The organism is Streptomyces sp. NPDC005811, from assembly GCF_040630405.1.
Lineage (GTDB): Bacteria > Actinomycetota > Actinomycetes > Streptomycetales > Streptomycetaceae > Streptomyces.
Window position 1 is genome coordinate 54,757 of the sequence record NZ_JBEXXK010000023.1, and the last position, 55,963, is coordinate 110,719.

General features: G+C 72.8%; 54 protein-coding genes, 1 pseudogene and 1 riboswitch (2 of these 56 running past the window's edge). Of the genes and pseudogenes, 29 read left to right on the forward strand and 26 right to left on the reverse strand.

Translation table 11 applies throughout. The annotated features are described in order from the left end of the window. The 3 genes in view from ABZ490_RS24655 to ABZ490_RS24665 are tightly spaced (at most 30 nt apart) and all read right to left on the reverse strand, a layout consistent with a single transcriptional unit that may run on beyond the window. Nucleotides 1–208, reverse strand: partial view of a hypothetical protein gene (locus tag ABZ490_RS24655; protein WP_358993639.1) — the 5' portion only. The gene continues 203 nt to the left of window position 1, outside the view; the window shows 208 of its 411 coding nt (coding positions 1–208); the start codon lies at nt 206–208; its stop codon lies beyond the left edge, outside the window. 5 nt (nt 209–213) lie between these two features. Continuing rightward, nucleotides 214–399 carry a hypothetical protein gene (locus ABZ490_RS24660; protein ID WP_358993642.1) on the reverse strand — a complete coding sequence of 62 codons (186 nt, stop codon included), beginning with the start codon at nt 397–399 and terminating at the stop codon, nt 214–216. Between the two features lie 30 nt (nt 400–429). Further along, nucleotides 430–912 carry an Asp23/Gls24 family envelope stress response protein gene (locus tag ABZ490_RS24665; RefSeq protein ID WP_358993644.1) on the reverse strand — a complete coding sequence of 161 codons (483 nt, stop codon included), beginning with the start codon at nt 910–912 and terminating at the stop codon, nt 430–432. 88 nt (nt 913–1,000) lie between these two features. On the opposite strand from ABZ490_RS24665, the gene ABZ490_RS24670 reads away from it, so the two are divergent. Next, nucleotides 1,001–1,723, forward strand: coding sequence for a nucleopolyhedrovirus P10 family protein (locus ABZ490_RS24670; RefSeq protein ID WP_358993647.1), 723 nt, complete (start codon nt 1,001–1,003; stop codon nt 1,721–1,723). 42 nt (nt 1,724–1,765) lie between these two features. Here the strand turns inward: ABZ490_RS24670 and ABZ490_RS24675 are convergent, their stop codons facing one another. The 3 genes from ABZ490_RS24675 to ABZ490_RS24685 all read right to left on the reverse strand — a co-directional run bounded on the left by ABZ490_RS24675 (nt 1,766) and on the right by ABZ490_RS24685 (nt 4,839). After that, nucleotides 1,766–2,569, reverse strand: coding sequence for an enoyl-CoA hydratase/isomerase family protein (locus tag ABZ490_RS24675; RefSeq protein WP_358993650.1), 804 nt, complete (start codon nt 2,567–2,569; stop codon nt 1,766–1,768). Between the two features lie 127 nt (nt 2,570–2,696). Next, nucleotides 2,697–2,918 (reverse strand): helix-turn-helix domain-containing protein, encoded by a 222-nt coding sequence (locus ABZ490_RS24680; protein ID WP_004002281.1) that lies wholly within the window; start codon nt 2,916–2,918, stop codon nt 2,697–2,699. Between the two features lie 322 nt (nt 2,919–3,240). After that, nucleotides 3,241–4,839: an ABC-F family ATP-binding cassette domain-containing protein gene (locus ABZ490_RS24685; protein ID WP_358993653.1), complete on the reverse strand. Its 1,599-nt coding sequence runs from the start codon at nt 4,837–4,839 to the stop codon at nt 3,241–3,243. Nucleotides 4,840–4,996: 157 nt separating this feature from the next. Between ABZ490_RS24685 and ABZ490_RS24690 the strand changes: the two genes are divergently transcribed. Beyond that, nucleotides 4,997–5,407, forward strand: a complete 411-nt coding sequence (locus ABZ490_RS24690; RefSeq protein WP_358993657.1) for a VOC family protein — start codon at nt 4,997–4,999, stop codon at nt 5,405–5,407. A 1-nt stretch (nt 5,408) separates the two neighbouring features. On the opposite strand, the gene ABZ490_RS24695 is transcribed toward ABZ490_RS24690, so the two are convergent. From ABZ490_RS24695 to ABZ490_RS24705, 3 genes are all read right to left on the reverse strand, one after another. After that, nucleotides 5,409–6,845, reverse strand: coding sequence for a hypothetical protein (locus ABZ490_RS24695; protein WP_358993660.1), 1,437 nt, complete (start codon nt 6,843–6,845; stop codon nt 5,409–5,411). Nucleotides 6,846–7,015: 170 nt separating this feature from the next. After that, entirely contained in the window at nt 7,016–8,152 is a 1,137-nt protein-coding gene (locus ABZ490_RS24700; RefSeq protein WP_358993663.1) for an alpha/beta fold hydrolase, read from the reverse strand. A gap of 503 nt (nt 8,153–8,655) precedes the next feature. Continuing rightward, entirely contained in the window at nt 8,656–9,309 is a 654-nt protein-coding gene (locus ABZ490_RS24705) for a class II aldolase/adducin family protein (RefSeq protein WP_358993666.1), read from the reverse strand. 191 nt (nt 9,310–9,500) lie between these two features. Here ABZ490_RS24705 and ABZ490_RS24710 point away from each other — a divergent pair, with 191 nt between their 5' ends. From ABZ490_RS24710 to cobI, 9 genes are all read left to right on the forward strand, one after another. Further along, entirely contained in the window at nt 9,501–10,751 is a 1,251-nt protein-coding gene (locus ABZ490_RS24710; protein WP_358993669.1) for an inorganic phosphate transporter, read from the forward strand. Nucleotides 10,752–10,799: 48 nt separating this feature from the next. Further along, a complete protein-coding gene (locus tag ABZ490_RS24715; protein WP_358993672.1) occupies nt 10,800–11,021 on the forward strand; it encodes a hypothetical protein in 222 nt (73 codons plus the stop codon). 138 nt (nt 11,022–11,159) lie between these two features. Beyond that, a riboswitch (cobalamin riboswitch) is annotated at nt 11,160–11,302 on the forward strand. A gap of 116 nt (nt 11,303–11,418) precedes the next feature. Continuing rightward, nucleotides 11,419–12,360, forward strand: coding sequence for a cobalamin biosynthesis protein (locus ABZ490_RS24720; protein WP_358993675.1), 942 nt, complete (start codon nt 11,419–11,421; stop codon nt 12,358–12,360). After that, on the forward strand, nt 12,357–13,847 hold the full coding sequence (locus ABZ490_RS24725) for a cobyric acid synthase (RefSeq protein WP_358993677.1): 1,491 nt from the start codon (nt 12,357–12,359) through the stop codon (nt 13,845–13,847). Before ABZ490_RS24720 ends, ABZ490_RS24725 begins: the two co-directional genes overlap by 4 nt. Then, nucleotides 13,844–17,497 (forward strand): cobaltochelatase subunit CobN, encoded by a 3,654-nt coding sequence (gene cobN / locus ABZ490_RS24730; RefSeq protein WP_358993680.1) that lies wholly within the window; start codon nt 13,844–13,846, stop codon nt 17,495–17,497. Before ABZ490_RS24725 ends, cobN begins: the two co-directional genes overlap by 4 nt. Continuing rightward, on the forward strand, nt 17,494–19,485 hold the full coding sequence (locus tag ABZ490_RS24735; protein ID WP_358993683.1) for a putative cobaltochelatase: 1,992 nt from the start codon (nt 17,494–17,496) through the stop codon (nt 19,483–19,485). The genes cobN and ABZ490_RS24735 overlap by 4 nt, the downstream gene beginning before the upstream one ends. After that, nucleotides 19,485–20,084, forward strand: a complete 600-nt coding sequence (gene cobO, locus ABZ490_RS24740; protein ID WP_358993686.1) for a cob(I)yrinic acid a,c-diamide adenosyltransferase — start codon at nt 19,485–19,487, stop codon at nt 20,082–20,084. Before ABZ490_RS24735 ends, cobO begins: the two co-directional genes overlap by 1 nt. Beyond that, complete coding sequence (locus ABZ490_RS24745) at nt 20,084–21,475, forward strand: cobyrinate a,c-diamide synthase (protein ID WP_358993690.1); 1,392 nt, start codon at nt 20,084–20,086, stop codon at nt 21,473–21,475. The genes cobO and ABZ490_RS24745 overlap by 1 nt, the downstream gene beginning before the upstream one ends. Then, nucleotides 21,460–22,209: a precorrin-2 C(20)-methyltransferase gene (cobI, locus tag ABZ490_RS24750; RefSeq protein WP_358993693.1), complete on the forward strand. Its 750-nt coding sequence runs from the start codon at nt 21,460–21,462 to the stop codon at nt 22,207–22,209. Before ABZ490_RS24745 ends, cobI begins: the two co-directional genes overlap by 16 nt. Nucleotides 22,210–22,220: 11 nt before the next feature. Here cobI and ABZ490_RS24755 read toward each other — a convergent pair whose 3' ends face one another. After that, complete coding sequence (locus tag ABZ490_RS24755; protein WP_358993696.1) at nt 22,221–22,949, reverse strand: ZIP family metal transporter; 729 nt, start codon at nt 22,947–22,949, stop codon at nt 22,221–22,223. A 110-nt stretch (nt 22,950–23,059) separates the two neighbouring features. Here ABZ490_RS24755 and cobM point away from each other — a divergent pair, with 110 nt between their 5' ends. Genes cobM through cobC form a run of 5 tightly spaced genes read left to right on the forward strand, consistent with a single transcriptional unit; the run spans nt 23,060 to nt 28,849 of the window. Continuing rightward, complete coding sequence (gene cobM, locus ABZ490_RS24760) at nt 23,060–23,878, forward strand: precorrin-4 C(11)-methyltransferase (protein ID WP_358993698.1); 819 nt, start codon at nt 23,060–23,062, stop codon at nt 23,876–23,878. Continuing rightward, the gene (gene cbiE / locus ABZ490_RS24765; RefSeq protein WP_358993701.1) at nt 23,875–25,110 is read left to right on the forward strand and encodes a precorrin-6y C5,15-methyltransferase (decarboxylating) subunit CbiE; all 1,236 of its coding nucleotides are present in this window, start codon (nt 23,875–23,877) and stop codon (nt 25,108–25,110) included. The genes cobM and cbiE overlap by 4 nt, the downstream gene beginning before the upstream one ends. After that, nucleotides 25,107–26,798, forward strand: coding sequence for a precorrin-3B C(17)-methyltransferase (cobJ, locus tag ABZ490_RS24770; RefSeq protein WP_358993704.1), 1,692 nt, complete (start codon nt 25,107–25,109; stop codon nt 26,796–26,798). Before cbiE ends, cobJ begins: the two co-directional genes overlap by 4 nt. Nucleotides 26,799–26,856: 58 nt before the next feature. Next, on the forward strand, nt 26,857–27,798 hold the full coding sequence (locus ABZ490_RS24775; protein ID WP_358993707.1) for a sirohydrochlorin chelatase: 942 nt from the start codon (nt 26,857–26,859) through the stop codon (nt 27,796–27,798). Then, nucleotides 27,788–28,849, forward strand: coding sequence for an Rv2231c family pyridoxal phosphate-dependent protein CobC (gene cobC, locus ABZ490_RS24780; RefSeq protein WP_358993710.1), 1,062 nt, complete (start codon nt 27,788–27,790; stop codon nt 28,847–28,849). The genes ABZ490_RS24775 and cobC overlap by 11 nt, the downstream gene beginning before the upstream one ends. A gap of 230 nt (nt 28,850–29,079) precedes the next feature. On the opposite strand, the gene ABZ490_RS24785 is transcribed toward cobC, so the two are convergent. The 6 genes from ABZ490_RS24785 to ABZ490_RS24810 form a co-directional block, all read right to left on the reverse strand. Beyond that, nucleotides 29,080–30,000, reverse strand: coding sequence for an SCO1860 family LAETG-anchored protein (locus tag ABZ490_RS24785; protein ID WP_358993713.1), 921 nt, complete (start codon nt 29,998–30,000; stop codon nt 29,080–29,082). A gap of 123 nt (nt 30,001–30,123) precedes the next feature. Then, on the reverse strand, nt 30,124–31,218 hold the full coding sequence (locus ABZ490_RS24790) for an amidohydrolase family protein (protein ID WP_358993716.1): 1,095 nt from the start codon (nt 31,216–31,218) through the stop codon (nt 30,124–30,126). Between the two features lie 5 nt (nt 31,219–31,223). After that, nucleotides 31,224–31,862, reverse strand: a complete 639-nt coding sequence (locus ABZ490_RS24795) for a hypothetical protein (protein ID WP_358993719.1) — start codon at nt 31,860–31,862, stop codon at nt 31,224–31,226. Nucleotides 31,863–31,902: 40 nt separating this feature from the next. Further along, complete coding sequence (locus ABZ490_RS24800; protein WP_358993723.1) at nt 31,903–32,673, reverse strand: amino acid ABC transporter ATP-binding protein; 771 nt, start codon at nt 32,671–32,673, stop codon at nt 31,903–31,905. Continuing rightward, nucleotides 32,670–33,503, reverse strand: a complete 834-nt coding sequence (locus tag ABZ490_RS24805) for an amino acid ABC transporter permease (RefSeq protein WP_358993726.1) — start codon at nt 33,501–33,503, stop codon at nt 32,670–32,672. Before ABZ490_RS24805 ends, ABZ490_RS24800 begins: the two co-directional genes overlap by 4 nt. After that, nucleotides 33,500–34,375 carry a transporter substrate-binding domain-containing protein gene (locus tag ABZ490_RS24810; RefSeq protein WP_358993729.1) on the reverse strand — a complete coding sequence of 292 codons (876 nt, stop codon included), beginning with the start codon at nt 34,373–34,375 and terminating at the stop codon, nt 33,500–33,502. The genes ABZ490_RS24805 and ABZ490_RS24810 overlap by 4 nt, the downstream gene beginning before the upstream one ends. 174 nt (nt 34,376–34,549) lie before the next feature. On the opposite strand from ABZ490_RS24810, the gene ABZ490_RS24815 reads away from it, so the two are divergent. Next, nucleotides 34,550–35,650, forward strand: a complete 1,101-nt coding sequence (locus tag ABZ490_RS24815) for an aminotransferase class V-fold PLP-dependent enzyme (RefSeq protein ID WP_358993732.1) — start codon at nt 34,550–34,552, stop codon at nt 35,648–35,650. 21 nt (nt 35,651–35,671) lie between these two features. Here the strand turns inward: ABZ490_RS24815 and ABZ490_RS24820 are convergent, their stop codons facing one another. After that, nucleotides 35,672–36,058, reverse strand: coding sequence for a nuclear transport factor 2 family protein (locus tag ABZ490_RS24820; RefSeq protein ID WP_358993735.1), 387 nt, complete (start codon nt 36,056–36,058; stop codon nt 35,672–35,674). Between the two features lie 115 nt (nt 36,059–36,173). Between ABZ490_RS24820 and ABZ490_RS24825 the strand changes: the two are divergent. The 5 genes and pseudogenes from ABZ490_RS24825 to thpD all read left to right on the forward strand — a co-directional run. Then, nucleotides 36,174–36,420, forward strand: a pseudogene (locus ABZ490_RS24825) (DUF664 domain-containing protein); the annotation flags it as partial. A 220-nt stretch (nt 36,421–36,640) separates the two neighbouring features. Then, complete coding sequence (gene ectA / locus ABZ490_RS24830; RefSeq protein ID WP_358993738.1) at nt 36,641–37,153, forward strand: diaminobutyrate acetyltransferase; 513 nt, start codon at nt 36,641–36,643, stop codon at nt 37,151–37,153. 83 nt (nt 37,154–37,236) lie between these two features. Further along, nucleotides 37,237–38,514, forward strand: a complete 1,278-nt coding sequence (ectB, locus tag ABZ490_RS24835; RefSeq protein ID WP_358993741.1) for a diaminobutyrate--2-oxoglutarate transaminase — start codon at nt 37,237–37,239, stop codon at nt 38,512–38,514. A 40-nt stretch (nt 38,515–38,554) separates the two neighbouring features. Beyond that, nucleotides 38,555–38,953, forward strand: coding sequence for an ectoine synthase (locus ABZ490_RS24840; RefSeq protein WP_358993744.1), 399 nt, complete (start codon nt 38,555–38,557; stop codon nt 38,951–38,953). Next, nucleotides 38,950–39,843 carry an ectoine hydroxylase gene (gene thpD, locus ABZ490_RS24845; RefSeq protein WP_358993931.1) on the forward strand — a complete coding sequence of 298 codons (894 nt, stop codon included), beginning with the start codon at nt 38,950–38,952 and terminating at the stop codon, nt 39,841–39,843. The genes ABZ490_RS24840 and thpD overlap by 4 nt, the downstream gene beginning before the upstream one ends. Before the next feature lie 23 nt (nt 39,844–39,866). On the opposite strand, the gene ABZ490_RS24850 is transcribed toward thpD, so the two are convergent. The 7 genes from ABZ490_RS24850 to ABZ490_RS24880 all read right to left on the reverse strand — a co-directional run bounded on the left by ABZ490_RS24850 (nt 39,867) and on the right by ABZ490_RS24880 (nt 46,371). Next, complete coding sequence (locus ABZ490_RS24850) at nt 39,867–40,898, reverse strand: maleylpyruvate isomerase family mycothiol-dependent enzyme (protein WP_358993747.1); 1,032 nt, start codon at nt 40,896–40,898, stop codon at nt 39,867–39,869. A 25-nt stretch (nt 40,899–40,923) separates the two neighbouring features. Further along, entirely contained in the window at nt 40,924–41,481 is a 558-nt protein-coding gene (locus ABZ490_RS24855) for a sigma-70 family RNA polymerase sigma factor (RefSeq protein WP_358993933.1), read from the reverse strand. Between the two features lie 138 nt (nt 41,482–41,619). Continuing rightward, a complete protein-coding gene (locus ABZ490_RS24860) occupies nt 41,620–42,708 on the reverse strand; it encodes an aminotransferase class V-fold PLP-dependent enzyme (RefSeq protein ID WP_358993750.1) in 1,089 nt (362 codons plus the stop codon). Nucleotides 42,709–42,768: 60 nt separating this feature from the next. Further along, entirely contained in the window at nt 42,769–43,485 is a 717-nt protein-coding gene (locus ABZ490_RS24865; protein WP_358993753.1) for a DsbA family oxidoreductase, read from the reverse strand. A 74-nt stretch (nt 43,486–43,559) separates the two neighbouring features. After that, complete coding sequence (locus tag ABZ490_RS24870; RefSeq protein WP_358993756.1) at nt 43,560–44,075, reverse strand: GNAT family N-acetyltransferase; 516 nt, start codon at nt 44,073–44,075, stop codon at nt 43,560–43,562. Between the two features lie 44 nt (nt 44,076–44,119). Further along, complete coding sequence (locus tag ABZ490_RS24875; RefSeq protein WP_358993759.1) at nt 44,120–44,728, reverse strand: DUF1349 domain-containing protein; 609 nt, start codon at nt 44,726–44,728, stop codon at nt 44,120–44,122. A 113-nt stretch (nt 44,729–44,841) separates the two neighbouring features. Further along, entirely contained in the window at nt 44,842–46,371 is a 1,530-nt protein-coding gene (locus tag ABZ490_RS24880; RefSeq protein ID WP_358993762.1) for an aldehyde dehydrogenase (NADP(+)), read from the reverse strand. Nucleotides 46,372–46,510: 139 nt separating this feature from the next. Here ABZ490_RS24880 and ABZ490_RS24885 point away from each other — a divergent pair, with 139 nt between their 5' ends. The 3 genes from ABZ490_RS24885 to ABZ490_RS24895 all read left to right on the forward strand — a co-directional run bounded on the left by ABZ490_RS24885 (nt 46,511) and on the right by ABZ490_RS24895 (nt 49,350). Beyond that, complete coding sequence (locus ABZ490_RS24885) at nt 46,511–47,284, forward strand: IclR family transcriptional regulator (RefSeq protein ID WP_358993765.1); 774 nt, start codon at nt 46,511–46,513, stop codon at nt 47,282–47,284. A gap of 36 nt (nt 47,285–47,320) precedes the next feature. Continuing rightward, entirely contained in the window at nt 47,321–47,791 is a 471-nt protein-coding gene (locus ABZ490_RS24890) for a GNAT family N-acetyltransferase (RefSeq protein WP_358993768.1), read from the forward strand. 110 nt (nt 47,792–47,901) lie between these two features. Next, a complete protein-coding gene (locus ABZ490_RS24895) occupies nt 47,902–49,350 on the forward strand; it encodes a penicillin-binding transpeptidase domain-containing protein (RefSeq protein ID WP_358993770.1) in 1,449 nt (482 codons plus the stop codon). 70 nt (nt 49,351–49,420) lie between these two features. On the opposite strand, the gene ABZ490_RS24900 is transcribed toward ABZ490_RS24895, so the two are convergent. Further along, a complete protein-coding gene (locus ABZ490_RS24900) occupies nt 49,421–50,821 on the reverse strand; it encodes an NCS2 family permease (RefSeq protein ID WP_358993773.1) in 1,401 nt (466 codons plus the stop codon). Between the two features lie 257 nt (nt 50,822–51,078). On the opposite strand from ABZ490_RS24900, the gene ABZ490_RS24905 reads away from it, so the two are divergent. The 4 genes from ABZ490_RS24905 to ABZ490_RS24920 all read left to right on the forward strand — a co-directional run bounded on the left by ABZ490_RS24905 (nt 51,079) and on the right by ABZ490_RS24920 (nt 55,160). Beyond that, on the forward strand, nt 51,079–51,642 hold the full coding sequence (locus ABZ490_RS24905) for a SigE family RNA polymerase sigma factor (RefSeq protein WP_358993776.1): 564 nt from the start codon (nt 51,079–51,081) through the stop codon (nt 51,640–51,642). After that, nucleotides 51,639–52,526: a hypothetical protein gene (locus ABZ490_RS24910; RefSeq protein ID WP_358993778.1), complete on the forward strand. Its 888-nt coding sequence runs from the start codon at nt 51,639–51,641 to the stop codon at nt 52,524–52,526. The genes ABZ490_RS24905 and ABZ490_RS24910 overlap by 4 nt, the downstream gene beginning before the upstream one ends. Nucleotides 52,527–52,611: 85 nt before the next feature. Then, on the forward strand, nt 52,612–53,442 hold the full coding sequence (locus ABZ490_RS24915; protein WP_358993781.1) for a pectate lyase: 831 nt from the start codon (nt 52,612–52,614) through the stop codon (nt 53,440–53,442). 32 nt (nt 53,443–53,474) lie between these two features. Further along, nucleotides 53,475–55,160: a rhamnogalacturonan lyase B N-terminal domain-containing protein gene (locus tag ABZ490_RS24920; protein ID WP_358993784.1), complete on the forward strand. Its 1,686-nt coding sequence runs from the start codon at nt 53,475–53,477 to the stop codon at nt 55,158–55,160. 87 nt (nt 55,161–55,247) lie between these two features. Here the strand turns inward: ABZ490_RS24920 and ABZ490_RS24925 are convergent, their stop codons facing one another. Next, nucleotides 55,248–55,963 carry the 3' portion of a right-handed parallel beta-helix repeat-containing protein gene (locus ABZ490_RS24925; protein WP_358993787.1) on the reverse strand. Its footprint extends 442 nt past the window's final position, so only the last 716 of its 1,158 coding nucleotides appear in the window; its start codon lies off the right edge, out of view — the gene reads right to left on this strand; the stop codon is at nt 55,248–55,250.

Here is a 55,963-nt window from a genome sequence, read left to right on the forward strand (position 1 = left end):
TCCCCCCGCTCGAACTCGGTTGAGAGTGGGGGCGGATGACGACGGTGGCGTGGGGGCGGGCCGCGCCGGGGGCCAGCGGGCGGATCGCCTCCAGGGCGGCCTGGGCGGCGATCTTCGCCACGACCCGGTCCGCGATCCGGGTCGCGCCGCGCTCGTCCGGCGGGACGTCGGCGGGCCGTCGGGGGGCCGCGCCGGTCGCCTCGCTCATCTCCGTCACCTGCGGCGGTCGTCACGTGTGCGGAAGAAGTCCCCGATCTCCATGTCGCCTTCCAGGAGCCTGCCGACGACGAACCCGATGGCGCCGAGGGCGGCCACCAGGAGGAAGGCACCGAATCCGCCGAAGTATCCGGCGAAGCCCAGTGCCATGCCGGCGATCATCCCGACAACGGCCCTGCTCATGCTGTGTTCCTCCGCTCGTCGGCCGGTACGTCACTGGATGCGGGGCTCAGGCTCCTCGTCCTCCTCCTCGGGGAGCTTCACGTCGCTCACCGCGATGTTGACCTCGACGACCTCCAGGCCGGTCATCCGCTCCACGGCCGCGATCACGTTCTCCCGGACGTCCCGGGAGACCTCGGTGATCGACACTCCGTAGTCGACGACGATCTCCAGGTCGAGCGCGGTCTGCACCTCGCCGACCTCGGCCTTGACGCCGCGGGTCACGGACTTGGCCCCGCCGGGCACCCGGTCGCGCACGGCGCCGAAGGTCCGGCTCAGGCCGCTGCCCATCGCGTGGACGCCGACGACGTCCCGGGTCGCGAGGCCCGCGATCTTCTCCACCACGCCGTCGGCGATGGTGGTCCGCCCCCGGGTCGAGGGGTCACCGCCGCCGCGCCGGGTCGGCTTGCGGGTGGAGACGGTCTCGGTGCCGCCGTCCATGCCCTGCGTCCGGGTCTGCTCCGTTGCCTCTGTCATGGCCGTACGTCCTTCTCGGTCGTCGTCCCTTCGACCACGGTAAGCGCCGTTGCCCCGCCGCGCCCCGGGGATGCGGCAGGCTGGAGGAATGGACGGGTCGACGAGTGCGACGAATGCGGTACGGCATCGGCTGGGCCTGGGCAGACTGCTGCCCCTGGGCGGCCCGCGCGACGGGGCGTGGATCGCGGAGGAGGCGGCGAACGGCGTACTGCGGGCGGCGGTCCGGGAGGTGCCGGGGGTGCGGCTCGGGGTGCTGCGGCTGGCGCCCGCCGATCCGGGGAACGCGGAGGAACCCGTCGTACCGCCGCCGCCGAGCGGGCTGCCGCCGGGGGCCCTGCGGGTGACGGCGGACTTCGCGGCGGCGCCCGCGCGGCCGCTGCCTGCGACGGCGGACCTGGTGCGGCGGGCGCTGGCGACGGCGGCGGCCCGGCGGCTCGGGCTGACGGTCACGGAGGTGGACCTGCGGGTGACGGACCTGCTCGACGGGGACGAACCCGCCCCGGAACCGGCGGCGCCCCCGGCCGCGGCGCCCGCCGGGCCGTCCCTCACCGGCGAGGAGGCGCTCGCGGCGGAGGCGGCCCGGTCCGTGCCGGGGGTGACGGGCCTGACCGGGGCGCTGGGCAGGGCGGTCCACCTGGAGAGCGTCGAGGACCCGGCCGTCGCGGCGCTGCCGCACCGGCACGCCCGGGTGGAGATCACGGTCGGCGCGGACCACCGGGCCGTGGACGTGGCCCGGCGGGTCCGCGCGGCGGTGGGCCGGGCCCTACCGGATCACCCGACGGTCGCGGTGCTGGTGACGGGGGTGAGCTGACGGGCGGTGACCTGTGGGCGGTGAACTGGTGGGCGGCGCCCGTCAGTCGCCGAGGCCTGCCAGGTCGCGCAGCCGCCGGGTCTGGGCGGCCCGCTCGGCGGCGCGCTGCTCGTCGTAGGTGCGGTCCGCGGCACCGCGGAGCAGCGCCTTGGTCTCGATGACGGCCTCGCGCGGCGCGGCCAGCAGCGCGGTCGCCAGTTCCCGGGCCGCCGCGTCGAGTTCCGCCGCCGGCACCGCGCGGTTGGCGAGCCCGGAGTTCACCGCCTCCTGTGCGCCCACGAACCGCCCGGTCAGGCAGATCTCGGCGGCGCGGCCGTAGCCGACGAGGGAGACGAGGGGATGCGTGCCGGTCAGATCGGGCACCAGGCCGAGGCTGGTCTCGCGCATGGCGAACTGCACGTCGTCGGCGACGACGCGCAGGTCACAGGCGAGCGCGAGCTGGAAGCCCGCGCCGATGGCGTGCCCCTGGACGGCGGCGACGGTCACCACGTCGTTCCGTCGCCACCAGGTGAAGCCCTCCTGGAACCCGGCGATGGCGGCGTCGAGTTCGGCGTCGCCGCTGCGCGCGAGATCGATGAAGGAGGGTTCGCCCTCGATCCCCTCGGGCGTGAACATCTGCCGGTCGAGGCCGGCGGAGAAGGACTTGCCCTCGCCGCGCAGCACGACCACCCGGACGGAGCCGGGCAGCAGCCGCCCGGCCTCGGCGAGCGCCCGCCACATCGCGGGGCTCTGCGCATTGCGCTTGGCCGGGTTGGTCAGCGTCACCGTGGCGAGCGCGTCGTCGACGGTGAGCCGTACGCCGTCCTGGTCGAGCAGGGGAACGAGTTCCTGGTCGGGCGTGGCCATGGGGCGCCTCCGGTGCGTGCGGTCAGTCAGCGGTCAGCTGGTGAACAGCTAAGTGACTGCACAGTAACCACCCGGCCGATCGGTGAACCGACCGGGTGGCACCATCGAAGCCGGCGGGCCGCCCGGGTCAGGACGAGGCGGCCTTCTTGCCTCGCGTCGCACCGCCACGCCCACGGAGCGTGACGCCCGACTCGCTGAGCATCCGGTGTACGAAGCCATACGAGCGGCCGGTCTCCTCGGCCAGCGCCCGGATGCTCGCACCGGAGTCGTACTTCTTCTTCAGGTCTGCCGCGAGCTTGTCGCGCGCGGCGCCGGTCACCCGGCTGCCCTTCTTCAGAGTCTCGGCCACCCGTGCCTCCTCATGGGAAGTGCGCTCTGGTCCCCTCATGATCACCCCTCCGGGGCCCGATGGCCACCCATTCGGCAAGGTCCGTGCGAGAGGGTTTTGACGACAGGAGCGCGTCCCCACAAGTGGAACCTGTGATTCCACCCGGAGATGTTCGTACGGCCGAACGGGTTGTTGCGCGAAGTGGCAGGTCAGGGACGCGCGACGGCCGATCCCTTGTCGACAAAGGGATCGGCCGTGACTTGGATGTAGGACACACGTCGATACGAGGAGATCTCACACAGATGGTGGATCACCTATGGGCCGAATGATCCAATACAGATGATCAAGCGAGCGCGACGAGATCCGCGTAGTCGGAACCCCACAGGTCCTCGACGCCGTCGGGCAGCAAAATGATCCGCTCGGGCTGGAGCGCCTCCACCGCGCCCTCGTCGTGGGTGACGAGGACGACCGCGCCCTTGTAGGTACGCAGCGCGCCGAGGATCTCCTCACGGCTGGCGGGGTCGAGGTTGTTGGTGGGCTCGTCGAGCAGCAGGACGTTCGCCGAGGAGACCACGAGGGTCGCCAGGGCGAGGCGGGTCTTCTCACCGCCGGAGAGGACACCGGCGGGCTTGTCGACGTCGTCACCGGAGAACAGGAACGAGCCGAGCACCTTGCGGACCTCGACCAGGTCCAGGTCGGGGGCGGCGGAGCGCATGTTCTCGAGGACACTGCGCTCCGGGTCCAGGGTCTCGTGCTCCTGGGCGTAGTAGCCGAGCTTGAGGCCGTGACCGGGGCGGACCTCGCCGGTGTCGGGCTGCTCCACGCCGCCCAGCAGCCGCAGCAGGGTGGTCTTGCCGGCGCCGTTGAGGCCGAGGATGACGACCCGGGAGCCCTTGTCGATGGCGAGGTCGACGTCGGTGAAGATCTCCAGCGAGCCGTACGACTTCGACAGTCCCTCGGCCATCAGCGGGGTCTTGCCGCAGGGCGAGGGCTCGGGGAAGCGGAGCTTGGCGACCTTGTCGGACATCCGGACCGCCTCCAGACCGGCGAGCAGCCGGTCGGCGCGCTTGGCCATGTTCTGCGCGGCGACGGTCTTGGTGGCCTTGGCGCGCATCTTGTCGGCCTGCGAGTGCAGGGCGGCGGCCTTCTTCTCGGCGTTCTGCCGCTCGCGCTTGCGGCGCTTCTCGTCGGCCTCGCGCTGCTGCTGGTAGAGCTTCCAGCCCATGTTGTAGACGTCGATCTGGGAGCGGTTGGCGTCCAGGTAGAACACCTTGTTGACGACCGTCTCGACCAGGTCGACGTCGTGGGAGATGACGATGAAGCCGCCGCGGTAGGTCTTGAGGTAGTCGCGCAGCCAGACGATCGAGTCGGCGTCGAGGTGGTTCGTCGGCTCGTCGAGCAGGAGCGTGTCCGCGTCGGAGAACAGGATGCGGGCGAGCTCGACCCGGCGGCGCTGACCGCCCGAGAGGGTGTGCAGGGGCTGGCCGAGCACCCGGTCGGGCAGGTTGAGGGCGGCGGCGATGGTGGCGGCCTCGGCCTCGGCGGCGTACCCGCCCTTGGTGAGGAACTCCGTCTCCTGGCGCTCGTACTGCCGCATGGCCTTGTCCCGGGTGGCGCCCGAGCCGTTGGCGATGCGCTGCTCGTTCTCCCGCATCTTGCGGATGAGGACGTCGAGGCCGCGCGCGGACAGGATGCGGTCGCGGGCGAGGACGTCGAGGTCGCCGGTGCGCGGGTCCTGCGGGAGGTAGCCGACCTCGCCGGAGCGGGTGACCTGGCCCGCGGCGGGGATGCCCTCACCGGCCAGGACCTTGGTCAGCGTCGTCTTGCCCGCGCCGTTGCGCCCGACCAGGCCGATGCGGTCGCCCTTGGCGACACGGAAGGAGGCACTCTCGATGAGGATGCGGGCACCGGCGCGCAGCTCGATGCCGGAGGCGGAGATCACGGTCAGACTCCTGTGCGGGGTCGGTGGCGGGTTGGGCGGCTGAGGACGTTCCCGCCGTCTAATGCGCGAGGAGAATGGCCATGAGGCCAGTCTAACGGCCCCGTGCAAGCACTTTTTCTGGGTTCAGGTGTTCGATCTTGACGAGGGAGTGATCTGCATGACAGGCGCGAGCGGCCGCCCGAGCGTCTACCCCACGTTGCTGTACGCCGACGCGAAGGCGGCGATACGGCAGCTCACCGAGGCCTTCGGGTTCACCGAGCTGTCGGTGTACGAGGGCGAGAACGGGGCCGTGATGCACGCCGAGCTGGTGCAGGGCAACGGCGCGGTGATGCTCGGCTCGAAGGGCCGCGGCGGGGTTTTCGACACGGCGATGAAGGACGCGGGCCCGGTCGGGGTGTACGTCGTCGTGGACGACGTGGACGCGCACCACCGCCGGGCCGTGGAGCAGGGCGCCGAGGTCCTGATGCCCCCGACGGACCAGGACTACGGCTCCCGCGACTACCTGGCCCGCGATCTCGAGGGCAACATCTGGAGCTTCGGCACGTACGCGCCGGACATCCAGACCTGACTCAGCCGCCCGTGTGCACCTGGAAGGCGGCCCGGCGCACGGCCTTGGCCAGCGCCGGGTCGGGGTGCGCGGCGGCCAGCGCCACCAGCACCTGCACGGTGCGGGGGTGTCCGACGGCGCGCACCTCGGCGAGCAGTGCGGGCACGGTCGGCTGGAGCGCGGACTCCAGGTGCCGGACCAGCATCGGGGCCTCGCCGTGGTCGGCGACCGCGGCCGCGGTGTCCACCCACAGCCAGGTGGCCTCCTCGCGGGTGAGCACCTCGTGGGCGTCCTCGGGGTCGACGCCGTCGTGCTCGGCGAGCCAGAGCAGTGCGTACGGTCTGAGGGCGGCCACCTCCACGACGGCCCGGACGTCGGGCTCGGCGGGGGCTCCAACGACGCGCAGCGCCTCGAAGGCCAGGCCGCGCAACAGGGCGTCCTCGCCGCGGGCGGCGACGAGCAGCTCGGTGACGGCGCTGCCGACGGGACGGGCGGCGAGCCAGGCGCGGTACTCGGCGCGGGCCGCGTTGGGGCGCAGCTGGGCGCAGCCGCGCAGCATGTCCTCGGCGGCCTGCTCGATGTTGCCGGCGGGGCTCTGCGCGGCCACGCAGATCTGCTCCAGCTTGACCCACACCGCCCAGTTGCCCAGCGGGGTGAGGGTGGCCTGGCCGTCGCCGCAGGTGAGGGCGCCGACGGAGGCGAGCGCGTGCAGGGCCCAGTCCAGCAGGGGGGCGAGTTCGGCGTCCCGGGCGGGCTCCGCCGGGTCGGCGTCGGCGGAGGGCCCGGGGGCGGCGGGGGCCGGCGGACCGGCCGCGTCGGCGGCGTAGGGGACCTCGCAGCGCTCGGTGCGCAGCTCGGTGACGCGCTGGCGCAGCAGGTCCAGCAGCTGGTCCACGGGGACGGGCCCGGCGGACAGCTGGAGGAAGGAGAGCACCTGGGGCATCGCCGAGACGACCTCGGCGACGGCCGCGGGCTCCTCCTCGGCGGGTTCCGGGGTGGCGAGGGACCAGGCGTCGAACAGGGCGACCCAGCCGCGCAGGACGGCGGTGTCGTCGCGGTCCCAGGCACGCAGCCGCCAGCCGGGGCGGGCGCTGTCGCCGTGCACCTCGACGAGGCCCGCCAGCCGGGCGGTGTCCCAGTCGTGGCGGACCTGGTCGGAGGTCAGGGCCAGATCGCGGGCCGCGCGTTCCGCGGTCTGGCCGGAGAGCGTGGCCTTGCCGTCGGCGGTCGCGGCGTCACCGCCGGGGCCGAGGGCGCTGTCGGCCCAGCGCGCGACACGGGCCGCGGCGGCCAGACCTGAGCGTGCCATTCTGGCCAGCTCCGCCGGGGCCGGAGTGCCCTCCGGGGGGCGGGGCGCGGGGCGGCGCGGGCGCCGCTGGTTCACAGCTGTGGGGGCGGCGGCCAGGGGTCGCGGGCGGACGAGTCGAAGCCTGGAGTCGCGCGGGATACGGGACGTCACGGGTGCAGTCTTCCGGTTGACGGTCCGAAAACCCAAACGGAATGTCACGGCGGGCGACGGGACTGGCCAACGCACGGGGTCCGAGGAGCGGCGAGGAGACGGGTTCAGGCCAGTGGTACGGGCTTAAACGGAACCTTCGGGACCGGTCCGGTGGGGACGGGGCGCGCGGGTCAGCTGAGGGGGGTGAGGAAGCGGCGGAGTGCCTCCTCGTAGTCCTTGGGGCCGGCGTTCCACATGGCGCCGTGCGGGGCCCGGGCGACGGTGTGGAGGGCGACCAGGTCGGGGCGGCGGGCGGCGAGACGGCGGGAGACGTGCCAGGGGGCGACGGTGTCGTCGGGGCCGTGGAAGATCAGCGTCGGGACGGTCAGCCGGGCCGGGTCGGCGATGTCGTCGCCGTGGCCGTCGGGGGTGGCGTGCAGACCGGTGCGGCCCTGGGCGGCGCGGACGGCGAGCGGCAGCAGTACACCGGGGGTGTGCCGGGCGGCGGCGAGGGCGCGCAGGGTGGACTGCCAGTCCAGGACCGGGGAGTCCAGGACGAGCCCGGAGACGAGGTCGCGCAGTCCGGAGCGGGCCGCGGCGCGCAGGGCCATGGTGGCGCCGGTGGACCAGCCGAGCAGGACGAGGCGCTCGGCGCCGTAGCGGACGGCGTAGCGCATCGCCGCGTCCAGGTCGCGCCACTCGGTCTGGCCGAGGTGGTTCAGGCCGTCCGTGGGGCGGGGGGCGCCGAGGTCGCCGCGGTAGGACAGGGCGAGCACGGGGAAGCGGCGGTGGTGCAGGAAGCCGAGGAGGTTCAGGGCCTGCTCGCGGGTGGTGCCTAGGCCGTGCACCGCGATGACCCAGGTGCGGCGGGCGCCGGGGACGAACCAGGCGGGCAGGTTGCCGAGTTCGCCGGGGACGTCGACGTCGGCGTGGTCGAGGCCCAGGGTGCCGCTCGGGGTGCCGACGTAGAGGTTGGGGGTGAGCCAGACCGCGTCGCCGGGGTCGAGGGTGCCGTGCGTCACGCGGTCGAGGCGGCGTACGACGGTGTCGGCGGAGTGGGCGGCGCCGGAGATCACGGGGCCGACGACGGCGTGGGAGCCGTCGCCGGCGAGGCCGTAGGTGCCGGGGCGCAGGGTGGCGAGGTGCCGGGTGAGGGTCACCTGGCCGGCGGCGGTGCCGTGCACGGTGAGCCGGGGTTCGGTGGGCAGGGGACGGCCGGGCGGCGCCTTGAGTGCGGCGTCGCTGGCGAGCCGGCCGGCGGCGACACTGGCGGCGCCGGCGGCCAGGGCTGCGGTGACGGCGGCGGCCGTCGCGGTGACAGTGCGCACCTGTCCAGTGTCCTGGCCATTCCTCTTCACGGCCAGTGGGGGCAGGGGCGGGGGTGAGGTGAGGTGGGGGTGCGGGAAGGTCCGGCACCGCCGCTATGCACCGCCGTGGCTGGGCACCGCCGCGGCGGGAAGAAAGCACCGGCTGGAGAGGGGACGGCCGGAGTGGGGACTGCGGGACGAAGGCACCGGCCGGAGAGGTGGCGGCCGAGCCGAAACGGGGGGCCGGGGTGCGGGAGGGTTCGGCACCGCCGGTGTGCGCCGCCGTGGCTGGGCGCCGTCGCGGCGGGAAGACGGGACCGGCTGGAGAGACGGCGGCGGGACGAAGGGACCGGCCCGGAGATAGAGCGCGGCGGGAAGACGGGACCGGCCGAAGAGAAGGCGGCGGGACGAAGGGGACGGGCGGAGAAATGGCGGAGGGACGGCGGCTGCGCCGGAGCGGCGGGGACTGGGGCGGGAAGTGCGGCGTCGCGGCGGAGGAGGCCGCTGTCGGCCGTGACCGGGCGTCAGCGTTGGCCGTAGCCCCGTAGGCGGGTGGCTGCCTCTGTCACCTGGGCCCTTGTCAGGAGGGTCGGGGTGTGGCCGGGGACCGAGGATGCGGTGAGCCAGAGGTGGCACATCCATTCCAGCTGGGCCGTTCGGTCGAACGCCTCGTCGAGGGTGGCGCCGTAGGTGAGGGTGCCGTGGTTCTGAAGGAGGCAGCCGGTGCGGTCGGTCAGGGCGCGCAGCGCGTGCGCGGCCAACTCCTCGGTGCCGTACGTCGCGTAGGGGGCGACCCGGACGGGGCCGCCGAGGGCGCCGGCCATGTAGTGGACGGTCGGGAGCTCGGTGACGAGGGTCGAGACGGCGGTGGCGTGCACGGCGTGGGTGTGGACGATCGCGCGGGCGTCGGTGTGGCCGTACACGGCGAGGTGCAGGGGCAGCTCGCTGGTCGGGACCAGGGTGCCGCGGACCTGGCGGCCGGCGAGGTCGACGCCGGTGATGTCGTCGGGGGTGAGGCGGTCGTAGGGCACGCCCGAAGGGGTGACGAGCACGGTGTCGCCGACCCGTACGGAGACGTTGCCGGAGGTGCCGACGACCAGGCCGTCGGTGACGGTGCGGCGGGCCGTCGCCACGAGTGCCGTCCAAGCCTGTCGTTCGTCGCTCAGCTGTTCGCCCATGCCCCGATCCTGCCACCGAGTGACAAGAGTCTCCCCGGCGGGCGCCGCGGCCCGGCCATACCGGGGTCGGCAGGCGAACATAGTGACGACGCCCACATCAAGACACCTTGACGCCCATCCCAGTTCACCTTCCGTTCATTCAGGTTACTTAACTTCAACGAACCAATGACTTCGAACGATTGCCTGGGTAAATGGAAAACTTCTCGCTGATCCTCGCGATTGTGGTGGTCACCGCACTCGCGTTCGATTTCACGAACGGTTTCCACGACACCGCCAACGCGATGGCCACGACCATCTCGACCGGTGCACTCAAGCCCAAGGTCGCGGTGGCCATGTCCGCCGTGCTGAACCTTGTGGGCGCCTTCCTCTCGGTGGAGGTCGCGAACACGATCTCCAAGGGTCTCGTCGACGAGACCGGCATCCGTCCCGAGGTCATCTTCGCCGCCCTGGTCGGCGCGATCCTCTGGAACCTGCTGACCTGGCTGGTGGGTCTGCCCTCCAGCTCCTCGCACGCCCTCATGGGCGGCCTGATCGGCGCCACCATCGCCTCGGCCGGCATGGGCGCGGTGCACGGTGACGCCCTGGTCACCAAGGTCCTGATCCCGGCCGTCGCGGCCCCGATCGTGGCGGGCGTCGCCGCGATGCTCGCGACCCGGCTGTCCTACACGCTGGGCAGGAAGGCCGACGGCAAGGCCGCGGCGAAGGGCTACCGCGCCGGCCAGATCGCCTCGGCCGGCCTGGTCTCCCTGGCGCACGGCACGAACGACGCGCAGAAGACGATGGGCATCATCACCCTGGCCCTGGTCGCGGGCGGCGCCGTCGCCCCCGACTCGGACCCGCCCACCTGGGTGATCCTCTCCGCCGGCCTGGCGATCGCGCTCGGCACCTACCTCGGCGGCTGGCGCATCATCCGCACCATGGGCAAGGGCCTGACCGACCTTCAGCCGCAGCAGGGCTTCGCCGCCCAGACCAGCGCGGCGACGGTCATCCTGGCCTCCTCCCACCTCGGCTTCTCCCTCTCCACCACGCACTCCGTCTCCGGTTCGGTGATGGGCGCGGGCCTGGGCCGCAAGGGCGGTGTGGTCCGCTGGTCGACGGCGACCCGGATGTTCGTGGCCTGGGGCCTGACGCTCCCGGCGGCCGCCCTGGTGGGCGCGCTGGCCGAGTCGGTCACCGACCTGGGCGACTGGGGCACCGCGGTCGTCGCGGTCTTCCTGATCGCCTCCAGCGCCGCGATCTGGAAGATCTCCCGCCGCGAGGTCGTGGACGCCTCGAACGTCAACGCGACCGAGGAACCGGCCGGTGTGGTCACCACGGCGATCGCGGCCGTCACCCCGCCCCCGGCGGGCACGGTCGCCGAGGACCTGACGGCCACCATCCCGTCCCCGGCCGCCACGGCCACCGCCACCGCCACGACCGAGCCGACGGCTCCGGCCGCCTGAGCCCCGCCCATCCGGTACGCACACCCGGTACGAAGGAAGAGAATCAGCATGGACATCGACTGGGCGGCCCTGGGCTCCGTGTTCGGCGTCAGCCTCGTGGTCACGGTGGGCCTGGTGGCCCTGTTCACCCTCGGCGTCATGGGCCTGTCCCGCCAGGAGCGGGCCACCGCGGAGGGCGGCTCGGCCGGCCTCGCGGTGACGGGGGCGTACGTGTGCTTCGCGGCCTGCGCGGCGGCGGTGGCGTACGGGATCTCACTGATCGTGGTCTGACCCACCCGCAGGACACCCCGGGGTGCGGGACGGTTCGCCGTCCCGCACCCCGTTCTCGTGCGCCCGCGGACTCCCCCGCGCACCGGCCCGTGTGGGGTTCTGCACACTCTCCCCGCGCAGGTCAACGGCAAGTTGACGGCCCTTCCAGGGGCGTGGTGGACTGCCGGGGCCATGTACGGCGGCAGAAGAGGAAGCCGGTGAGAATCCGGCGCGGTCCCGCCACTGTCACCGGGGTAGGTAGCCCCGGGAGCCAGGAACTCTCGCCGCCGTCTCGTCGAACCAGGGCGTGGACACCCTGAGTGAGGACATACCGCCATGCTCGCCTGCCGTTCGAGAGCCTGCCCGGCTCCCAGGTACAGCCCAGGACCGCTGCCCGCCCCCACGGCCGGCTGAGCCGATGCGAGCCGATCGCGTCTTCGCGTACGGCGCCGCCGCCGGCCTCCTCGGTGACCTGCTCCTCGGCGATCCCCGCCGGGCGCATCCGGTCGCCGCGTTCGGGCGGGCCGCCGGTGCCGTGGAACGGCTGCTGTGGCGGGACCACCGGGGACACGGCACCCTGCACACCGCCGTGTGCGCGGGTGGGGTGGTCATGCTGGGGACCGTGGCCGAGAAGGCCGTACGCCGCTCCCCCGCCGCCTCCGTCGCCCTGACCGCCGCCGCCACCTGGGCCGTGGTCGGCGGGACCTCGCTCGTCCGTGAGGCCCGGACCGTCGGGCGGGCCCTGGAGGCGGGGGACGTCGAGGCGGCGCGGGCCCGGCTGCCGCATCTGTGCGGGCGGGACCCGCAGGCGCTCGACGCCGACGGGATCGCCCGGGCCGTCGTGGAGTCCGTCGCCGAGAACACCTCCGACGCCGTCGTGGGGGCCCTGGTGTGGGGCGCGCTGGGCGGGGTGCCGGGGCTGCTCGGGTTCCGGGCCGTCAACACCCTGGACGCGATGGTGGGTCACCGCTCCGCCCGGTACCGGCGGTTCGGGTGGGCCTCGGCCCGGCTCGACGACCTCGCCGGCTGGCCCGGGGCCCGGCTGACCGCCGTACTCGCCACGCTGGCCGGGGACGATCCGCGCGGGGCCGTACGGGCCTGGCGGCAGGACGCGGACCGGCATCCCAGCCCCAACGCCGGGCCCGTCGAGGCCTCGTTCGCGGGGGCCCTCGGGGTGCGGCTGGGCGGGACGCTGTCGTACGGGGGCCGGGTCGAGCACCGGCCCGTGCTCAACGGGGAAGGACGCGCCGTCGCCACGGGCGACATCGAGCGGGCCGTACGGCTCTCCCGGCGCGTCGGGCTGCTCGCGCTCGGCGTCTGTGTCGCCGGGCGCCTCATCGCAAGGGGGCACAGGTCATGAGCGGGGGTCTCCTCGTCGCCGGCACCACCTCCGACGCCGGCAAGAGTGTCGTCACGGCCGGGATCTGCCGGTGGCTGGTCCGCCAGGGCGTCAAGGTCGCGCCCTTCAAGGCGCAGAACATGTCGCTGAACTCCTTCGTGACACGGGAGGGCGCCGAGATCGGGCGGGCGCAGGCCATGCAGGCCCAGGCCTGCCGGGTCGAGCCGACCGCGCTGATGAATCCCGTGCTGCTCAAGCCCGGCGGCGAGCAGAGCAGTCAAGTGGTGCTGCTCGGCAAGCCGGTGGGCGAGCTGAGCGCGCGCGGCTATCACGGCGGGCGGCAGCAGAGACTGCTCGGGACCGTGCTCGACTGTCTCGCCGAGTTGCGGGGCACGTATGACGCGGTGATCTGTGAGGGGGCCGGTTCTCCCGCCGAGATCAATCTCCGGCGGACCGACATCGTCAACATGGGGATCGCCCGCAACGCCGGGCTCCCCGTCCTCGTCGTCGGCGACATCGACCGCGGCGGGGTCTTCGCCTCCTTCTTCGGGACCGTCGCCCTGCTCTCCCCCGAGGACCAGGCGCTCGTCGCCGGGTTCCTCGTCAACAAGTTCCGCGGGGACGTCTCGCTCCTGGAACCGGGCCTCGACATGCTGCACGGGCTCACCGGGCGGCGGACGTACGGCGTGCTGCCGTTCCGGCACGGGCTCGGGATCGACGAGGAGGACGGGCTGGGGGTCCGGAACTCCCGGGCCTCCGCCCCGGTCGGCGAGGACGTGCTGCGGGTGGCCGTGTGCGCCGTCCCGCTCATGTCGAACTTCACCGATGCCGACGCGCTCGCCGCCGAACCCGGCGTCGTCGTGCGGTTCGTAGACCGGCCGGAGGAACTGGCCGACGCCGATCTCGTCGTCGTCCCCGGGACGCGCGGGACCGTCCGCGCGCTGGAGTGGCTGCACGAGCGCGGGCTCGCCGACGCCCTCGTCGCGAGAGCCGCGGAAGGACGCCCGATCCTCGGCATCTGCGGCGGCTTCCAGATCCTCGGTGAACACATCGAGGACGAGGTGGAGAGCCGGCGGGGGCGGGTCGAGGGTCTCGGGGTGCTGCCCCTGAGGGTTCGGTTCGCCCCCGAGAAGATCCTCACCCGGCCGGAGGGGGAGGCACTCGGCGAGCGGGTCGAGGGGTACGAGATCCACCACGGGGTCGCCGAGGTGACCGGTGGCGAACCCTTCCTGGACGGCTGCCGGGTCGGGCAGACCTGGGGCACCCACTGGCACGGCTCGCTGGAGTCCGACGGGTTCCGGCGGGCTTTCCTGCGCGAGGTGGCGGCCGCCGCGGGCCGCCGGTTCGTACCGGCCCCGGACACCTCGTTCGCCGCGCTGCGCGAGGAGCAGCTCGACCGGCTCGGCGATCTGATCGAACAGCACGCGGACACGGACGCGCTGATGCGGCTCATCGAGTCGGGCGCGCCGCAAGGACTGCCTTTCATTCCACCGGGAGCGCCCGCATGAGCACTGTGTTGTTGTTGTCGACCGCCGACACCGATCTGCTGGCGGCCCGGGCCGCCACCGGCGTCGGCTACCGGATCGGCAACCCGACCCGCGTCGACGTCACGGACGAGCTGCCCGGTCTCCTGGACGGCGCCGACCTCGCCGTCGTCCGGCTGCTCGGCGGCAAGCGGGCCTGGGAGGACGGGCTGGCCGTCCTGAAGGCGTCCGGGATCCCGACCGTGCTGCTGGGCGGCGAGAGCGTGCCGGACGCCGAGCTGATGGCCGAGTCGTCGGTGCCGGCCGGTGTGGTGGCCGAGGCGCTCAGGTACCTGGTCGAGGGCGGGCCCGACAATCTCGCCGAACTCGCCCGGTTCCTCTCGGACACCGTGCTGCTGACCGGCGAGGGGTTCGCCGAGCCGCGGAAGATGCCCGAGTACGGCGTCCACGGGGAGCGTGCCCGGGTGGCGGGCCGGCCGACCGTCGGCGTGCTCTTCTACCGGGCCCACGAGCTGAGCGGCAACACCGCGTTCGTGGACACGCTGTGCGAGGCGATCGAGGCACGGGGGGCCAACGCCCTCGCCGTGTACTGCGGTTCGCTGCGCGGGGCGGACGCGGGGCTGTACGAGATCCTCGGCGGGACGGACGCCCTGGTCGCCACCGTGCTCGCCGCGGGCGGCACGCACGCCTCGCAGGCCTCGGCGGGCGGCGACGAGGAGGCCTGGGACATCGGGGCGCTCGCCGAGCTGAACGTGCCCGTGCTGCAGGGCCTGTGCCTGACCTCCTCGCGGCAGGCCTGGGACGAGTCCGACGCCGCCCTCTCCCCCATGGACGCGGCGATGCAGGTCGCGATCCCGGAGTTCGACGGCCGGCTCATCACCGTGCCGTTCTCCTTCAAGGAGCAGGGGCCGGACGACGTTCCGGTGTACGCCGCCGACCCCGAGCGGGCCGCGCGGGTCGCCGGAATCGCCGTACGGCACGCGCAGTTGAAGCACAAGCCGAACGCCGACAAGAAGCTGGCGCTCGTCTTCACCGCGTACCCGACCAAGCACTCGCGGGTCGGCAACGCGGTCGGGCTCGACACGCCCGCTTCGGCGGTACGCGTGCTGGACGCGCTCCGCGACGCCGGATACGCGCTCACCGCATACCCCGACAACGGCGACGAGTTGATCCACCGGCTCATCGAGGCCGGTGGTCACGACGTCGAGTGGCTCACCGAGGACCAGCTGGCCGCCGCGCCCGCGCGGGTGCCGCTCGCCGACTATCAGGCGTGGTTCGACACGCTCCACCCCGAGCTGCGGGACGGGATGCTGGAGGCGTGGGGCGAGCCCCCGGGCTCGCTGTACGTCGACGGCGACGACATCGTGCTCGCGTCGCTGCAGTTCGGGAACGTCGTCGTGATGATCCAGCCGCCGCGCGGCTTCGGCGAGAACCCGATCGCGATCTACCACGACCCGGACATGCCGCCGTCGCACCACTACATGGCCGCCTACCGGTGGCTGGAGAACAGCTTCGGTGCCGACGCGATCGTGCACATGGGCAAGCACGGCACGATGGAGTGGCTGCCCGGCAAGGGGCTCGGGCTCGGCCCCGGCTGCGCCCCGGACGCGGTCCTCGGCGATCTGCCGCTGATCTACCCCTTCATCGTCAACGACCCCGGCGAGGGCACCCAGGCCAAGCGGCGGGGGCACGCCACCGTCGTCGACCATCTGGTGCCGCCGATGGCCCGGGCGGACACCTACGGCGACCTGGCGAAGCTGGAGCAGCTCCTCGACGAGTACGCGCTGGTCTCCGACCTCGACCCGACGAAGGCCCCGGCGGTGCGGGCGCAGATCTGGACGCTGGTGAAGGCGGCCGAGCTCCACCACGACCTGCATGTCGACGAACAGCCGGACGAGGACGACTTCGACGAGTTCGTCATGCACATCGACGGCTATCTGTGCGAGATCAAGGACGTGCAGATCCGCGACGGGCTGCACATCCTGGGCGGCGGCCCGGTCGGCGAGGCACGGGTGAACCTGGTGCTCGCCGTGCTGAGGGCTTCGCAGGTGTGGGGCGGGCAGGCGAACGCGCTGCCGGGGCTGCGCGCCGCGCTGGCCTCTCATTTCGGGCTGGTCGAGAAGGAGTTGCTGGCGGAGCCGGGCGCGCCGGTGAAGGTGCCGGTGGAGCTGACGGAGCTCGTCGAGGGGCCGTCGCGCACGGCGGCCGACGCGATCGACCTGCTGGAGCAGCTGTGCCGGCGGTTCGCGGAGGGCATGGAGGCGCGGGACTGGGCGGCCGGCGAGAGCCGTGCGCTCGTGCGCGAGGTGCTCGGCACCGAACTCCCGGACGCGGTCGCGGTGCTGGAGTTCGCGGGCACCGAGGTCGTCCCGCGTCTCGCCCGGACCACGGACGAGATCGGGCACATCCTGAAGGCGCTGGACGGCGGATACGTCCCGGCGGGTCCGTCGGGCTCCCCGACCCGTGGCCTGGTCAACGTCCTGCCCACCGGCCGGAACTTCTACTCGGTCGACCCCAAGGCCATTCCGTCCCGGCTGAGCTGGGAGGTCGGGCAGGCGCTCGCGGACTCGCTGGTGCAGCGCTACCTCCAGGACACCGGCGCGTACCCGAAGTCCGTCGGCCTGACGGTGTGGGGCACGTCCGCGATGCGCACCCAGGGCGACGACATCGCCGAGATCCTGGCGCTGCTGGGCTGCCGTCCCGTCTGGGACGACGCCTCGCGCCGGGTGACCGGCTTCGAGGTGATCGGTCTCGAGGAGCTGGGGCGGCCGCGCATCGACGTCACGGTCCGGATCTCGGGCTTCTTCCGGGACGCCTTCCCGCACGTGGTGGGGCTGATCGACGACGCCGTGCGCACGGTGGCCGAGCTGGACGAGCCGGCGGAGAGCAACTTCGTGAAGGCGCACGCCGACGAGGACACCGCCGGGCACGGCGACCGGCGGCGCGCGACCGCCCGGGTCTTCGGCTCCAAGCCGGGGGCGTACGGGGCCGGTCTGCTGCCGCTGATCGACGCCCGCAACTGGCGGTCCGACGCCGACCTCGCCGAGGTGTACGCCGTCTGGGGCGGCTACGCCTACGGGCGCGGGCTCGACGGGCGGGCCGCGCGCGGGGACATGGAGACCGCGTTCCGGCGGATCGCCGTCGCCGCCAAGAACGTCGACACCCGTGAGCACGACCTCGTCGACGCCGACGACTACTTCCAGTACCACGGCGGCATGGTCGCGATGGTGCGGCATCTGACGGGCGCCAGCCCCGAGGCGTACGTCGGCGACTCCGCCGTACCGGACCAGGTGAAGACCCGCACGCTGGGCGAGGAGACGCACCGGGTGTTCCGCGCCCGGGTGGTCAACCCGCGCTGGATGGCGGCCATGCGCCGGCACGGCTACAAGGGCGCCTTCGAGATGGCGGCGACCGTCGACTACCTCTTCGGCTACGACGCGACGGCGGGCGTGGTCGACGACTGGATGTACGAGAAGCTCAGCGCCGAGTACGTCTTCGAGCCGGAGAACCGGGACTTCATGAAGAAGTCCAACCCGTGGGCCCTGCGCGGGATCACCGAACGCCTGCTGGAGGCCGCCGAGCGCGGGCTGTGGGCGGAACCGGACGCCGACACCCTGGAGCGGCTGCGGGCCACCTATCTGGAGCTGGAAGGCGACCTGGAGGGCGACCAGTGAGCAACACCCCCTTTCCGTTCACGGCCGTCGTCGGCCAGGACGACCTGCGGCTCGCGCTGCTGCTGAACGCCGTGTCACCGGCGGTCGGCGGGGTGCTGGTGCGCGGTGAGAAGGGCACCGCCAAGTCCACGGCCGTACGCGCCCTGTCGGCGCTGCTGCCGGCGCTGGACGTGGTCTCCGGCTGCCGGTTCTCCTGCGACCCCGGCTCCCCCGACCCGGGGTGCCCGGACGGGCCGCACGAGCCGGGGGCGTTCGAGACCCGGCCGGCCCGGCTGGTCGAGCTGCCCGTGGGCGCCTCGGAGGACCGGCTGGTCGGCGCGCTCGACATCGAGCGGGCGCTCGCCGAGGGCGTGAAGGCGTTCGAGCCGGGCCTGCTGGCCGACGCGCACCGCGGGATCCTCTACGTCGACGAGGTCAACCTGCTCCACGACCACCTGGTCGACCTGCTGCTGGACGCGGCGGCGATGGGTGCCTCGTACGTGGAGCGCGAGGGTGTCTCCGTGCGGCATGCCGCGCGGTTCCTGCTGGTCGGGACCATGAACCCCGAGGAGGGCGAACTGCGGCCGCAGTTGCTCGACCGGTTCGGGCTGACCGTGGAGGTGGCCGCCTCGCGCGAGCCCGACCAGCGGGTGGAGGTCGTCCGGCGGCGGCTCGCCCACGACGACGATCCCGCGGGGTTCGCCGCGCGCTGGGCGGACGAGGAGGCCGCCGTACGGGCGCGGATCGTGGCGGCGCGGGGACTGCTGCCGTCGGTGCGGCTGGGCGACGGGGCGCTGCGGCAGATCGCGGCGACCTGCGCGGCCTTCGAGGTGGACGGCATGCGGGCCGACATCGTGATGGCGCGCACCGCGACCGCGCTGGCCGCGTGGGCGGGGCGGACCGAGGTGCTGGCGGAGGACGTGCGCCGGGCGGCGCTGCTCGCGCTGCCGCACCGCCGGCGCCGCAACCCCTTCGACGCACCGGGGCTCGACGAGGACAAGCTGGACCAGACGCTGGAGGAGTTCTCCGGGGAGGACGAGGACGACACGGATCCCGACCCCGACGGTCCCGGTGGGGGCGGCGGACGGCCGACGCCGGACGCCGGTCCGCAGGGCGGGGACTCCGGCGCGCGGCCCGAGGAGGGCGAGGGCGGTGAGCCGCAGGCCTCCGGCGCGGGCGAGCAGTCGGCCGTACGGGCCGCCGAGCCGTTCCGCACGAAGGTGCTGAGCGTGCCGGGGATCGGCGCGGGGGCCGCCGGGCGGCGCTCGCGGGCGCGGACCGAGCACGGGCGGACCACCGGGGCCCGCCGGCCCCGGGGCACCCTGACCAAGCTGCACCTGGCGGCGACCGTGCAGGCCGCCGCCCCGCATCAGCGGGCGCGCGGGCGGTCCGGGCCGGGGCTGGTACTGCGCCGGGACGATCTGCGGCAGGCGGCCCGGGAGGGGCGCGAGGGCAACCTCGTGCTGTTCGTGGTCGACGCCTCCGGGTCGATGGCGGCGCGGCAGCGGATGAGCGCCGTGAAGGGCGCCGTGCTGTCGCTGCTGCTCGACGCCTATCAGCGGCGGGACAAGGTGGGGCTGGTGACGTTCCGGGGGGCGGCGGCCGAGGTCGCGCTGCCTCCGACCTCGTCGGTGGACGCCGCCGCGGCCCGGCTGGAGTCACTGCCCACCGGGGGCCGTACCCCGCTCGCCGCCGGGCTGCTGAAGGCGCACGACGTGCTGCGGGTGGAGCGGCTGCGCGATCCCGCGCGGCGGGCGCTGGTCGTGGTCGTCACCGACGGGCGGGCCACCGGCGGTCCGGAGCCGGTGGCGCTCGCGGGGCGGGCGGCCCGGCTGTTCGCCGCCGAGGGCCTGGCGTCCGTGGTCGTGGACTGCGAGTCGGGGCCGGTGCGGCTCGGGCTCGCCGGACAGCTCGCGGGGGAACTGGGCGGGACGGCGGTGACGCTCGACGAGCTGCGGGCGGACTCGATCGCCGGACTGGTGAACGACGTACGCAGGAGGGCCGCGTAATGCCGCAGGGACAGCCGAGTGTCGTGCCCGAGGACGGTCTGACCACGCGTCAGCGCCGGAACCGGCCGCTGGTGGTCGTGCACACGGGGATCGGGAAGGGGAAGTCCACCGCCGCCTTCGGGCTCGCGCTGCGGGCCTGGAACCAGGGGTGGCCCATCGGGGTGTTCCAGTTCGTCAAGTCGGCGAAGTGGAAGGTCGGCGAGGAGAACGCGCTGCGGGTGCTGGGCGCCTCCGGCGAGGGCGGCACCGTCGACTGGCACAAGATGGGCGAGGGCTGGTCCTGGGTCCAGCGCGACGCGCAGCTCGACAACGAGGAGAAGGCCCGGGAGGGCTGGGAGCAGGTCAAGCGGGACCTCGCCGCCGAGACGTACAAGCTGTACGTGCTCGACGAGTTCGCCTACCCGATGCACTGGGGGTGGGTGGACACGGACGAGGTGGTCGAGGTGCTGCGGGACCGGCCCGGCACCCAGCACGTCGTGATCACCGGCCGCAACGCCCCGGAGAAGCTCGTGGAGTTCGCCGATCTGGTGACCGACATGTCCAAGGTCAAGCACCCGATGGACGCGGGGCAGAAGGGACAGAGGGGCATCGAGTGGTGATGTCGTCCGTCCCCCGGCTGGTCGTCGCCGCGCCCTCCTCGGGCAGCGGCAAGACCACCGTCGCCACGGGGCTGATGGCCGCGTTCGCCGCGCGGGGGCTCACCGTGTCCCCGCACAAGGTCGGACCGGACTACATCGACCCCGGGTACCACGCACTCGCCACCGGGCGGCCGGGGCGCAACCTCGACGCGTACCTGTGCGGGCCGGAGCTGGTCGCTCCGCTGTTCCTGCACGGGGCGCGCGGGTGCGACCTCGCCGTCGTCGAGGGCGTGATGGGGCTGTACGACGGGGCGGCGGGCGAAGGGGAACTGGCGTCCACCGCCCAGGTCGCGAAGCTGCTCGGGGCGCCGGTGGTGCTCGTCGTGGACGCGTCCTCGCAGTCGCGGTCGGTGGCGGCGCTGGTGCACGGGTTCGTCTCCTGGGATCCCGGGGTGCGGGTGGGGGGCGTGATCCTGAACAAGGTCGCGTCGGAGCGGCACGAGGCGTTGTTGCGGGAGGCGTTGGAGTCGGCCGGGGTGCCGGTGCTCGGCGCCCTGCGGCGGGCCGCGCCTTTGGAGACCCCTTCCCGGCACCTCGGGTTGGTTCCCGTCGCCGAACGGCAGGGTGCTGCTGTCGAGGCGGTCGCGGCGATGGGTGCGCTGGTCGCCGAAGGGTGTGACCTCGCGGCGCTGGAGAGGCTGGCCCGCACCGCCCTCGCCGTACCGGGGGGCTCCGCCCCCTGGACCCCCGTCTCGCCCACCCTCGACCGCCCGTCTCGGTGGGGGGAGGAGCCGGCCCAAAAGGACTTCAGGCCCGTCGTCGCCGTTGCCGGTGGGGCCGCCTTCAGTTTTTCCTATGCCGAGCACGTCGAGCTGCTCTCCGCCGCCGGAGCCGAGGTCGTCACCTTCGATCCGCTGCGGGACGACTCCCTCCCCGAGGGCACCGCCGGGCTCGTCGTCGGCGGCGGGTTCCCCGAGGTCTACGCCGCCGAGCTGTCCGCCAACGAGCTCCTGCGCAAGGAGGTCGCCGCGCTCGCGGTGTCCGGCGCGCCCGTCGCCGCCGAGTGCGCGGGGCTGCTGTATCTGTGCCGGGAGCTGGACGGGCGGCCGATGTGCGGCGTGCTGGACGCCACCGCGCGGATGTCGGAGCGGCTGACCCTCGGCTATCGGGACGCGGTCGCCGTGAGCGACAGTGTGCTGGCGCCGGTCGGCACGCGGATGCGCGGGCACGAGTTTCATCGGACCGTCGTCGAGCCGGGGGCCGGGCAGAGCCCCGCGTGGGGCCTGCGCGCCCCTGCCCGCCGCGTCGAAGGCTTCGTACAACAAGGTGTGCACGCGAGTTATCTGCACACGCACTGGGCGTCCGAGCCCGGTGTGGCCCGTCGGTTCGTGGAGAGGTGCCTGACGTCATGAGCGAGCGCAGCAGGCTGGTCGGGGTCGGGGTGGGTCCCGGGGATCCGGAGCTGGTGACGGTGAAGGGCGTCAACGCGCTGCGGGCCGCCGATGTCGTCGTCGTGCCCGTGATGGACACCGGGGAGCGCGGGCGCGCCGAGGCGACCGTGCTGCACTACGTGGCGCCGGAGAAGGTCGTCCGGGTGGTGTTCGCGCTGAACGAGCGGACCGACCGGGGGCGGCGGGAGGCCGCCTGGGACGCGGCCGGGGAGCGGGTCGCCGGGCTGCTGAGGCGGCACGGGTCCGTGGCCTTCGCGACCATCGGGGATCCGAACGTGTACTCCACCTTCACCTATCTCGCGCAGACCGTGGCCGCGCTGGTGCCGGGGACCGTGGTCGAGACCGTGCCGGGGATCACCGCGATGCAGGACCTCGCCGCGCGTTCGGGTGCCGTGCTCACGGAGGGCACCGAGCCGCTGACGCTGGTGCCGGTGACCGCGGGGTCGGCCGTGCTGAAGGACGCGCTGGCCGGGCCGGGGACGGTCGTGGCGTACAAGTTCGGGCGGCAGGCCGCCGAGGTCGCCGAGGCGCTGCGGGAGACCGGGCGGATCGAGGACGCGGTGTGGGGGTCCGCGCTGGGTCTTGAGCAGGAGTCCATCCGGCCGGCCGGTGAGCTGGACGGGGAGCCGTTGCCCTATCTGTCGACGCTGATCGCGCCCGCGCGGCGCGAGGGCGGGCGGGGCGGCAAGCTGTGAGCGCGGCCGGCTCAGGCCGCGAGGCCCACCACCAGCCAGATGAAGGCCGCGCCCGCGATCGTGCACAGCACGGTCGAGCGGGCGGGGTGTTCGTGGTGGGCCTCGGGGAGGATCTCGGCGGCCGCGAGGTAGAGCAGCGCGCCGCCGAAGAGGCCGAGATAGCCGCCGAGCAGTTGCTCCGGGACGGTGACGACGGTCGCCGCCGCCGCGCCGGCCACGGGGGCCGCCGCGTCCGCGAGCAGCATGAGCTGGGCCCGTCGGCGGGCGTTCCCGTACAGGCTCGTGATCGTGTACGTGTTGAAGCCGTCGGCGAAGTCGTGGGCGATCACCGCCACGGCCACCGCCAGGCCCATGCCACTGCCGACCTGGAAGGCCGCGCCGATCGCCACGCCGTCCATGGCGCTGTGGCCGACCATCGCCGCGGCGGCCGTCAGGCCCACCTCGGGGACCCGGCCGTCGTGCTCGTCGGCGCCGTGCGCGGCCTGGCGCACCGCGAGCAGGCGTTCCACCAGATGGGCCAGCAGGAAGCCCGCCACGAACAGCAGGAGCGCCGCCGGGACGCCGAAGACCTCGGTGCCGGCCGCGTCCAGGGCCTCGGGCAGGAGGTCCAGGCCGACGACGCCCAGCATGAGGCCGCCGGCCAGGCCGAGGACGAGGTGGCGGCGGTCGGTGACACGTTGTGCCGTCCAGCCGCCGGCCAGCGTCATGAGGAACGCGCCGAGCGCGACGAAGACCGCCATGGGCCCTTCGTATCCGATGAGCCCCCGGCCGCGCACATCCGGCCACGTCCCTGACCCGCCGTACGACCCGTTGCGTCCCGCGATGAACCCTTATGAGAGGACCTGAAACCATGGCCGATGCCCCCGCCGGCAAGGTGACCTTCGTCGGTGCCGGCCCCGGCGCCGCCGATCTGCTGACGTTCCGCGCCGCGCGCGCCATCGCCGAGGCGGATGTCGTGATCTGGGCGGCGAGCCTGGTGCAGGCGGAGGTCCTGGACCATGCGCGGGAGGGCGCGGAGATCCTCGACTCGGCGACGATGTCCCTGGAGGACGTGGTGGCCGTGTACGAGCGGGCGCTGCGGGAGGGGCTGAGGGTGGCCAGGATCCATTCCGGCGACCCGGCCCTGTGGGGCGGCACCCAGGAGCAGCTCGACCGGTGCGAGGCGCTCGGGATCGAGACCGAGATCGTGCCGGGGGTGTCGTCGTTCTCGGCGGTGGCCGCGCTGGCCCGGCGGGAGCTGACGATCCCCGAGGTCGCGCAGTCCGTCGTGCTCACCCGGCTGGGCGGCGGCAAGACGCCGATGCCGCCCGGCGAGGAGGTGCGCGAGTTCGCCCGGCACGGCACCACCATGGCGGTGTTCCTGTCGGCCGCCCGCAGCGGGCAGCTGGTGCGGGAGCTGCTGGAGGGCGGCTATCCGACGGACACGCCGGTCGTGGTCGCGTACCAGGCGACCTGGCCGGAGGAGCTGGTCGTGAAGTGCACGATCGGCACGCTGGAGGAGACGGTCAAGGAGCACAAGCTCTGGAAGCACACCCTGTTCCTGGTGGGCCCGGCCCTGGACGCGCACGGCACCCGTTCGCACCTGTACCACCCGGGCCACTTCCACGGCTTCCGCAAGGCCGACCCCGAGGCGCGGCGGGCGCTGCGCGAGCGGGGGGCGAGTACATGATCACGGTCATCGGCACGGGCACGGGCGCCCCGCCCGGCCCCGCGGAGCTGGCCGGCGCCGAGCTGGTCGTGGGCGGGCGGCGCCATCTGGACGCCGTACGGCTGCCCGACGGGGCCGAGCGGATCGTGCTCGGTCCGCTCGCGCCCGCCCTGGAGACGATCGCGGAGTACGACGCGAAGGACCGGGCGGTGGTGGTGCTGGCCTCGGGCGATCCGGGGTTCTTCGGGATCGTGCGGGTGCTCGCCGAGCGGTTCGGGCCGGCGCGGCTGGAGGTGCGCCCCGGGGTGTCGTCGGTCGCCACCGCGTTCGCCCGGCTTGGGCTGACCTGGGACGACGCGGTCGTGGTCAGTGCGCACGGACGGGATCTGCGGACGGCGGTCCATGTGTGCCGGGCGTATCCGAAGGTGGCCGTGCTGACCGGGCCCGGCGCCGGGCCCGCCGAGCTGGGGGCCGCGCTCGCCCGGTCGGGGCGGACGCTCGTGGTCGCCTCCGCGCTGGGCGACCCGGCGGGCGAGCGGGTGGTGCGGATCCCCGCCGCGGAGGCGGCGGAGCGGGAGTGGGGTACGGCGGTGAGTGTCGTCCTCAGCCTGGACGAGAGCCGGGCCCCGTCTCCCGTGCGGACGGTCGCCGGGCCCGTTGTCGGCCCGGCGGGGTGGGCGCTGGCCGAGGACGCCTTCGCGCACCGCGATTCGATGATCACCAAGTTCGAGGTGCGGGCGCTGGCGCTGGCCCGGCTCGGGCCGCGCCCCGGTGACCTGGTGTGGGACGTGGGCTCGGGCTCGGGCTCGGTGGCCGTGGAGTGCGCCCGGCTCGGGGCGGCCGTCGACGCGGTGGAGCGGGCGGCGGACGGGGTGGAGCGGATCCGCGCCAACGCCCTCGCGCACGGCGTCTACGTGGACGCCGTGCACGGCCGGGCACCCGGGGCGCTGGACGCCCTCGGCGAGCCCGACGCCGTGTTCGTGGGCGGCGGTGGCGCGGAGCTGCCCGACATCGTGGCGGCGTGCGCGCGGCGGGCCCGGCGCACGGTGGTGGTCGCGCTGGCCGCGCTGGACCGGGTGCCGGCGGCGCGGGCCGCGCTGCTGGACGCCGGGTACGACGTGGACGGCGTCCTGCTCCAGTCCTCACGGCTCGCCCCGCTGCCGGGGGACGTGACCCGGCTCGCGGCGGCCAATCCCGTTTTTCTGCTGTGGGGCGTGCGTGCCCCGGTGTCCAGTGAAGGAGTAGCTCAGTGATCGGCCTCATTTCCGCCACCGCGGCGGGGGCGGCGGCGCGGGACCGGCTGGCCGTGGCGTGGCCGGACCGCACGCGGGTGTACGACGGGCCCGTGGGGGACGCCGTCCGGCGGGCGTTCGCGGAGTGCGAGCAGCTCGTGTGTTTCCTCGCGACGGGGGCCGTGGTGCGGCTCGTCGCCCCGCTGCTCGGCGACAAGGCCGCCGACCCGGGGGTGGTCTGTGTCGACGAGGGCGGGCGGTTCGCCGTGCCGCTGCTCGGCGGCCACGCGGGCGGCGCCAACGAACTCGCCCTGGAAGTAGGCGAATTGCTCGGCGCCCAGCCGGTGGTGACGACGGCGACGGACGCCGTCGGCCTCGCCGGCCTGGACACCCTCGGGCTGCCGGTGGAGGGCGCGGTCGCCGCGGTGACCCGGGCCCTGCTGGACGGGGAGCCGGTGGCGCTGGAGACGGAGGTGGCGTGGCCGCTGCCGCCGCTGCCGTGCACGCGGTCGTCGGCTCCGGGCGCGTACACCGTGCGGGTCACGGACCGTGCCGTCGAGCCCGGCGCCCGGGAGGTGCTGCTGCGGCCGCCGTCGCTCGTCGTGGGGGTCGGCGCGTCCAGGGGCGCCCCGGCCGAGGAGGTCCTCGACGTGATCGAGGGCGCGCTGCGGGAGGCGGGGCTGTCCCCGCGGAGCGTCGCCTCGCTCGTCACCGTGGACGCCAAGGCCGGGGAGCCCGGCATCCTGGAGGCCGCCGCGCGGCTCGGGGTGCCCGTGGTGACGTACGCCGCCGGGGAGTTGGCCGCCGTGGCGGTGCCGAACCCCTCCGACGCGCCGCTCGCCGCCGTCGGCACCCCCTCCGTGGCCGAGGCCGCCGCCCTGCGCGAGGGGGGCGAACTCCTCGTGCCCAAGCGGAAGTCGGGCGGCTCCCCCGCGATGGCGACCTGTGCCGTCGTACGGCGTCCGGGGCGCGGGCGGCTCGCGGTGGTCGGGCTCGGGCCCGGCGCCCGGGACCTGCTCACCCCGCGCGCCAGGGACGAGCTGCGGCGGGCCTCCGTGCTCGTCGGGCTCGACCAGTACGTCGACCAGATCCGCGATCTGCTGCGGCCCGGGACCCGGATCCTGGAGTCGGGTCTGGGCGCCGAGGAGGAGCGGGCGCGCACGGCGGTCGCCGAGGCCCGGCGCGGGCACGCGGTCGCGCTGATCGGCAGCGGGGACGCCGGCGTGTACGCCATGGCCTCCCCGGCGCTCGCCGAGGCCTCCGCGGACATCGACGTGGTCGGGGTGCCCGGGGTGACCGCGGCGCTCGCGGCGGCGGCGATCCTCGGCGCGCCCCTCGGCCACGACCACGTCTCGATCAGCCTGTCCGATCTGCACACGCCGTGGGAGGTCATCGAGCGGCGGGTGCGGGCGGCGGCCGAGGCGGACCTCGTCGTCACCTTCTACAACCCGCGGTCGCGGGGCCGCGACTGGCAGCTGCCCAAGGCGCTCGCGATCCTCGCGGAGCACCGGGAACCGGGCACGCCCGTCGGGGTCGTGCGCAACGCCTCCCGCCCGGACGGCACCGCCCGGGTGACGACCCTGACCGGACTCGACCCGGCGACGGTCGACATGATGACCGTCGTGACCGTGGGCAACACCGCGACCCGGACCGTCGCGGGGCGCATGGTGACGCCCCGCGGCTACCGCTGGCAGGAGGAGCCGAAGTGACCGGCCCGCTGCCCGCCCAGACCCTTTCGACCCACCCCGTTCCCGCCGAGGAGAAACAGTGACCACCCCGCCGCCCGCCCTGCTCATCGCCGGACACGGCACCCGGGACGAGGCCGGAGCCGAGGCGTTCCGCGACTTCGTACGGGAGCTGGGACGCCGCCACCCGGAGCTGCCCGTCGCGGGCGGATTCATCGAGCTGTCGCCTCCCCCGCTGGGCGAGGCCGTGACCGAGCTGGTGGAGCGGGGGGTGCGCCGGTTCGCCGCCGTCCCGCTGATGCTGGTGTCGGCCGGGCACGCCAAGGGGGACATCCCGGCCGCGCTGGCCCGCGAGAAGGAACGGCACCCGGGGATCTCGTACACCTACGGCCGTCCCCTGGGCCCGCACCCCGCGCTGCTGAACGTCCTGGAGCGGCGCCTCGACGAGGCGCTGGGCAGTCCGGCCGGGCGCACCCCGGACGACCGGTCCGACGTCACGGTGCTGCTGGTCGGGCGCGGGTCGACGGACCCGGACGCCAACGCCGAGGTGCACAAGGCGGCCCGGCTGCTGTGGGAGGGCCGCGGCTACGCGGGCGTGGAGACGGCGTTCGTGTCGCTGGCCGCGCCGGACGTGCCGAGCGGCCTGGACCGGTGCGTGCGCCTGGGCGCCCGCCGGATCGTCGTCCTGCCGTACTTCCTGTTCACCGGCATCCTGCCGGACCGGGTGCGCCGGCAGACCGAGGGCTGGGCGGCCGCGCACCCGGAGGTGGAGGTGCGCTCGGCGGACGTCATCGGGCCCGAGCCGGAGCTGCTCGACCTGGTGATGGAGCGGTACGAGGAGGCGCTCAAGGGCGATCTGCGGATGAACTGCGACTCGTGCGTGTACCGGATCGCGCTGCCCGGGTTCGAGGACAAGGTGGGCCTGGCGCAGCAGCCGCACTTCCACCCCGACGACGACGGCGACCACCACGGGCACCACGGCCACGGGCACCACCATCACGGCGGACACGCCCATGCGCACTGACGGGCACGATCTGCGGCACCACGGGGACGCCGAGGTGCGCGACGACGGCTCGGCGCTGGTCGACCTCGCGGTGAACGTCCGCTCGGACACGCCCCCGCACTGGCTGCGCGAGCGGATAGCCGCCTCGCTGACCGGTCTCGCGGCCTACCCGGACGGGCGGGCCGCGCGGGCTGCGGTGGCGGCGCGGCACGGGCTGCCGGTGGAGCGGGTGCTGCTGACGGCGGGCGCGGCGGAGGCGTTCGTGCTGCTGGCGCGGGCGCTGAAGGTGCGCCGGCCGGTCGTGGTGCACCCGCAGTTCACCGAGCCCGAGGCGGCGCTGCGGGACGCCGGGCACAGCGTGGACCGGGTGGTGCTGCGGGCCGGGGACGGTTTCCGGCTGGATCCGGCGGCGGTGCCGGAGGACGCCGACCTGGTGGTGATCGGCAACCCCACGAACCCCACCTCGGTGCTGCATCCGGCGGAGGCGCTCGCGCGGCTGGCCCGGACGGGCCGGACGCTGGTGGTCGACGAGGCGTTCATGGACGCGGTGCCCGGCGAGCGCGAGGCCCTCGCCGGGCGCACAGACGTGCCCGGTCTCGTGGTGCTGCGCAGCCTGACCAAGACCTGGGGGCTCGCCGGCCTGCGGATCGGGTACGTCCTGGCCGACCCGGAGACGATCGCCGCGCTGGAGCGCGCCCAGCCGCTGTGGCCGGTGTCCACTCCGGCGCTGGCCGCGGCCGAGGCGTGCGTCTCCCCCCGGGCGCTGGCGGAGGCGGCCCACGCCGCGCACCGGGTCGCCACGGACCGGGCCCATCTCGTCGCCGGACTGGAGGAGTTCGCCTCCGACGGCGTCCAGGTCACCGGACCGGCCGAGGGCCCCTTCGTGCTGATCCGGCTGCCGGGGGCGGCGGCGGTACGGCGGCATCTGCGCGACCTGGGGTTCGCGGTCCGGCGCGGGGACACCTTCCCCGGGCTCGACGAGGAGTGGCTGCGGCTCGCGGTCCGGGACCGGCCCACGGTCAACTCGTTCCTCCAGGCCCTGGACCGGGCGACGGCCCTGGCCCACCGCTGACCGGCCGCGGGGCGGCGCCTTCCCGGGTCGGGTGGAGCAGGGGTCCAGGGCCTGTCGTTTGGATCAGGTCGGCTGGGCCGACGTCGCGTCTCGGCCGACCCGAGCGGGGTGTGGTGCGTGCGGCTGCAAGGCGGAGGAGGGCGGCGACGCGGAGCGTCGACAACCGACGACAACGCGGCAGACGTGCGTGCCACACCCCGCGACGCGCGGCATGATCCAAACGACAGGCCCTAGGCGCGGCGGCGGGCCAGGGCCACCGCTCCTCCGCCCGCCGCGAGCAGCGCCACCGCCCCGCCCGCGAGGTACGGGGTGAGCGGGCTGCCGCCGGTGCTGGCGAGGTCCGCCCCGGCGGGCGCGCTCTGCGGCTTGATGTCGGTCCTGGGGGTCGTGCCCGCGTCGTCCGTCCGCTCGGTCGCGGGCGGGGTCGCGCAGCGCGCCTCGGCCAGGGTCAGGGTGCCGGTGACCTCGGCGACGTTCAGTTTCAGCGGGGCGACGGAGACGGTGAGCCGCAGGGCGGTCGCGGCGGCCGTGCGGGAGGTTGTCTCCCGCTGGGACCAGGTGAGCCGGACCTCGCCCACGCCGGGCACCCGCACGTCCGTGGGGCCGCCGGCGCGCACCGAGACCTTCTTGCCGAGGACCGTCACCGAGCCGGGGAGGCGGGAGCCGGCGACCGGGGTCTTGCCCGTCTCGCAGGTCGCCGTGGAGGTGACCGCGTCGACCTCGATCAGGGGGAGCAGGGGCAGACCGGGGACGTGCAGCCGGGCGCGGGCCAGCCGGGTGGAGGCCTCGGCCCCGGTGCCGTCGACGGCGGCCTTCGCCTCGGCGACGTCGGCGCGCAGGACGCTGAAGGTCCCGCCGCCGTCGACGCCGTCCAGCCGGGCGGTCAGCGCGGTCTTCCGCTCGGCGCTCCGCTCCTCGCCCTGCGGTGCGCGCACCTCGTTGAGGGAGACGGCGAGCGGCATCTCGACGGTTCTGTTGACCAGGGCCACGTCGAGGCCGGTGCGCAGCACGGCGGCGCTCGCGCTCCCCCGGGCATCGGTGGCGTGCGCCGGGCCCGCGCCGGCGAGGGCGGCGGGGCCGGCGGTCAGGGCGCCGGCCGCCGCGACGGCGGCGAGACGGCGTGCGGGCATGCGGAAGGACAGGGTGCTCATGGGTGGGACCCCCGGGAGGAGACATGCTGCGGGACCCCGCAAGAATTACGTACGAAGGGTGAACGGTCAGCGAGCTGACGGGAGTTCACTCCAACGTGAGAGTGCCGCACACGCCTTCGAGGATCAGCCCACGACCCGGCCGTCGAGCACCACCCGGCGGGGCGCCGCGAGGACCCGGACGTCGGCGCGCGGGTCGGTGTCGTAGACGACGAGGTCGGCCGGGGCGCCCTCGTCGAGGCCGGGGCGGCCGAGCCAGCGGCGCGCTTCCCAGGTGGTCGCGGCGAGCGCCGTCAGCGGTGGCAGGCCGACCCCGGTCACCAGTTCCGCCACCTCGGCGGCCACCAGCCCGTGCGGGAGGGTGCCCCCGGCGTCCGTGCCGACGAAGACCGGGATGCCCGCGTCGTGGGCGGAGCGCACGGTGTCGTAGCGGCGCTCGTGGAGCCGGCGCATATGGGCCGACCAGCGCGGGAACTTGGTCGCGCCGCCCTCGGCGAGCCGGGGGAAGGTCGCGATGTTGACGAGGGTCGGGACGATCGCGACGCCGTGTTCGACGAAGAGCGGGATCAGGTCCTCGGTGAGACCGGTCGCGTGCTCGATGCAGTCGATGCCCGACTCGACGAGGTCGCGCAGGGAGTTCTCGGCGAAGCAGTGCGCGGTGACCCGGGCGCCCAGCCGGTGGGCCTCGGCGATGGCCGCCTCGGCCGCCTCCCGGGGCCAGCTGGGGGCCAGGTCGCCCGCCTCGCGGTCGATCCAGTCGCCGACCAGCTTGACCCAGCCGTCGCCGCGCCGGGCCTCCCGGGCGACGTACGCGACGAGGTCCCCGGGCTCGATCTCATGGGCGTAGCCCCGGATGTAGCGGCGGGTGCGGGCGATGTGCCGGCCGGCCCTGATGATCTTCGGGAGGTCGGCGCGGTCGTCGACCCAGCGGGTGTCGGAGGGCGAGCCGGCGTCGCGGATCAGCAGGGTGCCGGCCTCCCGGTCGGTCAGCGCCTGCTTCTCGGCGACGTCGGGCCCGACCGGGCCCTCGGGGCCGAGGCCCACGTGGCAGTGGGCGTCGACCAGCCCGGGCAGGGCCCAGCCCTGGACGGTCCGTACGTCGCGGGCGCCGGCCGGACGGTCGTAGGAGATCCGGCCGGCGACGACCCACAGCTCGTCGCGGACGTCGTCGGGTCCGGCCAGGACCCTGCCCTTCACGTGCAGCACCGCGTGATCGCTCATGGGCGTCAGCCTAGGACGACGGGCAGTCCCTCCTCGATACGGGCCAGCAGCCGGCCTCCGTGCACCCGCGGGGCGTCGAAGCAGCGCAGGTCGTCGGAGTCGTCGTCGCCCTCGGCGCGGAGCACCTCGGGGACCAGGAGGGCGGCCGGGTCGACGTCCTGGGCGAGGTCGAGGTAGGCGGGCGCGAGGACCGGGCCGTGCAGGGTGCCGCCCATGAGGTCGGGGGCGAACTCGCTCGACAGCACGGTCACGGCGGCCTTCAGGTCGCCGTGGATCATCACCAGCTTCTCGGTCATGTTCCCGATGAAGGCGCCCTCCACCGTGACCGAGCCCAGCACCAGCAGCTTCACGTCCCCCTCGAGGTACACGTTCGCCGCCTTGAGGTCGCCGAGGACGATCAGCGCCGGGCAGCCGTCGTCCACGGTGAGGAGGTTGCCCTCGACGGTCAGATCGCCGTCGACGACGACGCCCGTGTCCTCCGTCCAGCCCTCGGTGTCCAGGTCGAGTGCGCCCCGGATCGTCAGCGGGCCGGGGCGCAGTTCGTAGGTCTCGTCGTAGAGGTTCTCGTACGACGACTCGGGCAGGCCCCGGCGCTCGAACACGGCGACGGTCGCGTCCCAGTCGAGGGAGGTGATCTCGGTCATGCGCCGCAGCCTGTCACAGAGCACCGACAATCGGCCCGGGTCAGGACGTGTCCTCCTCCACGTCCGCCATCGCCGGGTCGAGCAGCCGGGAGAGGAAGTGCCGGGTGCGCTCGTTGCGCGGGTTGCCGATGACCTGGGCGGGGGTGCCGTCCTCGACGACGACTCCGCCGTCCATGAACACGACCCGGTCGGCGACCTCGCGGGCGAAGGTCATCTCATGGGTGACCACCATCATGGTCATGCCCTCCCGGGCGAGCCGGCGCATGACCGCGAGGACGTCCCCGACCAGTTCCGGGTCGAGCGCCGAGGTCGGCTCGTCGAACAGCATGACCTCGGGGCCCATGGCGAGGGCACGGGCGATCGCGACGCGCTGCTGCTGGCCGCCGGAGAGGGAAGAAGGGTAGGCGTCCGCCTTCTCCGCGAGCCCGACGCGTGCGAGGTTCTCCGCGGCGGTCCGTGCGGCGCTCGCCTTGTCGCGCCGCAGCACCCGGCGCTGCGGCAGGGTGAGGTTCTCGGTCACGGTCAGATGCGGGAAGAGGTTGAACTGCTGGAAGACCATGCCGATACGGCGGCGTACGGCGTCGATGTCGACGTCCGGGTCGGTGACCTCGGTGCCGCCGACGAAGACCTGGCCCTTCGTCGGCTCCTCCAGCAGGTTCACACACCTGAGCAGGGTCGACTTGCCCGAGCCGGAGGGGCCGATGACACAGACGACCTCGCCCTGGCCGATCTCCAGGTCGATGCCGCGCAGCACCTCGTTGTCGCCGAAGGACTTGTGCAGCCCGCGGACTTCGATCTCGGGCCGGGTCATCGGACGGCCTCCTGGGCCTTGCCCTCCATACGGCGTACGACGAAGCCGAGGGGGATGGTCACCAGCAGGTAGCACAGGCCGGCGACCAGGATCGGGGTGGAGTTGGCGGTGGTGCTGGCGAGGTCGCGGCCGTACTTGGACAGTTCGCGCTCCTCCAGGGTGACGCCGAGGAACAGCACCAGCGAGGAGTCCTTGAAGAGCAGGACGAGTTCGTTGGTGAGGGGCGGGAGGATGATCCGGAAGGCCTGCGGGACGATGATCGAGACCATGGCGCGGGCGGGCGAGAAGCCCAGCGAACGGGCCGCCTCCATCTGCCCCTTGGGGACGGCCTGGATGCCGGCCCGGATGGTCTCCGCCATGTAGGCGGCGGCGACCAGGCCGAGGGCGAGGGCGACCTTGCCGTACGTCCCGCCGACGATCTCGGTGCCGGGGAAGGCCAGCGGGACGGCCACGCCGATGAAGATGAAGATCAGCAGGGCGGGCAGTCCGCGGAAGATCTCGATGTAGATCCCGGCCAGCCAGCGGTAGGGGCCGACGGAGGACAGCCGCATCAGCGCGATCAGCATGCCGAGCGCCAGTCCGACGGCGAAGCCGGACACCGTGTACAGCACGGTGTTCTTCAGGGCCAGCGTGATGACGTCCGGGAACATCTGCCGGGCGATGTCCCACTGGGCGAACTGGTTCTTCAGCCGGCCCCAGTCCGCCGAGACCGCGAAGGCGATCACGGCGGCGACGAAGACGACGTACTGCGCGCCCCGGGACAGTCTGCGCTTCTGGCGCCGGGTCAGGCCCTTCTTCCTCGGCTGGAGCGGTGTGTCCGCGGTGGTCATGACGCGGACGGCGACGCGGACGGTGACGCGGCCGAGGCGTCGTAGGGGCCGATCCACTGCTCGTAGAGCTTCTTGTACGTGCCGTCCGCCTTGGCGTCGGCGAGTGCCTTGTTGATGGCGGCGAGCAGCTTGGTGTTGCCCTTCTTCACCGTGAAGCCGTACTGCTCGCCGGTGTTGAGGTTGTCGACGACCGTGAAGGCGTCGGCGTTGGCCTTGTCCTTCAGCCAGCCCTGGACCACCGGGTAGTCGATGATGACGGCCTTGACCTGGCCGGTGCGCAGTCCGTTGAGGACGGCGTCGGAGGACTCGAAGGAGACCGGGTCGAAGCCCTGCTTCCTGGCGTAGTCCTCGCCGGTGGTCTGTGCCTGGGCGCCCAGCTTGACGTTCTTGGACTTCACGTCGGCGAGGGAGTTCACCCCGGCGTTCTTGTCGACCAGGACGGCCTGGGTGGCGTCGAAGTAGGGGTCGGAGAAGTCGACGTTCTTCTTGCGCTCCGCGGTGATGGTCATGCCGGCTGCGGCCAGGTCGCACTCGCCCGCGTTCAGGAAGGCGCCCGTCTTGAAGTTCTCGAACGGCGTGTCGAGGATCTGCTGCTTCACTCCGAGGTCCTTGGCGACCAGGTCGATCAGCGAGACGTCGAAGCCCTGGACCTTGCCGTCGATCTCCGACTGGAACGGCGGGTACGGGAGGTGGGTGCAGGTGGTGAGCTGTCCGGCCTTGACCAGCTCGACCCCGCCGGCGGCGGTCTTGGTGCCGCTGGAGCCGCTGTCGCTGGAGGTGCAGGCGGACACGAGCACCAGACCGGCCGTCGCGGTGAGGGCGGCCAGGACGCGGGGCAGGGTGCGGGCCCGGCGGCCGGGGACGGTGTTCACGGGGACCTCCTGTGAGGGAACTATGGGTTCCGATTATAAGGAGATGTTTGGGTGTCTCAAACCAAACCGATGGTTACAGGGCTGCCCGACCTAAGAAGTCACCGGTCGGGGTTCGGGGTGGGGTGGCGGTTACTCTCGTGACCTCTACCCCGTGAGTGAGAAGAGAGCACCCCTGTGACGCACCCGTTCCTGGACCTGGCCCCGCTGAGCGCCGCCCGTTTCGCGTCGATCGAGGACCGGGTGGCGCGGCTGCTGGGCACCGAGCAGGACGTCGTGATCATGCAGGGTGAGGCGCTGCTGCCGCTGGAGGGGGCGATCCGGGGGACCGCGGGGCCGGGCACCGTGGCCCTGAACGTGATCACCGGTCCGTACGGGCAGACCTTCGGCGACTGGCTGCGGGACTGCGGCGCCACGGTGATCGATCTGGCGGTGCCGTTCCACACGGCGGTGACGGCCGAGCAGATCCGAAAGGCGTTCGCCGAGCACCCGGAGATCGACTTCGTGTCGCTGGTGCACGCGGAGGCGGCGACCGGCAACACCAACCCGGTCGCGGAGATCGGCGAGGTGGTGAAGGAGCGGGGGGCGCTGTTCTACCTGGACGCCGTGGCCTCCGTGGGGGCCGAGCCGGTGCTGCCGGACGCGTGGGCCGTGGACCTGTGCGTGATCGGCGCGCAGAAGGCCATGGGGGGACCGGCGGGCGTGTCGGCGGTGTCGGTCAGCGAGCGGGCGTGGGCGCGGATGGCGGCGAACCCGCGCGCGCCGCGGCGGTCGTACCTCTCGCTGCTGGACTGGAAGGCGCGGTGGATCGACGGCGGTCGCGCGGCGCTGCCGCACGCGCCGGCACAGCTGGAGATGCTGGCGCTGGAGGCGTGCGTGGAGCGGATCGAGGCGCAGGGGCTGGAGACCGTGATGCGCCGCCACGCGGCCGCCGCGGCGGCGACGCGGGCGGGGGCGGTGGCGCTGGGCGGGGGCCTGGAGCCGTACGTCCACCGGACGACGGAGGCGGCACCGGTGGCCACGACTCTGCGGGTCCCCGCGGGGCTGGTGGCCTCGGAGCTGGTGGGGCGGGCGCTGGCGACGGATCCCGGGCTGCCGCTGGCGGCGGGCGGGGGCGCGCTGGCCAAGGAGATGATCCGGGTGAACCACTACGGGGCGGACGCGACGCCGGGTGCGGTACGGGGGAGCCTGGTGGGCCTGGGCCAGGCGCTGGCCGAGGCGGGGCTGGACGTGGACGTGACGGGGGCGCTGCGGGCGGCGGAGGAGGCCTGGGCGTAGCCGGGCCTCCCCTGCCAGGGGTCACCCGGTGCCGGGCGGGACGGGTGTGGCCTGGTGGTAGTACATCTGCCACGGTGCGGCCGCATCCCGCCTGCGCCACAGGGAACTCCGCCGGACCCGGTTCCCGTCCCGCTCGGTCTCGTAGGTGAGGTGCACCAGTCCGGGGGCCAGCAGGACACCGGTGAACCGCGAGGGCTCGTAGCGCGGGCCGACGCCCGGCGCCCCGTCCATCCCGGGGAGCGCGGCGAGCATCTCGTCGTACGTCCATCGCCGTCCCGAGGCGCCGACCTCGATGAACTCCGGGTCCAGGAGCTGCCGGGCGAGCGGACGCGAGGCGCGCACCTCGGGGTCCATCAGGCGCAGCTCGCCCGCGATCGCTTCGCGTACCTCGTCGGTCTCTCGGCTCATGGGTCATCTTCGCCCGGGTGACCGGCTGCGCCGCAACCGGGTTACCGCGGCGCCCGGCGCGCCATGCTCGGCGCACGACTGGAGGGCTGGTTGGACTTCCACCGGGCCACCCTGGACGCTGCTCGGGCTGGTGCAGCACCGCCGAGGTGGAGCGGAACTGGTTCCAGCGGGTGTTCGCCGGACTGGACGTGCCGGTGGTCTTCGAGGAGGAGACCGGGTACGCCCTGGACCCGGCGCGGGGGCTGGAGGAGGTGCTAGTCGGTCTGCGGTGGGTGCTCATTCATCTCGTCGAGGAGTACGCCCGGCACAACGGCCACGCGGACATTCTCCGGGAACATATCGACGGAGTTACCGGAGTCTGAATTCAGGGGAATTCCCGAGTTCTTCTGCCCGGATTTCCCCGCACTAAACCCAGGAGATTTCCCACCCCTCCTGCGTGCGTGACCCATTGCACAGGCGGCATGTTATGCGGCTTTTGCGCAACTGCAAAAGCCGCATAACACCACCCTGCCTCCCCTGCATCACGGAATCCCCACGGCCTCTCCATGCGTTGTTGAATTCATCTGGGTAAGTTCCTTCCGCATGACTGCCGCACCAGCAGACCTCTCCATCGACCGTCCGTCCGTGGCCGACGGCGCCGCACTCTGGCGTATTGCCAAGGAATCGGGAAGCCTGGATCTGAACTCGTCCTACAGCTATCTGCTGTGGTGCCGCGACTTCGCCGGCACCTCGGCGGTGGTGCGCGCGGAGGGCGGGGAGCCGGTCGGGTTCGTCACCGGGTACGTACGGCCGGCGGACCCCCGCACCCTGCTGGTCTGGCAGGTGGCCGTGGACGCCGCGCACCGGGGCCGCGGTCTCGCCGCCGCCCTGCTGGACGGGCTGACGGCGCGGCTCGTGGCGGAGCGCCCGATCACGGCCGTCGAGACCACCATCACCCCGGGCAACACCGCCTCCGAGCGGCTGTTCACCTCGTACGCCGCCCGGCACGGCGCCGAGGTCCGCCGCGAGGTGCTGTTCGGCGCCGGGCTGTTCCCGGACGGACCGCACGATCCCGAGGTGCTGTACCGCATCGGCCCCCTCGCCCGGCCCCGCTGACCCTCCCTCCGCCCGCCCCTTTCTCCCCTCCCCCCCCACCTCCCCTCCGTCTCCCCCTCCCCCACACCGAGGAGCGATTCGTCGTGACCATCACCCAGCCCGACCTCAGCGTGTTCGAGACCCTCGAGTCCGAGGTGCGCAGCTACTGCCGCGGCTGGCCCGTCGTCTTCGACCGTGCGCAGGGCAGCGCCCTGTACGACGAGGACGGCCACCGGTACCTGGACTTCTTCGCCGGCGCCGGATCCCTCAACTACGGCCACAACAACCCCGTACTGAAACGGGCGTTGATCGACTACCTGTCACGGGACGGGATCACCCACGCGCTCGACATGTCGACCGTCGCCAAACGGACGTTCCTGGAGACCTTCCGGGAGTCGGTGCTGCGGCCGCGCGACCTGCCGTACAAGGTGATGTTCCCGGGTCCGACCGGCACCAACGCGGTGGAGTCCGCGCTGAAGCTGGCGCGGAAGGTGAAGGGGCGCGAGGCCATCGTGTCGTTCACCAACGCCTTCCACGGCATGTCGCTCGGGTCGCTGGCCGTCACCGGGAACGCCTTCAAGCGGGCCGGGGCCGGGATCCCGCTGGTGCACGGCACGCCGATGCCCTTCGACAACTACTTCGACGGGACCGTCCCGGACTTCCTGTGGTTCGAGCGGCTCCTGGAGGACCAGGGATCCGGGCTCAACAAGCCGGCCGCGGTGATCGTGGAGACCGTGCAGGGCGAGGGCGGGATCAACGTGGCCCGGCCCGCGTGGCTGCGCGCCCTCAAGGAACTGTGCGAGCGGCAGGACATGCTGCTGATCGTCGACGACATCCAGATGGGGTGCGGGCGCACCGGCGCGTTCTTCTCCTTCGAGGAGGCCGGGATCACGCCGGACGTCGTCACCGTGTCGAAGTCCATCAGCGGGTACGGGCTGCCCATGTCGCTGTGCCTGTTCCGGCCGGAGCTGGACGTGTGGGAGCCGGGCGAGCACAACGGCACCTTCCGCGGCAACAACCCGGCGTTCGTCACCGCGACGGCCGCGCTGGAGGCGTACTGGGCCGACGGGTCCGTGATGGAGAAGCAGACGCGGGCGCGCGGCGAGCAGGTGGAGGAGGGGCTGATCTCGATCACCGAGGAGAACCTCGCCGATGTGAAGGAGTACCGGGGGCGCGGTCTCGTGTGGGGGCTGGAGTTCCACGAGAAGGAACGGGCCTCACGGGTCGCGCGGCGCGCCTTCGAGCTCGGGCTGCTGATCGAGACCTCCGGCCCGGAGAGCGAGGTCGTCAAGCTGCTGCCGGCCCTGACCATCACCCCGGAGGAGCTGGACGAGGGGCTCAGCGTCCTCGCCCGCGCCGTCCGCGAGACCGTCGGCCGGTAGTCGCCGGGCGGCCGACCACGAGACCACGAGGAGGGACACCATGATCGTCCGTTCGTTCAAGGACATCGAGAACACCGACCGGCATGTGCGGGCCGCGTCCGGCACCTGGGAGAGCAAGCGGATCGTGCTGGCCCGGGAGCGCGTCGGATTCTCCCTGCACGAAACGATTCTGTACGCCGGCACCGAGACATCGATGTGGTACGCCCACCACATCGAGGCGGTCGTCTGCGTCGAGGGCGAGGCCGAGCTGACCGACCACGAGACCGGGACGTCGTACACGATCACGCCCGGGACCATGTACCTCCTCGACGGGCACGAGCGGCACACGCTGCGCGTCAAGGAGGACTTCCGCTGCCTCTGCGTGTTCGACCCGCCGGTCACCGGCCGGGAGGACCACGACGAGAACGGCGTCTATCCCCTGCTGACGGAGGAGGGCTGACCATGACCACGATCACCGACCGCTACCCGAGCCGCGGCCCCGCCGAGCTCGTCGTCCCCCGGCAGGACCCCGTGGTCTGGTCGGCGCCGGGCGCGCCCGGGCCGATGGACACGGGTGAGCTGGCGTCGTTCGAGCGCGACGGTTTCCTCGCCGTCGAGCAGCTGATCGGCGACGACGAGGTCGCCGGATACCGGCGGGAGCTGGAGCGGCTGATCACCGACCCGGCGATCCGCGCCGACGAACGCGCGATCGTCGAGCCGCGGTCCAAGGAGATCCGCTCGGTCTTCGAGGTGCACCGGATCAGCGAGGTGTTCGCGCACCTGGTGCGGGACGAGCGGGTCGTCGGGCGGGCCCGGCAGATCCTCGGCTCGGACGTGTACGTCCACCAGTCCCGGATCAACGTCAAGCCGGGCTTCGGGGCCGGCGGCTTCTACTGGCACTCCGACTTCGAGACCTGGCACGCCGAGGACGGGCTGCCGGGCATGCGGACGGTGTCGGTGTCGATCGCGCTGACCGAGAACCTCGACACCAACGGCGGCCTGATGATCATGCCGGGCTCGCACCGGACGTTCCTCGGCTGCGCGGGCGCCACCCCGAAGGACAACTACAAGAAGTCGCTGCAGATGCAGGACGCGGGCACCCCGTCGGACGAGGCGCTGACCACGCTGGCGGGCGAGTACGGCATCCGGCTGTTCACCGGCCGGGCGGGCTCGGCGACCTGGTTCGACTGCAACGCCATGCACGGCTCGGGCGACAACATCACGCCGTTCCCCCGCAGCAATGTCTTCCTCGTGTTCAACAGCGTGGAGAACGCCGCGGTCGAGCCGTTCGCGGCGCCGGTGCGGCGGCCGGAGTTCATCGGCGCGCGGGACTTCACGCCGGTCCGCTGAGGGCTGGGGGGTGCCGTTCCGGGTTACAGCCAGGCCAGCGCCGCCGTCCGCTCCAGTACGTCCCGTACGGCGGCGGCGTCGCCCGTGGCCGTGTGCGGCACCGTGTCCGGGGCGCGCCGGCCGCCCGCCAGGAAGCAGAAGTCGACTGCTTCCAGGGCGAGTTCGGCGCGCACCGGAGCGGCCGGGGCACCGAGGGTCCACGCGCCGATGCCGGTGACCGTGAAGCGCACGGGCGGCGCGCCGGGACCGAGCGCCTGGCCGAGGACGCCCGCCGCCAGCCGGACCAGCCGCTCCAGATGCGGCGCGGGCGGCGGCGGGACGTACAGGCCGAGGGCGCGGCCGATGTCGTCGGTGTGGATCCAGGTCTCGAAGGCCCGGACGGCGAAGTGGTCGGCGACGGGCAGCCGCATCCCCATCAACTCCGCCGGGCGCGCGGCCTGTTCGGCGTCGTGGGCCTCGGGGGTGGCGAGCAGGGCGGCCGTCTGGGCCTGCCAGGCCCGGTGTGTCAGCGCGGCCGCGTGAGCGCGTTCGTGGCGGATGGTGTCGGCCGTGCGCCGGTTCCAGTACGCCTCCCAGCTCTCGTCCGCCACGACCGGGGACGGCGGCACCCTCGGCTCCACCCCGAGCTCCACCGCGAGCTGTTCGTCGGCGGCGAGCAGATGGGCGAGGGTGGCCTGGACGTTCCAGCCGTGCACGACCGGCACCGCCCAGCGGTCGGCGTCCTCGCCGCCGTACGCGTGCGGCAGCAGTGCGGTGAGGGCGGCCACGGCTCCGGCGTAGGGGGCCGCGTGTTCCGCCACCGGGGCGGCCGCCGGGCGGGGGTGCTCCCCCCGGAAACGGCGGCCGGACGGCTCCCGGCCGGTGCCGTCGCCCGGCGGCACGTCCAGCAGACGTACCGTCTCGCGCAGCCGGTCCGCCTCGGCCGCGCACTCGGCGCAGGCGTCCAGGTGCCCTGCCACCGTCTGCCGCTCGGCGGGCGTGACGGCGTCGAAGGCCGCCGCGGCCACCAGGTCGCGCAGCTCGTCGTGGGTGCCGTGGGTGCCGTGGGTGCTCACCGGTCGCCTCCTTCCGCCGTCCCCATCATGCGCCTCTCCCCAGGGACGGTTCGGGCGGGTCGGCCAGTGTCTCGGCCAGTCTGCGCAGGGCGGTGCGCAGCCGGGTCTTGGCGGTGCCCTCGGGGATGCCGAGTTCGGCGGCGGCCTCGCGGTAGGTGCGGCCCGCGAAGTAGGCGAGGTGCACCACCTCCCGCTGGGACGGCGGGAGTTCGGCGAGTGCGGAGTGCAGCAGCAGGGAGCGTTCGCGGTCCATGACCGTCTCGTCGGGGCCGGGCGCCGCGTCCGGGAGGGTGTCCAGGGCGCTGTCGTCTGCGGGGGCGGCCTTGCGGTGCCGTGCCTCGTGGCGCACCCAGTCCACGGCCCGCCGGTGCGCGAGCATCGACAGCCAGGTGCGCAGGCTGCCCCGGCGCGCGTCGAAGGCGTAGGGCCGGCACCACAGTTCGGTGAAGACCTCCTGGGCGATGTCCTCGACGGCGGCCGGGCTGCGGGTGACGCGCAGGGCGATCCGCCGCACCAGCCCGCCGTACACGGCGTACGTCTCGGCCAGCGCGGCCGCGTCCCCGTACACCAGCCGCCCGTGCAGTTCGGCGTCCGCGGCGGGGCGGGCGCGCGCACGGCCCGCCTCCGCCGCACCATCCGTGTCCGCGTCCGTCGGATCCACCGGCACCACCACCCCTGGTGCCCTTTCCTAGCGTCCCGGGCGCACGGGCGGCAAGAGGGGTCAGCCGGACAGGGCGTCCAGCAGACGGTCGACGTCGGCGGGTGTGTTGTAGAGGTGGAAGGAGGCGCGCAGATGGCCCGCCCGGTTGGACACTTCGATGCCCGCCTCGCTCAACTCGGGCTGGCGCGCGCCGAGTCCGGGCACGGAGACGATGGCGGAGCCGGGGGCGGGCACGGGCTCGTGGCCCAGGGAGGCGAGTCCGGCGCGGAAGCGGTCGGCGAGGGCGAGGTCGTGGGCGCGCACGGCGTCCGCGCCCAGCTCTTCCAGGAGTTCGAGGGAGCGGCGCAGTCCGGCGTAGCTGAAGAGGGCGTGGGTGAGGTCGAACCGCCGTGCCGAGCGCGCGAGTTCGGCGACGGGCCCGTAGCAGCTGTCCCAGGGCTGCTCGCCCGCGACCCAGCCGGCCAGCACCGGGGTCAGCCCGCCGAAGTCCTCGGGGACGACGAGGAAGGCCGCGCCGTGCGGGCCGAGCAGCCATTTGAAGCAGACGGTGGCGCTGTAGTCGTACGCGCCGGCGTCCAGGGCGAGCCAGCCGGCGGCCTGGGAGAAGTCGACGTAGGTGCGGGCCCCGTGCGTGCGGGCGGCCTCGCGCAGCGCGGGCAGGTCGGCGAGCCGTCCGTCGGCGGACTGGGCGGCGCTGACGGCGACGAGCGCGGTGCCCGGGCGGACGGACTCGGCGATCCGCTCCAGGGGTACGGCGCGGACCTTGAGGTCGCCGCGGACGTGGAACGGGTTGAGGACGGAGGTGAAGTCGCCCTCCGTGGTGAGCACCTCGGCGCCGGCGGGCAGCGAGGCGGCGATCACGCCGGTGTGGGCGGCGACGGAGGCTCCGGCCGCGACCCGTTCGACGGGGACGCCGACCAGCCGGGCGTAGGCGGCGCGGGCCGCCTCGACGTCGGCGTACAGCGAGGCCAGCGGCGCGCCATCGGCCTGCACCAGGGCGGCCTCGTGGAGGGCCGTCACGGTGCGGGCCGGCAGCAGGCCGTTGCTCGCGGTGTTGAGGAAGGTGTTCTTCGGGGCGAACTCGGAACGGACGAGGCTCTCGAAGGTCTCCATGGCACCACTGTGCGGCCGGGCGAACTCGACGTCCATTGCGCATTTCTGCGCGGAACTCCTAAGGAGCGCTTATACGTCCGCCCTGACCTGCGGTGCTCAGTGCTGGGGCACCGCGCACCCGTCCGGGCCGCAGGCCTCGGCACCGCCGTCGTCGATCAGCTTCAGCGGGGAGCGGTCGCCCCAGGCCTGGGTGAGCGCCTGGGCGAAGACCTCGGCGGGCTGGGCGCCGGAGACGCCGTAGGCGCGGTCGAGGACGAAGAAGGGGACGCCGTTGGCGCCGAGCTGGGCGGCCTCGCGCTCGTCGGCGCGGACGTCGTCGGCGTGGGCGGCCGGGTCGGCGAGGACGGCGCGGGTGGCGTCGGCGTCCAGACCGGCCTCGACGGCCAGTTCCACGAGCCGCTCGTCGCCCTCGGTGAAGAGGGACCGCTCCTCGGCGAAGTTCGCCCGGTAGAAGAGCTGGATCAGCTCGTCCTGGCGGCCCTGCTCCTTGGCGAAGTGCAGCAGGCGGTGCATGTCGAAGGTGTTGCCGTGGTCCCGCCCCCGGGTCCGGTACTCCAGCCCCTCGGCGGCGGCCTGGGTGCCCAGGTTCTCCTCGCCGGCCTGGGCCTGCTGCTCGCTCATGCCGTACTTCTTGGTGAGCATCGTGATCACGGGCTGGACGTCGCCCTTGGCGCGCCCCGGGTCGAGCTCGAAGGAGCGGTGCACGACCTCGACCTGCTCGCGGTGCGGGAAGGCGGCGAGGGCCTTCTCGAAGCGGGCCTTGCCGACGTAGCACCAGGGACAGGCGATGTCCGACCAGATCTCGACGCGCATCTTCTCGGCTCTCCAGCTCGTACGGGGGACGGAGACTCCCTCCGCCGAGTGCATGAACGTTCAAGCAGCGGGGTTCATTCCCCGGTGACCCAGCTGTTCACCGGGAAGCGCAGGTAGAGGTGGTGGTCGTCCTCGGCGGGCGGGTTCTCCGGGTCCGGGACCCAGCCCTGACGCGCGTAGAAGGCCTGGGCGCGGCGGTTGTCGACATGCACGTCGAGCACGGCGGTACGGCGCCCGTCCGCCCGCCACTGCTCCACACACGCGGTGTGCAGGGCCGTGCCGATGCCCGCCCGCCAGTGGCCGGGGTCGACATGGAACTGGAACAGCTTGACCGTGTCCGCGCCGGCGCCCTCCGGCACCCGGAAGGAGGCCAGCCCGACGATCAGCCCCCGCTCCACGACGCACAGCACCTGCCCGTCGGGCCGGGCGAGGGCGGTGCGCCAGGTGCCGAGCCAGTCGGTGCCGTCCTGGGGGACGCCGTCGGGATAGTAGGTGGCCCGGGCGCGCGCGTGCAGCGCGGTGACGGCCTCCGCCTCGGCGGGTACGGCGGTGCGGATGACGCGGCCCGGGGTGGGGGATTCTCCGATCATGCCCCGGAGGACGTGGCGGCGGCCGGACCGGTTCCGCCCGCCGCTCAGCTGCCGTCGCGCAGATCGTCCGGCCAGCGGTCCCGGAACTCGATGTGGTCGTACGTCACGACACAGCCCTCGCCCATCGGCGACTGGGTCATGAAGCCCACCAGGGCGGCACCGGTCTCCTTCTCGTCGCCCAGGGTGAAGAGCCGGACGAAGGTCCAGCGCTTGCCGTCGCGGGAGGCGTGGAAGGCGAAGGCCCGCCCGGTCCGGCTCACCCGGAGCCAGACCGAACTCCCCTCCACGGTGAAGGAGTTGGCGTCGTCGGAGTGCCCCCGGGTGACGACCGTGCAGACGGTCGCCACGTCCGGCGAGTACTCCAGGCAGAGCTTGGCCCAGGCGCGTTCGCCCACCTGGACGTACAACACCCCCGCGTCGAAGGCCCAGTTGAACCCCACGGTGACCCGGGCGATCAGCTGGAAGTCCCCCTCGGGCGCCCCGAGCAGCCGCGGCGCGTCCCCGGCGGGCTCCAGCGCCTCCCCGGTGGGCGTGACGAACCGGTCCTGCCGAGGCCCGGCCCAGGCACTGAGCACCCCGTCCTCATGGGCCCAGTGCCCATCGGGCCCGTACGTACGAAGGGCGAAGGGCAGTTCGGGAAGCGAGACGTCCATGATCTGATTATCCAGGTGAGTGGAGCCGCTCAGGGGCGCGGGGAACTGCGCGACAAGCCACGACGAACCCGCACCCGCACCCCACCCGCACCCCTGAGCGCACCCGCGGAGCGCTACCGCTCCAGACGCCCGTCGATCCGCCGCGGCAGCCCCAGCTCGTTCTCGTCCCGCAGCTCCGCCGGCAGCAGCGCGACCGGAGCGTTCTGGTAGACGACCGGCCGCAGCCACCGCTCGATCGCGGTCCCGCCCACGGAGGTCGACGTGGACGTCGTGGCCGGGTAGGGACCGCCGTGGTGCTGGGCGGCGGCCACGGCGACCCCGGTCGGCCACCCGTTCACCAGGACGCGCCCGGCCAGCGGCGTCAGCTCGGCGAGGATCTCCCCACCGCGCCCCTGCCCGGCGGCCTCCTCGTCGGACAGCTGCACGGTCGCCGTGAGGTTCCCCGGCAGCCGCGACAGCACCGCCCTGACCTCGGCGTCGTCCTCGTAGCGGGCCACCACGGTGACCGGCCCGAAGCACTCCTCCAGCAGCAGGTCGTGGTCCCCGGCGGCGGCCAGCCGGCCCGCCGGCACCGTGAGGAAGCCCGCGCTGACGGTGTGCTCGGAGCCCGCGCCGGGCGTCACCGGCGACTCGACCTCGGGCAGCTCCGCCCGCTCGGCCACCCCGGCGATGAAGTTGTCCCGCATCCGGTGGTCGAGCAGCACGCCCGCCTCGGTGGCGCTCACCGCGTCCGTGAGCGACTTGACGAGTCCGTCACCGGCCGCGCCGGCCGGCACGAGGACCAGTCCCGGCTTGACGCAGAACTGGCCGACGCCCAGGGTCATCGAGCCCGCGAGGCCCGTGCCGATGGCCTCCGCGCGCTCGGCGGCGGCGGCCTCCGTGACGACGACGGGGTTCAGCGAGCCCAGCTCGCCGTGGAAGGGGATCGGCACCGGCCGGGCCGCCGCCGCGTCGAACAGCGCGCGTCCGCCCCGGATGGACCCGGTGAAGCCGGCCGCGGCCACCAGCGGGTGCTTGATCAGCTCGACGCCGGCCTCGAAGCCGTGCACGAGACCGAGGACGCCCTCGGGGATGCCGTGCGCGGCGGCGGCCGTGCGCAGGACCTTGGCGACCAGCTCGGACAGCGCCGGGTGATCGGGGTGCGCCTTGACGACGACCGGGTTGCCCGCCGCCAGCGCGCTCGCGGTGTCACCGCCGGCGACGGAGAAGGCGAAGGGGAAGTTGGAGGCCGAGTAGACGGCGACGACGCCGAGCGGCACCTTGTAGCGGCGCAGGTCCGGGATCGGCGGGGTGGCGGTGTCGTCGGGGTGGTTGATGACCACGTCGAGGAAGGCGCCCTCGTCGACGATCCCGGCGAACGCGCGCAGCTGGTAGCAGGTACGCGCCAGCTCGCCGTTCAGCCGCACCGGGCCGAGCGCGGTCTCCGCGTCGGCGACCTCGACCAGCTGCTCCTTGGCCGCCTCCAGCTTGTCGGCGGCGGTGCGCAGGAAGGCGGCGCGGACGGCCCGGTCGGCGAGGGAGCCGCGCGTGGCGTGCGCGGCACGGACGACGGTGTCCACCTCCTGGGCCGTGGCCTCCACCGCAACCTGTTCACGCTGCTTCCCGGTTCGGGGGTCGACACTCCAGACTGGTGCTGCTGCCACCGCGGGTCCCTCCACGCTTGCTCCTGGCCACGTTTGGTACTGGCTGATTCACCAGGGATGTTCGATATACTGAACGGCGTTTCTCATGGTGAATATGCTGTCGGAGACTATTTCCCGTCGAACGAAGGGGTCAAGGGCGATGTCGGCTGGCGAGACGGGGGGCGGGGCCCAGGTCAAGTCCGCGGTGCGGACGGTTGAGCTGCTGGAATACTTCGCCGGCCGCCCCGGAATGCACTCCCTCGCGGCGGTCCAGGAGGCCGTCGGTTACCCCAAGTCCAGTCTCTACATGCTGCTGCGCACGCTCGTGGAGCTCGGCTGGGTGGAGACGGACGCGACGGGCACCCGGTACGGCATCGGGGTGCGGGCGCTGCTCGTGGGCACCTCCTACATCGACGGCGACGAGGTCGTGGCGGCCGCCCGGCCGACCCTGGACCGGCTCTCGGACGACACCACCGAGACCATCCACCTGGCCCGGCTCGACGGCACGAACGTGGTCTACCTCGCCACCCGCCAGTCCCAGCACTATCTGCGCCCCTTCACCCGCGTGGGCCGCCGGCTGCCCGCCCACTCCACCTCCCTGGGCAAGGCGCTGCTGAGCACGTACTCCGACGAGCAGGTCCGCAAACTGCTCCCGGAGACGCTCCCGGCGCTCACCGAGCACACCATCACGGACCGCGAGAAGCTCATCGAGGAACTGCACCAGGTGCGCGAGCAGGGCTTCGCCGTGGACCGCGAGGAGAACACGCTCGGTCTGCGCTGCTTCGGCGTGGCGATCCCCTACCGCACCCCGGCCCGCGACGCGATCAGCTGCTCGGTGCCGGTGGCCCGCCTCACCCCGGCGCACGAGCAGCTGGTGAAGGACGCCCTGTTCGACGCCCGCGACCGGCTCACGCTGGCCACCCGCAGACTCTGACCCCGCCGTCGCCGCCGCTCGGCGTAGGCTCGGACGATGGAGATCGCCCTGCGTCCCGTCCACGACAGTGATCTGCCGGTGTTCTACCGGCAGCTGAACGACCCCGAGGCCCTGCGGATGGCAGCGTTCACCCCGGAGGACCCCGCCGACCGGTCCGCCTTCGACGACCACTGGAAACGCGTCAGGTCCTCCACCGCGCTGGTCCGCACGGTCCTGACCGACGGGGACGTCGTCGGTCACGCGGCGGTGTACGGGGAGCCGGGCGAGCGCGAGGTGACGTACTGGGTGGACCGCGCCTACTGGGGCCGGGGCATCGCGACGGCGGCGCTGCGGGCGCTGCTGGCCGAGGCCCCCGAGCGTCCGCTGTACGCGCGGGCGGCGTCCGACAACGCCGGTTCGCTCAGGGTGCTGGAGAAGTGCGGCTTCCGGGTCACGGCGCACGCCTCGGGCTTCGCCCCCGCACGCGGCGAGGAGATCCCGGAGGTCGTCCTCAAGCTGGACGCATGAACGCACGCCTCATGAACGTACTCCTCATGAACGCACGCCTCATGAACGTACGATGAGAAAACGGGCCGAAGGGAACGTTCCCCTTCGGCCCGTTCGTCTTTCCGATCGCAATGAACAAGACGATCAGGCGTGCCTCGGTCTTCTCGCTGCTGCTGGTGTTCGCCCTGCTGATCCGGGCGACCTGGGTGCAGTTCTACGAGGCCCAGGCTCTCGCGGACGACACGCACAACCGGCGCAACGCGATCGCGACGTACTCGCAGCCGCTGGGGAACATCATCGTGGCCGGGAAGGCGGTCACCGGCTCGGCCCGGACGACGGGCGGCGACCTCAGGTACAAGCGCACGTATACGAACGGCGAGCTGTACGCGGCGGTGACGGGGTACGCCTCGCAGGCCTACGCCCCCACCCAGCTCGAGGGCATCTACGCCGACCTGCTCAACGGGACGGACACCCGGCTGAAGACCGTGATGGACACGGTCACCGACCAGCGGGCCGACCCCGGCGATGTGCTCACGACCATCGATCCGGCCGTGCAGAAGGCGGCGTACGACGCCCTCGGCGACAAGAAGGGCGCGGCCGTCGCGATCGACCCGAAGACCGGCAGGATCCTGGCGGTCGTGTCGACGCCGTCGTACGACCCGTCCTCGCTCACCGACGCCAACACCGCGGGTACGGCGTGGAAGAAGCTGACCTCCGACTCCGACAAGCCGCTGGTCAACCGTGCGCTGCGGCAGCCGCTGGCGCCGGGCTCGACGTTCAAGCTGGTCGTGGCGGCGGCCGCGCTGGAGGACGGCCTGTACACGTCGGTGGACGAGAAGACCGACAGCGAGGACCCCTACACCCTCCCCGGCACCCGGACGGTCCTCAAGAACGAGAACACCTCCGCCCCCTGCGAGAACGCCCCGATCAGGGTGGCGCTCCAGTACTCCTGCAACAACGTGTTCGCGCACATGGCCGTGCAGCTCGGGCAGGACAAACTCAGGGCGATGGCGGAGAAGTTCGGCTTCAACGACGACTCGCTGGACGTGCCGGTGCGGGCGTACGCGAGCGTGTACCCCTCCGACATGGACGCGTCGTCCACCGCCCTGACCGGTATCGGCCAGTTCGACGTGACGGCGACCCCGCTGCAGATGGCCATGGTGTCGGCCGCGATAGCCAACGGCGGTGAGCTGGTCTCGCCGCACATGGTCGCGCAGATCACCGACAGCGGCGGGGACGTGCTGAAGGACTACGACGACGAGGCGGCCTCGAAGCGGATCGTCAGCGAGTCCACGGCCGAGCAGCTCCAGTCCGCGATGCAGACGGTGGTCGAGAAGGGCACCGGCACGAACGCGCTCATCGACGGTGTCACCGTGGGCGGCAAGACGGGCACCGCGCAGAACGGCGAGAACAACAGCAAGGCCCCGTACGCCTGGTTCACGTCGTACGGCAAGACCGGCAGCAAGGAGGTGGCGGTCGCGGTGGTGGTCGAACAGTCGGACGCGGCCCGCTCGGAAGTGAGCGGCAACGGCCTGGCGGCCCCGGTGGCACGGGCCATGATGAAAGCAGCGCTCACATAACCCACCCGAAGGGGCGCGGGGAACTGCGCGACCGGCCACGACGAACCCGCACCGGCCGCGCAGCGAACCCCTACTTCACACCCAGAATCTGCTCGATCGGATCGATCGCGAAGTACACCACGAACAGCGCCGAAGCCCCCCACAGCAGCCAGTGCACCTCACGCGCCTTCCCCAGCACCGTCTTGATGACGACGTACGCCAGGAACCCCGCCCCGATGCCGTTGGTGATGGAGTAGGTGAACGGCATCACGGCGATGGTCAGGAACGCCGGGATGGCGATCTCGTAGCTGTCCCAGTCGATGGACTTGACCTGGGTCATCATCAGGAACCCGACCGCGACCAGCGCGGGCGCCGCGGCCTGGAGCGGGACGATCGTCAGGACCGGGGTGAGGAACAGCGCGAGCGCGAACAGGGAGCCGGTGACGAGGTTGGAGAAGCCCGTGCGCGAGCCCTCGCCGACACCGGCCGCGGACTCGATGTAGGAGGTCGCGGAGGACGAGGAGGCGGCACCGCCGGCGACCGCCGCCGCGCCGTCGATGAGCAGCGCCCGGCCGAGGTTCGGCACCTCGCCCCGCTCGTTCAGCAGTCCGGCCTCGGCGCTGATGCCGACGACCGTGCCCATGGTGTCGAAGAAGTCGGACAGGATGAGGGTGAAGACCAGCAGGACGACGGTGACGGCACCGGTCTCGCCGAACGCGCCGAACAGGCTGAAGTGACCGATCAGCCCGAAGTCGGGGGCGTCGACGAGCCGGTCGGGCCAGGCCGGGGTGGTCAGGCCCCAGCTCTTCACCTCGGCGAGCGAGTCGATGACGATCGCGAGCACGGTCATCGCGACGATGCTGATCAGGATGGCGCCCTTGACCTTGCGGGCGAGCAGCGCGACGGTCAGCAGCACACCGAGACAGAACACGAGGACCGGCCAGCCGGTCAGGGCGCCGGCGCCGCCGAGCTGGACCGGGACGGTGGTGTGCGCGGCGTCGGGGATCCGGCTGACGAATCCGGCGTCGACGAAGCCGATGAAGGCGATGAACAGGCCGATGCCGACGCTGATGGCCTGCTTCATCGGCTGCGGGATGGCGTGCATGACGGCCTCGCGCAGACCGGTCAGCACCAGGACGCAGATCAGCAGGCCCTCGAGGACGATCAGGCCCATCGCGTCGTCCCAGCTCATCAGCGGGGCGATCTGGAAGGCGACGACCGCGTTGAGGCCGAGTCCGGCGGCGAGCGCGAGCGGGAGGTTGCCGCCGACGCCCATGACGATCGTCATCACGGCGGCCACCAGGGCGGTGGCGGTGGTGAGTTGGACACTGTCGAGCGTGTGGCCGAACTTGTCCTTCGCGTTTCCGAGGATGATCGGGTTCAGCACAAGGATGTAGGCCATGGTGAAGAACGTGGCGAAGCCGCCGCGTATCTCCCGGCCGAAGGTGGAACCCCGTTCGGAGATCTTGAAGAACTGGTCGACTCTGTCCACGGATGACTCCCTGCTGCCTGTTCGAACGTGTGCGGATGCTGGCTGGATTGTTGCGTCGTTGAACCGTGCTCAGGTTTTCTGCGTGTTACGGATTCGGGCTCCCGGGCGGCTCCGGGCGGCCACATGATGTTCGAACCCCAGTACCAAACCAAAGGGATGATCACTGCTACGCTTCCGGATCTCGTCCCGGCTCCTTCTCGGGACATCCCCATGTCATTCACATGACACGCACAGCAGCCACCGAGAAGAGGTCACCCGTGGGCACAGTCGTCGACGACGCCGCCTCCGTGGAATTCCATGCCTTCTTCGACCGCCACTACGCCGAACTGGCCCGGCTCGCCCACCTTCTGACGGGTGAGGCGGATGCCGCCGACGACCTGGCGGCGGATGCGCTCCTCGCGCTGTGGAACCGCTGGGACCGGGTCCGCGCGGCCGAGCATCCGGTGGCGTACGCCCGCGGCGTCGTCGCCAATCTGGCCCGCACCCGGATCCGCAGCGCGGTCCGCGAGCGCCGCAGGATCGCCCTGTTCTGGTCGCAGCGCGAGGAGAAGACCGAGAACCCCGATGTCGCCGGCGTTGTGGACGTACAGTCCGCGCTGCGTAGACTCCCCTTCCGCAAACGGGCCTGCGTGGTGCTCCGGCACGCCTTCGACCTCTCGGAGAAGGACACCGCGCTCGCGCTGGGGGTCTCGGTGGGTACGGTGAAGAGCCAGACCTCCAAGGGAATGGCCGAGCTGCAGAAGCTGCTCGGCGCAAAGGGAGCTCCGCTCACGGTGCACGCGATGGCGCGCACCCGCGAGACCTCGGGAAGGAACCGATGACGATGCAGCGGGACGTGCACGACGAGCTGCGCGCCCGGCTGCACGAGGCGGCCGAGGCGTACGAGCCGGACCGGGCGCGCATCCTCGCCCGGGTCGAGCGCGGCATGGCGGGTGAGACCCAGGTCCAGGACCGGCGCGCGCACCGCGCGACCCGCCCGCTGGTCTGGGGCTGGACGCGGGTCGTGGGAGCCACGGCCGCGGTCGCGGGCATGCTCGCGGTCGGCGGGTACGCGGTGGCGTCCGCGGTGAAGGACGACACCCGGGTCGAGCAGACGGTCTCCGTCTCGCCGACGCCGGTGCGCTCCCCCGACGCCACGAGCCGGCCGCCGGCCTCCCCGAAGGCCACCCCGACCTCCGGGTCCGGCGGCGGCGAGTCGAAGGAGCCGGAGAAGCCGAGCAGTTCGCCGACGCCCTCCGCCACCTCGTCCCCGACGACGTCGGCCGTCGTGCTCCTGCCGGGCACCGACGACGATGACGACGGGCCGCTCTGGTCGGACGGCTCGGTCGATCCGCACAGCAACGACTTCTGGGCGCAGAGCAACATCACCATCCGGGCGAAGCAGGTCGCCACCGCGCTCACCGTGCAGCTGAGGGTCGCCCAGACCGGCGGCGTGTCCAACGCCGGGGCCTGGCGGTCCCTGCCGGAGCAGGACTTCGACCTCACGGTCACCGAGCAGGACGGCTTCCTGGTCTACACCTGGGTACTCAAGGAGGGCCGTACGGTCCCCGTGGGCGAGTGGGTGTTCGCCGGGCAGTACGACCACGACCGCGGCGGCCGGAACGCCGGTGGCGACAGCTATGTGATCACGGGCCGGTCCGACGGCAAGGCGCGCACCCTGGGCAGCGGCTTCGCCGCCCAGGACACCTCCGGCGGCGACTCCTAGAAAAACTTCCGGAACGGCGGCAACCCTTTCCTCACCGGTGGCGACCTGACAGCGCAAGAGTCACCACCACCTGAGGATCCGGCACATGACTGCTTCCGCAGAACCGCGCACCCGGCACCGTCGCAGCGCCACCGGGCGACGGGCGCTGATCGCGGGCTCCACCGCCCTGGGCATCACCGGCGCGGCGCTCGTCACCACGACGCTGCTGTCCTCGGCGGGCGCCGCGACCGCCTGGCCCACGGCGACCGGCAGCAAGGCCGTCTCCTCGACGATCAAGGTGTCCGGGACCTACGACGGCAAGCTGAAGAAGTTCTACGGCTCCGGCGCGCTCGGCACCTCCGACCAGGACGAGTCGCAGGGGGCACTCTTCGAGCTGGCCGACGGCGCGGTCCTGAAGAACGTGATCATCGGTTCCCCGGCGGCGGACGGCGTCCACTGCAAGGGCTCCTGCACGCTGCAGAACGTGTGGTGGCTGGACGTCGGCGAGGACGCCGCCAGCTTCAAGGGCAAGTCGTCCTCGGCGGTGTACCGGGTCGTCGGCGGCGGCGCGAAGAACGCCGACGACAAGGTGCTCCAGTTCAACGGCGCCGGCAAGCTGACCGTGACCGGCTTCCGGGTGGAGAACTCCGGCAAGCTGGTGCGGTCCTGCGGCAACTGCAAGACGCAGTACAAGCGCACGATCGAGCTCAGCGACATCGATGTGGTGGCCCCGCTGAAGGCGATCGTCGGCGTCAACGCCAACTACGGCGACACCGCCACCCTGTCGGGGATCCGCATCCAGAACGACCCGAAGAAGAAGGTCAAGGTCTGCGTGCGGTTCAAGGGCAACAACACCGGCAAGGAGCCCACCGAAATCGGGTCGGGTGCGGACGGAACCACCTGCAAGTTCTCGTCATCTGCCCTCACGTACAAGTGACACGACCCGCACAGAGCGACGGAGAACGCCCCGTGAGCACCCACAGAAGACGACCCCTGACACGGCGACGCGTGCTCGGGGCCTCCGCGATCGGGGTCGCCGCGACGGGCGCCGCCGTCGCGGGCGGCGCCGGACTCCTCTCGTCCGCCTCGGCGGCCGCGTTCGGCTACCGGGACGACGGCAGGAACTACGTGGTGGACACCGGGTCCTCGCTCGTCTTCAAGGTCTCCAAGACCACCGGCGACCTCACCTCCCTGGTCTACCGGGGCAAGGAGTACGAGGGCTACGGCGGCAGGCACTCGCACGTGGAGTCCGGCCTCGGCGCCTCGACCGTGACGATCAAGCAGTCCGGCTCCACGATCCTGATCAAGGTGGTCCACGGCCCGATCACCCAGTGGTACGCGGCCCGCAACGGCGAGAACAACGTCTACCTGTGGACGGACAAGGCGGACGCCTCCTTCACCGCCACCCGCTACATCGTCCGCCTCGCGCCGGGGATGTTCCCCAACACCGGCCCGGACTCCTGGATCGAGGCCTCGGACACGGTCATCGAGGCCGGGGACGTCTGGAAGCGGGCGGACGGCACCACCCACTCCAAGCACTACTCGGGCAAGCGGACCATCGACTACGACCACATCGGCTTCACCACCGGTTCGGTCGGCCTGTACCTGGTCCGCTCGAACCACGAGAAGGCCTCGGGCGGCCCCTTCTACCGCTCGCTGCTGCGCCACTCCAACGACAAGGGCGCGGGTCTCTACGAGATCCTGCACTACAACGAGGCCCAGACCGAGGCGGAACGTTTCGGCCTCCAGGGCCCGTACGTCCTCGCCCTCACGGACGGCGGCACGCCGTCCTCGTCCCTCTCCGCCGCCAACCTGGACACCTCCTGGGTGGACGGCCTCGGCATCACCGGCTGGGTCGGCAGGGCCGGCCGCGGCAAGGTGGCGGGCGTGGGCCTGAAGGGCATGGACGCCCGGTACCCGTACACGGTCGGCTTCGCCAACAAGGACGCCCAGTACTGGGCGAAGGCGGCCGCCGGCACCGGCGCCTTCTCCTGCAAGGGGATGCTGCCGGGGACGTACACGCTGACCGTCTTCAAGGGCGAACTGGCGGTGCTGACCCAGCAGGTGAAGGTGACCGCGGGCGCCGCCACGAGCCTGCACACCCTCACGATCACCGGCGACCCCTCCACGGCGAGGACCGTCTGGCGCCTCGGCGACTGGGACGGCACCCCCGGGGAGTTCAAGAACGCCCGGCTCATGACGTACGCGCACCCCTCCGACGCCCGCGCGGCCAAGTGGACCGGCAACGTCACGATCGGCGGCGCCGACCCCGCCCCGTCCTTCCCCGCGTACCTGTGGAAGGACGTCAACGACGGCGTCCTGATCTACTTCAAGCTCACGAAGGAGCAGGCGGCGGCCGCCCACACCCTCCGCATCGGCGTCACCGACGCCTTCGCGAACGGCCGCCCGCGGGTCGGGGTGAACGACTGGCTCTCCCCGGTCCCGGCGGCGGTCGCCCAGCCCTCGACCCGCTCCCTCACCACGGGGTCCTACCGGGGCAACAACCACACCTTCACGTACAACGTCCCGGCGACCGCCTGGCAGACGGACGTCTCGCAGTACAACGTGCTCAGGCTCGGCATCGTCAGCGGCTCGTCCGGCACGGCGTTCCTGAGCCCGGGCACGTCCTTCGACTGCGTCGACCTCCTCGCCTGAGAGGACTTGCCGGCTTCAGCCCCTCTGCGGCCGGCAACAGGGAAAGCCCCCGTCGCTGGAACCCGACGGGGGCTTTTCCCGCATTCCTCAGTTCATGGTGGACCCGATGGCCGTGGAACCCGTGGTGAGAAATGCCGTCGCGGGCAACGAGCCGTCCGACTTTCGCGCCCCGTAAGCGGAACTCGCGTCCGTGGAAAGGAACTTGGGAGTGGTCACACCACTGTCCCAGTTGTTCGCGGCGGACACCGCCGACGACCCCAGCTTCGACAATCCGCCCTTGTTGCCCACCGCGAGATTCCGGGCGAGCCGCGCCTTGCCGGTGGCGAAATAGAATCCCGCCTCCGTATTGGAGTACGCGGTGTTGCGGTTCAGCACGATCGCGCCCGTGTTGGAGTTCTCGGTGAAACCGTTGAGCGTGTTGTCCCAGGCCGCGTTGTTGTTGACGACGTGCGCGACCGCGACACCCCCGCCGCCCAGCTTGAACCCGTTGCCGTTGCCCTCGAACGCCGAGTCGCCCCATCGGTTCCTGCCGTTGCCGAAGGCCCAGCTGTGCTCGATGGTGACGGGCGTGGAGAACTGCCAGAGGTCGAGCCCGTCGTCCGAGTTGTTGTAGAGACGCGCCCCGGTGATCCTGTTGCCGCTGCCGGAGCCGAACTTGATGGCGATGCCGTCCGCGTTCTGGCCGTGCCCCGAGGCGTCGTAGTTGCCGTGACTGTCCAGGTTCTGCACGAGGTTGCCGACCGTGTCGTCGCCGCGCAGGGTGAAGCCGGAGTCGCCGTTGTCCGCGGTGACGAGGTTCTTGA

Bases quoted from the DNA above. Each gene is read 5' to 3' on its own strand.
- ABZ490_RS24720 (WP_358993675.1), top strand. From the start codon at position 11,419: ATGCGAGCCGATCGCGTCTTCGCGTACGGCGCCGCCGCCGGCCTCCTC.
- ABZ490_RS24885 (WP_358993765.1), top strand. From the start codon at position 46,511: ATGTCGGCTGGCGAGACGGGGGGCGGGGCCCAGGTCAAGTCCGCGGTG.
- ABZ490_RS24665 (WP_358993644.1), bottom strand. From the start codon at position 912: ATGACAGAGGCAACGGAGCAGACCCGGACGCAGGGCATGGACGGCGGC.
- cobO (WP_358993686.1), top strand. From the start codon at position 19,485: ATGCCGCAGGGACAGCCGAGTGTCGTGCCCGAGGACGGTCTGACCACG.
- ABZ490_RS24745 (WP_358993690.1), top strand. From the start codon at position 20,084: ATGTCGTCCGTCCCCCGGCTGGTCGTCGCCGCGCCCTCCTCGGGCAGC.
- ABZ490_RS24705 (WP_358993666.1), bottom strand. From the start codon at position 9,309: ATGGGCGAACAGCTGAGCGACGAACGACAGGCTTGGACGGCACTCGTG.
- ABZ490_RS24790 (WP_358993716.1), bottom strand. From the start codon at position 31,218: ATGAGCGATCACGCGGTGCTGCACGTGAAGGGCAGGGTCCTGGCCGGA.
- ectA (WP_358993738.1), top strand. From the start codon at position 36,641: ATGACTGCCGCACCAGCAGACCTCTCCATCGACCGTCCGTCCGTGGCC.
- ABZ490_RS24675 (WP_358993650.1), bottom strand. From the start codon at position 2,569: ATGGCCACGCCCGACCAGGAACTCGTTCCCCTGCTCGACCAGGACGGC.
- ABZ490_RS24710 (WP_358993669.1), top strand. From the start codon at position 9,501: ATGGAAAACTTCTCGCTGATCCTCGCGATTGTGGTGGTCACCGCACTC.
- ABZ490_RS24660 (WP_358993642.1), bottom strand. From the start codon at position 399: ATGAGCAGGGCCGTTGTCGGGATGATCGCCGGCATGGCACTGGGCTTC.
- ABZ490_RS24890 (WP_358993768.1), top strand. From the start codon at position 47,321: ATGGAGATCGCCCTGCGTCCCGTCCACGACAGTGATCTGCCGGTGTTC.
- ABZ490_RS24690 (WP_358993657.1), top strand. From the start codon at position 4,997: ATGACAGGCGCGAGCGGCCGCCCGAGCGTCTACCCCACGTTGCTGTAC.
- cobC (WP_358993710.1), top strand. From the start codon at position 27,788: ATGCGCACTGACGGGCACGATCTGCGGCACCACGGGGACGCCGAGGTG.
- cbiE (WP_358993701.1), top strand. From the start codon at position 23,875: ATGATCACGGTCATCGGCACGGGCACGGGCGCCCCGCCCGGCCCCGCG.
- ABZ490_RS24910 (WP_358993778.1), top strand. From the start codon at position 51,639: ATGACGATGCAGCGGGACGTGCACGACGAGCTGCGCGCCCGGCTGCAC.
- ABZ490_RS24725 (WP_358993677.1), top strand. From the start codon at position 12,357: ATGAGCGGGGGTCTCCTCGTCGCCGGCACCACCTCCGACGCCGGCAAG.
- ABZ490_RS24795 (WP_358993719.1), bottom strand. From the start codon at position 31,862: ATGACCGAGATCACCTCCCTCGACTGGGACGCGACCGTCGCCGTGTTC.
- ABZ490_RS24840 (WP_358993744.1), top strand. From the start codon at position 38,555: ATGATCGTCCGTTCGTTCAAGGACATCGAGAACACCGACCGGCATGTG.
- ABZ490_RS24895 (WP_358993770.1), top strand. From the start codon at position 47,902: ATGAACAAGACGATCAGGCGTGCCTCGGTCTTCTCGCTGCTGCTGGTG.
- cobN (WP_358993680.1), top strand. From the start codon at position 13,844: ATGAGCACTGTGTTGTTGTTGTCGACCGCCGACACCGATCTGCTGGCG.
- ABZ490_RS24875 (WP_358993759.1), bottom strand. From the start codon at position 44,728: ATGGACGTCTCGCTTCCCGAACTGCCCTTCGCCCTTCGTACGTACGGG.
- ABZ490_RS24915 (WP_358993781.1), top strand. From the start codon at position 52,612: ATGACTGCTTCCGCAGAACCGCGCACCCGGCACCGTCGCAGCGCCACC.
- ABZ490_RS24755 (WP_358993696.1), bottom strand. From the start codon at position 22,949: ATGGCGGTCTTCGTCGCGCTCGGCGCGTTCCTCATGACGCTGGCCGGC.
- ABZ490_RS24785 (WP_358993713.1), bottom strand. From the start codon at position 30,000: ATGAGCACCCTGTCCTTCCGCATGCCCGCACGCCGTCTCGCCGCCGTC.
- ABZ490_RS24870 (WP_358993756.1), bottom strand. From the start codon at position 44,075: ATGATCGGAGAATCCCCCACCCCGGGCCGCGTCATCCGCACCGCCGTA.
- ABZ490_RS24865 (WP_358993753.1), bottom strand. From the start codon at position 43,485: ATGCGCGTCGAGATCTGGTCGGACATCGCCTGTCCCTGGTGCTACGTC.
- ABZ490_RS24800 (WP_358993723.1), bottom strand. From the start codon at position 32,673: ATGACCCGGCCCGAGATCGAAGTCCGCGGGCTGCACAAGTCCTTCGGC.
- ABZ490_RS24715 (WP_358993672.1), top strand. From the start codon at position 10,800: ATGGACATCGACTGGGCGGCCCTGGGCTCCGTGTTCGGCGTCAGCCTC.
- ABZ490_RS24805 (WP_358993726.1), bottom strand. From the start codon at position 33,503: ATGACCACCGCGGACACACCGCTCCAGCCGAGGAAGAAGGGCCTGACC.
- cobM (WP_358993698.1), top strand. From the start codon at position 23,060: ATGGCCGATGCCCCCGCCGGCAAGGTGACCTTCGTCGGTGCCGGCCCC.
- ABZ490_RS24820 (WP_358993735.1), bottom strand. From the start codon at position 36,058: ATGAGCCGAGAGACCGACGAGGTACGCGAAGCGATCGCGGGCGAGCTG.
- ABZ490_RS24670 (WP_358993647.1), top strand. From the start codon at position 1,001: ATGGACGGGTCGACGAGTGCGACGAATGCGGTACGGCATCGGCTGGGC.
- ABZ490_RS24860 (WP_358993750.1), bottom strand. From the start codon at position 42,708: ATGGACGTCGAGTTCGCCCGGCCGCACAGTGGTGCCATGGAGACCTTC.